The organism is Meiothermus cerbereus DSM 11376 (assembly GCF_000620065.1).
Lineage (GTDB): Bacteria > Deinococcota > Deinococci > Deinococcales > Thermaceae > Meiothermus > Meiothermus cerbereus.
In genome coordinates this window covers 44,585-100,516 of record NZ_KK211061.1, presented here as the reverse complement: position 1 = coordinate 100,516, position 55,932 = coordinate 44,585, and the positions used below count along the sequence as shown (strand labels likewise).

Genomic DNA, 55,932 nt, shown 5'->3' with positions numbered 1-55,932 from the left:
GGCCATGTTCGCTCTCCCGCACGGTTAGGGTGATGGCATCACCCCCCCGCACCCGGATGACTTCCTGCCGGATCCGCAGCGGCGCCAAACCGCCGGGGGTGTGGTAGGACTGCCCTTCCAGGTCCAGCACAAACAAATCCATCACGTCGGGTCGCACGTTGGTGGCCCCCCAGGCCACCCGGTCGTTGCGCCCCAGAAACACCCCCGGCACCCCCGGAATGGTAGCCCCAATGGCGTGGTAACTGGGGCCCTGCAGGTCGGCGATGTACCAAAGGGCCGGGTTTTGCAGGCGCAGGTGGGGGTCGTTGGCCAGCATGGGCTTGCCGGTGGTGGTGCGCAAACCGCTCAGTACCCAGTTGTTTGAACCCTGCTCGAGGTTTCGCGGCGCGTAGCTAAGCTCCTCCGAGAAGCGAACCACCTGCTGCATCAGCGCCTGGGTAGAGGGTGAGAGCAGGGCTGCTTGGATGTGGACATCCTGCTTGTGGCTGCTGCGCCAGTCTTCGGGTTGTATAACCGTCGGCCAGCCCTGGGGATAATCGCCCCGCAGGTCGTTGAAGCCTTCCAGACCCACCCTGTTCAGGATAAAGGTGTTGTCAATCTCGTCCTGCCAGACCTGCCCCAGGTCGTAGGACTGCAGCTTGCCCCAGGCTACCGTGTCGGCGGGCGTCCAGGGCTCGGGAGTAAAGCCCAGCAGGGCAAAGGCAAAGGGTAGGTTGCCCTCGCGGATGAACTGGTTGACCCCCGCGGCGTAGGCCTCGAGGGCCCGGCGGGTGAACTCGGTGTGGTTGGGAAGTGAGGCCTGGGCGGCCCGGTAGAAACCCCAGGTACGGAAGAAGCGGTCTTGCTCAACAGCTCCACTACCCAGAATTTCCGACAACCGGCCCTGCGCGGCCCGGCGGCCCAGCTCCATCTGGAACAGCCGATCGCGGGCGTGCACATAGCCCTGGGCAAAGAATACGTCCATATCGCTGGCTAAAGCCCGGATGTGCGGAACCCCCCAGCGGTCGAAGGTGATGCTCACCGGCCCCGAAAGCCCCTGCACCTGCTGTACCTGGTTGACCGGCACGCAAGAGACCAGCAACGACAAACCCAGCAATAACAAAAGACGTCCGCGCATCGTCAGCCCTCCAGAGTACGCTAAAGCAGCCTCAGTATATGGGTCGCGGCGGCCTGCTTGAAGGGTGTTTGGACAGGCGCTCAGGGCTGCTGCCAGGTTTTGACTACCCCGGCCGCTTCCAGCTCGGCGATCTGCGCTGGCAGCAGGCCCAGCACAGTCTGTAGCACCTCCTGGGTATGCTCGCCCAGCAGCGGTGGATGGGCCTGAATCTGCGCCGGGGTGCGCGAAAAATGGCTCAGCGGGGAACCTAGCAGCGGAATCGTCCCTAGCCACGGGTGCGGCACCTGCTGGCGCAGGCCGCGGGCCTGGGCCTGGGGTTCGGCCAGGGCCTCGGCCAGATTGTTGACCGACGTTACGGGCACACCAGCTTTGCTGAAGCGCTCGAGCCACTCCTGGCGGGGACGGGTACGCAGGATGGCCTCGAGCCGGGGCACTAGCTCAGCGCGGTGGGTGACCCGGCCGGCGTTGCTCTGAAAACGTGCGTCCTCCCAGAGTTCTGGGTGCCCGATGGCCTCGCAGACCCGCCGGTACTGCTCGTCGTTGCCGATGGTCAGCATGAACCAGCCATCGGCTGCTTCAAACGCCCCATAGGGGACAATCTGGGGGTGGGCGTTGCCCAGCCGCTCGGGCAGTTGACCGGTCAACAGGTAGCTCTGGGCCAGGTTGACCATGGCCGCCAGGCCCACATCGAAAAGCGCCAGGTCGAGGTGTTGCCCCAGTCCGCTGCGTGAGCGCTCCTGCAGGGCCGCCAGCACCGCAATGGCCCCATTCATCCCGGTCATCAGATCGATCCAGGCCACCGGAACCCGCATGGGGGGGCCTTCCGGCTCACCTGTAACGGACATGATGCCGCACAAGCCCTGCACCGCCACGTCGTAGCCCGGTTCCTGGGCGCGGGGGCCGGTGTGGCCGTAGCCGGTGATGGAGAGGTAGATGAGGCCGGGGTTGAGCTGAGACAGGCGGGCGTAGTCCAGGCCATAGCGGGCCAGATCGCCGGTTTTGTAGTTCTCCACCAGCACGTCGGCCTGCCGGGCCAGCTCTTGCACAATCTGCTGGCCCCTGGGGTCTTTCAGGTTGATCACCAGGCTTTTTTTGCCCCGGTTGCAGGAGAGGTAGTAGGCACTCTCCCCTGCTGTAGCAACCTCCCAGCCTTGCTCTCCGGAGGCTTTTGCGCTGACAAACGGAGGGCCCCAGCTACGGGTGTCGTCGCCTCTGGGGGGCTCGATCTTCCAGACCTCGGCCCCCAGGTCGGCCAGCATCTGGGTACAGAAAGGGCCGGCCAGAATACGTGAAAGGTCAAGAACTTTGAGGCCATCCAGTGCGCCCATGTTCCAGATACTAAGGCCTTTGCAGGTAGAATCGGCAGCATGAAGATTCTGATTACAGGCGGAGCAGGCTATATCGGCAGCACCATCGCCAACGCACTTCTCGACACCGGGCATGTGCCGGTACTGCTCGACTCCCTGGTTACCGGGCCAAGGGCCTTTACCGAGGGCAAGATTTTCTACCAGGGCGACATCGCCGACCGGGCTCTGCTACAGCGCATCTTTCAGGAGCACCCCGAGATCCACAGCACCATCCACTGTGCGGCCCTCATCGTGGTGCCGGAGTCGGTGGAGCAGCCCTACCTCTACTACCGTGAGAACGTCTGCAAGAGCCTCGAGCTGTTCAAGAACCTGGAAGAGCTCGGCTACCCCCGGGTGGTGTTTAGCTCCTCGGCCTCCATCTACGATGCCGTGCCGGGGTTCAAGGTAACCGAAGACTCGCCCCTCAAACCCAGCTCCCCCTACGCCCGCACCAAATACATGATGGAGATGGTGCTGCAAGACCTGTCCAAAGCCACCCGGCTGCGCGGTATTGCCCTGCGCTACTTCAACCCCATCGGGGCCGACCCCAAGCTACGCAGTGGCATCCACGTGCGCGAGCCCAGCCACGTGCTGGGCAAGATGGTGGACGTGGCTCTGGGCAAGCTGCCCGAGTTCACCATCACCGGCGTGGACTGGCCCACCCGCGATGGCTCGGGTATCCGCGACTATATCCACGTCTGGGACCTGGCTATGGCCCACGTCAAGGCGGTGGAGCAGTTCGACACCGTCCTGCAAAAGACCGGCAACACTTACGTGGTGATCAACCTGGGCACGGGCCACGGCGTCACCGTCAAGGAACTGGTCGCTGCCTTCGAGCGGGTGTACGGGCGGCCCATCCCCAAACGCGAAGCCCCACCCCGTCCGGGCGATGTGGCCGGGGCCTACGCCAACGCCGACCGTGCCCTAGAACTCTTGGGCTGGAAGGCCGAACACTCGATTGACGAAGGCATCGCCAGTGCCCTGGCCTGGGGCAAGAAGCGCAAGGAAGTCCTGGGGTATGAGTAGTACAGTCATCTCCAGACAGGGGTGGGCAAATAGTGTGCTCTTCACACAGGAAGCAACGCCTGTAAAGAGTGCGATAAAGCCGCACCACCCTTCGGTGCAGTGCGTACAATCAGGACGTGCATTCGCTGCCCCATCCCCACATTCCGGTGCAGGCATCCGAGGGCGCAGTGCTGCGGGCCAGGGCCATGCAGGACTACTTACTGAGCTTGCGGGCGGGCCTCATCCGCTATGCTGAAATACCCCCCGTACATCTGCTGGTGCTGAACGAAGCCGACTGGAAAGCCAGGGTCAAGCACCCCTATGGCTTTCCATTCCAGCGCACCAGCCTGAGAGAAGGTCTTTATTTGTTCTTACCAGCCCGCTACCCCGAACGCTTCTTATGGCGGCTGCGCGAGACCCTGGTTCCGGCCATCAAAAAAGCTGGAAAGCCGCCCGGCCAGCCAGGCGAGTTTCTTGACCTCAACCTGGGGCACGAGTACGCCCACGCCGTAGCGGTGGCCTGGAAGCTGCGAACCCGCACCAAGTGGGTGGATGAGTTTCTAGCCAACTACCTCTACCTGCTGGCGCTGCACCAGTCCCTGCCGGAGTTATACCCCAAGGCCAAGCAGTGGGGCCTTCTGCTGGCCCACCTGACCCCCAGCGAACCCAGTCTGGGCACCTACGAGACCAGGCCCAAGGGGCTCTCCGACCAGCTCTGGTTTCAGGGCCAGTTCACCACCGAGGCCGCCCGGCTGGTAGAGAAAAAGGGGGACGCCTTGCTACGGGGCCTGCTCGAGGCCGCTCCGCTCAAAAAAGCCACCGTGCATAAGCTGCTGGTGGGCCTCGAGCCCGACCTGCGCGACTGGTTCACCAACTTTGCCCCCCAAAAATCGCTCGATTCCGAGGAAATCAAGGGGAAGCTAAGGTGGGCAGAGCTAGGAGACAGACCCTGAGCGGCCAATCAGCGGCAGGTTGCAAAAAGCCTAACCAGTATTTGGCACGGTGGCTTTCGGCCCTAGTCTTTTGGCCTCCCCACTTACCGGGGCGGGGCCACATCCCCTGGTTTGCCGTCGGTTACCAGCTTCCGCACCCAGTCGGCAAAGCTCACGTCCCCCACCTTGGTGGTATAGAACTCGGGCCGCCCGATGATGCAGTGTTGGGCGCCGGGGGCCAGGTAGCTATAGAAGTTTGGGGCCGATTGTTTGATCGAAGCGAGGTTCGCCAGCGCGCCCTGCACCCATTGCTGAGCAATTTCCGGGGTGGGGCGCGGCTGGCCCAGAATCAGGCTGTAGAAGAAAATCTGTACCTCATCCAGCAGGGTGCTGTACTGGGCAAAGCTACGGTTGGGGTAGGCCTGGGCAAAGGCTTTGTAGAGGTCGTTGGAACCCAGCTTGGTGGGGTCTAAGCTGCCAATCCAGCCCGGCAAAGCCCCCTGGATGCCCCAGGCCGCCGAGGCAATCGGGAAAAACGATTCTGGCGCAACTCCCACGGCCGCATCCCCCAACTGCACCACATTGGCATTGGGATAACGGCGCATGAAGTAGGGTGCCCACATGATGGAGCCATAGCCCCCGGCACTACAGCCCGTGACCATCACGTTCTGCGGATTGGGAATGTTGTTGAAGACCCACAGCACCGCTTGCCGGGCGTTGACCGCGCCCTTGTGCTGTATGGTCAGGTTGCCGTAGCGAGCGGTGTTGTTGCCCCAGTGCAGGTCGGCCGTGCAGTAGGGCACAAAGACGTGGGTCCAGTCGCGGAAGGGGTTCTCGGGGTTGTTGCGGTTGAAGACCCCCTGACCGGCCTGTAAGTCCTGGATTTGCAGGCGGGTGGTATAGAGGCGCGACTGGGGGTTGCAGGTAGCGGCATCCCAGCAAGCCCCGCCCCCCTGAAAGTTGATGATAACTTTGTCGGCAGCTCCCTGGGCCACATAAAAACGCCAGGGCGAGCCATCCGAACAAACCGCCGCTCCTCCAGGGCGAATTTCCTGCCAACCCGCAGGAGTCTGGGTCGAAGCCTGTGCCAGCACAAATCCGATAAGCGCAACCAACACCGCAAGCCAACGCTGCATATGTCCTCCTTGGTGCTGTCAGCTTACCGTAAACCTGGGCTTTAATGCACAAAATCTGGGCAGCATGGCTTTGCTATACTGCCTGTGGAGGTTTTTTATGAAAAAACTCCTTTTGTTCGTGCTGGTTGCAGTCTTGAGTGGGGCTTTTGCCCAGGGGCGGCTGTTTGGTGAGGTGGCCACCGGCAACATGAGCCTGGTTCCGGGCTTTGGCCTGAATGTCTCTGCCCGTATGGGCGCAGAAAACGCGCTTGGGCCACTGGCCCTGCGGGGTGGCTTCGGCCTGCAAACCGGGGGTGGCGGCACGGTATTTGAAATTGGTGCCGGAGTGCTCTCTTTTATCCGGAGTAGCAGTTTGGATTTCTATTTTGGCGGTGGTGTGGGCCTGGTGGCTGCTGGAACTACGACCTTTGCCATCAACGGTGCGGCTGGCCTGGAACTTCCCGCTACCCGCGACTTCAATTTTTTTGTTGAACTTCAGCCCGCTCTGGTTTTTGCTAGCGGTGGCAGCAACTTTGTTTTAGGCGTCGAGTTTGGGCCTCGCCTGTACTTCCGCTAAGCCCACGCCACAGCCTGCCGAGGGCCCAGAGGCCCTCGGTTTTATTCGTAGCGTAGGGCCTCAATGGGGTCGAGCGCGGCAGCCCTGGCGGCAGGCCAGACTCCAAAAAATAGCCCCACCAGCGCGCTTACCGTCAGGGCCAGACCCACCGTAGTAGGACTCAGGATGTACACCTTGAAGAAGGGAACCGTAGCGGTGATCAGGAACAATAGTCCTGCGGCCAGAATCACCCCCAAGACGCCACCCACCAGGGTTAGCACCACTGCTTCAATCAAGAATTGCTGGCGAATCTGGCTCGAGGTTGCACCCAGGGCTTTACGCAGGCCTATCTCGCGGGTGCGTTCGGTCACCGAGACCAGCATGATGTTCATGATGCCAATTCCGCCCACCAGCAGCGACAACCCGGCAATGGCCCCCAGCAGCGCTTGCAGGATGAGGGTAACGGACTGCAAGGTGCCCTGAAAGCTCTCGGTGGACTGAATCTGGTAGCGGCCCTTGCCATAACGGGATTCAAAGATGCGCCGCACCTGGTCTGTCACCTGCTTAGCATCGGCCCCTTTCTTGAGGGACAGAATCACAAAGGCGTACTCTCCTCGGCGGGCCGTGGGAGAAGTGTTCCAGATGAGCTGGATGGGCGCATAGACGGTTGCGGCGGAGCCGAAACCACCAAAAATCCCGCTGGGGGGCTCCAAAACCCCTACCACCGTCAGGTCGAGGCGCGCCCCACCTGGGTAGTACAGGCGGGCCACCTGGCCCACGGCTTCGCGGCCTGGGAAAAGGTCTTTGGCGGCCCGGTCTGAGAGCACCGCTACCGCCAGGCCGCCCCGGGCCTCGGCCTCGCTAAAGTAGCGCCCCCTGGCTATCTTGCTGGTTGGATCAAGCCTGGGCAGATCCCCTGGGGTGCCCTGAAGCTGGATAGAGCGGCGCTGCCCGGGTTTACTCTCGTACTGAAGGCTGGAAAAAAGCTGGGGAATCACCGTTACTGGCAGGGCTTGCAGGGCTTGCAGGTCTTCTTCGCGGATGGGCGCGGTGCTAAAGTCCTGACCCTCGTTGAAGTTGGGCTGCACGAAAATAGAGCGGCCCGCCACCGCCTCGAGGTCCTGGGTAATGCCCGCGGTAGCCATCTGACCCAGCGAAATCATGGCCGTGACGGCAAATACCCCGATCACAATTCCCAGCAAGGCCAGAAAGCTGCGCAGCTTATTGCCCCACAGCGACTCGAAGGCCATGCGGAAGTTCTCGAGCGGGTTCATGCCCGGTGAAGCGGGGGTGGAGGCCTGTTTGAGCGGGTTCATGCCATCCCTCCATCGGCCACCCGGCCATCGCGCAGGCGCACGATGCGCTGGGCCCTGGCCCCAACATCCGGCTCGTGCGTAACCATCACGATGGTCTTACCCTGGCGGTGCAGGGCCTCAAAAAGTTCCATAATCTCGTGGGAAGATCTGGAGTCGAGGTTGCCGGTTGGCTCGTCGGCCAGCAACAAATCGGGCTCCTGCACCAGGGCCCTTGCGATGGCTACCCGCTGCTTCTGCCCACCCGAAAGCTCGGAGGGCAGGTGGTCGAGCCGATCGCCCAGGCCCACCGACTCGAGCGCCTCCTTTGCACGCTTCAGGCGTTCGGCAGAGGACAAACCCCGGTAGACCAGGGGCAGAGCCACGTTGTTCAACGCGGTCAGGCGCGGTAGCAAGAAAAAGGCCTGAAACACGAACCCCACCCGCTGGTTGCGGATACGGGCCAGCTGGGCCTCGCTTAAGCCCCGCACCGGCTCCCCTCCCAGGCGGTACTCGCCCTCGGTAGGGGTATCGAGCAGGCCGATGATGTGCATCAGGGTCGACTTACCCGACCCCGAAGGCCCCATTAAGGCCACATACTCGCCTGGGTAAATGGTCAGGTCGACCCCCACGAGCGCGTGCACCTCCACCGTGCGGGCCCTCGAGCCCGAGCAGTAGACCTTGCTCACGCCACGCATCTCTACCACCGGCACAATTTCACGCTGGGAAGTAGTCATGCACAACCCCCCAACAACAGCGCAGGTTCGGGATACCTGGCATCAGCGCCCCCCTTCGGGCAGGCGGTAGCTGACCCTGGTGCCCTCCTTAAGGGTTTCGGGCGGCAGCGAGACCAGGATGCTGTCGTTGGCCAGCCCTTCCACCGCGGCCTGGGTCAGGTTTCGGGCTTTGAGCACGATGGGCTGTTTGCGAACCGTTCGGCTCTGGGGATCCACCACCCACACAAAGCGCTGCCCCTGCTCTTCGACCAGGGCCTCGAGGGGAATCTTGAGGGCCCTGGGCAGGCGCAGGGTGGTAATGCGGGCAGTTACGGTCAAACCCGGCCTGGCAATGGCCTCGGCCTCTTTATCCACAAAGCGTATAAACACTGGTAAAACCGCACTCCCCCCGCTTCCGGCCACCTCGGCCTGGACCCCCAGTCGGTCCACCCTGCCCTGTAAAGGCTGCTCGGGCGCTGCATCGAGCTCGAGGCGAACCGGCTGGCCGGGCCACACGGCGGGCACATCGGCCTCGGCCAGGCGGGCCTGCACCCGCAGGCTCCCGGCCTCTATCAGGCGAATCGAGGCCGCGCCAGCGGTGGTCTCGACCCCGACCAGGTAGCCCACCGCTGCCACGGTACCGGCCACCGGCGCACGCAGGGTTGCCTGGGCGACGGTGCGCTGTAGCGAGGCCATCTCGCTCTGGCGGGCTTGAAGCTGGGCCTCCAGATCGCGCTGGGTGCTGGCACGGGCCTGCTCCAGGCTGGCCAGCTGGGCCATTAGGTCGCTCTCCTGGCGCATCAAGCGTTCAACCTCACCCAGGGCCACCCCGCCCACCCGCAGCAGTTCCTGCGATAGGCGCAGGTTGCGCCGCACCTCGGTCAACTGGTTTTGCAGGCGGGTGCGGTTGGACTGGTAGTCCGCCTCGGCAGCCCGGGCCCGGGCCTGTAAAGCGGCCAGGGTTTGCTGCAGCGAGCGCAGCTGGGCCTGTTCGTTGGTGGTCTCGAGCAGCGCCAGCACCTGCCCTGCCTCCACCGACTCACCCTCCCGAACCCGCACCTCGGCCACCCGGCCAGGTCTGGGGAAGGTCAGGGTATAAACCCGCGCCTCGACGGTGCCATTGGCCCGCACTTCCCGCACAAACTCACCCAGCTCAACCCGCACCACACTTACCGAGAGGCCCTGCTCGGTTCTTGGGCGCAGCAAGCCAAATAAAGTCAAGCCCAGCGATAGCACCACCAACACAACCCAAAACCATCGTTTCATTACTATTGCCTCCAGTTGGGTACAGCCTGGCCCGATTGGGCACGCTCTAACGCTGCGACAGCAAGCCCCAGACCATAAAAGCCAGTGAAACAGCCGCTATCACCAGCGTGGTTACCAGGGCTTTAGCCGGGGCCAGAACCTTAAGCGCCGACCAGATAATCCCGAACGACCACAACGCACTCAGCAGGCCCAATCCCTGCAAAATCCTGAATCCGGTGGCTTCCCAGATCAGCTGCCGATACGCACGCTGCCAGGCTTGAAAAGCCTCGACATCGGTAAGGGGGGGTATAGGGGGCAGGTCGCCGGTAATAGGAAACAAGGCCGCAAGGGGAATCGCCACCAATCCCACCAGCAAACCCGGCACACTGGCCCAACCATACACCTCCCAGGCCCGGCTGTCCGGCCCGGCCAGAAGGCGAACCACCAGCCCCCCTAACCCCCAGGCCACCATGCCACCAACCACCCCGCCCACCAGGGCCAGCACCAGCTGCACCGCCACACCCCCCGGTATGGGGCTGGGCAGCAGGCGGGTTAGCAAAGCCTGCCCCAGCGAGGCCGCCACGGCTGCGGCCACCACGATAAAAAACGGAGCCACCAGGTTGGGTTTTCGCTCTGAGAGCGCACGAAAAAAGTTTGTGGGTTGCAACAAAACATCCAGCATCATGTCTCACCTCTTTACAGTGTGCCCGGTTCGAACCTGAAACAACAGGGTCGGATGTGGTGTGGATCCGGCCACGTAAGGCCCGAAATCTGATGGTTTGGCCCTAGCTTTTGCAAGCGAAAGCCCAGCCGCTCAATTCGTGCATGCTGCCCCAGGGCCGACCTCGAGCACAACCTCACTGGCCCCGCTAAACTCCAGCCTCATCTCTTCGGATATAAAGCCGGTAGCGCAGCCGGGCTTTAAGCGAACGTCCTCGAGCCGCACCTCCCCATGCTGGAATTGAATGGCATAGGGCTGGGTTCCCTCCGGGCGCACGACGTACTCACCCGCCACCCAGCTACCCCGCAGGCGGTACTTCCCACCCTCGAGGCGGCGTTCACACTCGATACAAAGCCCCCCGCCACTAACCTCCACCACCCCACGCACCACGCCGCTATCGGCCGAAACCGGCCCGGCACGAACCGCCTGGCGGTTCAGGTCGAACAGATCCTGGGCAAGCCCCAAAGCAGCCAGGGCTACGAAGCCTACCCCTACCCAGCGGGCCGTCGGGCTAAAGGTGGCTGTCCACAAGCGATAGCCGGCATAGGCCAGCCAGACAAACACCCCCCCAAACACCACCAGCTCTACTGTCCCAAGGTGTGCGTTCGGCATTCTAGGCCTCCACTTCCTGCCACAAACGGCTGGTAACAAAAAAGAAAAAACCCGTCAGCACCAGCAAAAGCACAAAGCCCTCGGTCGGCAGGCCCGGAAAGCTCTCCCACTGCGCCCGCACCCCAGGGTTCTGCTCAACCGTAGGCGCCGGAAGCCTCCAAAAAGGCAGCAGTTGGTAGAACTGGCCGCCAAAGAGCCGCAGGCTCCACTCCAACACCTGTCCCATGCCCACCACACCCATCACAAAAGCAATCAAGGTCGCTTTACCAGGGATGTATGCTGCCAGCCAGAGCCCCAGGAACAGCGCTGGGACCACCAGTGCCAAGCCCCCCAGCAGGTAAAGCCATATTCCTGCACCCAGGCCAAAGGGCAGGATAATCCCAGTCTGGCTCAACCAAAAGGCCTGTATTAGCCACATTGCACCGTTGAACAGTGTCAGAACAGCCACTCCAAACACCGCCCTGGCCATCAGGTGCAGCCAGGCCGGCTGGGGCGATCCCAGCAGCAGTGGCCAGCGCCCAGCCCGGTACTCCCGCCCAAAATCTAGGCCCAGGGCCACCAACAGCGCCGCACCAACACCCACAGCGACCAGCGATGTGGTAGTAAACACCGCGATGGCCGACTCGAGGTTGCTTCCATTCCAGGCGAAAATCTGCCGGGTAAGCAAGAACCAGCCCACCACGCCCAACGCTAGCCCCAGCCCGAATACGCCAAACTTGCGTAGCTCGAGCCATAGCAATGTCGAAAATGCGTTTAACAAGTGTTACCTCCTAAGCTGTGCGTCTAAAAGCCGAATGCGCCCATCAGGCCAGCACCTCGATAAAGGCGTCCTTCACGCTTTGCCCTTTGGCCCGCAAGTCCTCGGCCTGGGCGTCCAGGGCCAGGCGGCCTTCCTTCAAAAGCACTACCCGCTCAAAAATCCCCTCGGCCTCGCTGACCTCGTGGGTCGAGAGCACCAGGCAGGCCTCTTCGCGCCATTCCAGCACCAGGCTCTTGAGAATGCGGTCGCGCGAGATGACATCTATGCCCGAAAGGGGCTCATCCAGCAAGAACAGCCGAGCCTCACGGGCCAGCACCATGGCCAGGCGCAGGCGGGCCCGCTGTCCCCGCGACATCGAGCGGTAGCCCTGTTTGGGCACTTCCAAAAAAGCCAGCAGCTCGCGGTAGCGGGTAGGGTTGAAGTCGGGGTACAGACCCCGCATGAAGCGCTCGGCATCACTGGGGGTCATCCAGGCGTACAGGTTGTCGGCATCGGACAGGTAGGCAATCTGACCTCGGTTTTCACGGGGGTTCTTACCCAGTACCTCCACCCTTCCCGCGGTGGGGAACAGCATTCCGGCCAGAAGCTTGAGGGTGGTGGTCTTGCCGGAGCCGTTCAGGCCCAGAAGCCCAACCGCCTGACCGGGGTAGAGCTCGAGGCTCAGGTCGTGCACCCCCTCGGTTTTGCCATAGCGCTTGGTCACATGCGAAAGCTTCGCCAGCATCATTGGGCCTCCCTGGTGTTGGAGCTCAGGCTTAGAAGGGCTTTTTGGGCCTCCTCGAGGCCCAGCCCCAGGCTTTGCACTTCCGACCAAAAGCGCTGCGCCGCCTCCTGCAAAATGCGCAGGCGGATGCCTTCGACGTTCACATCCTCGCGCACAAAAGTACCCAGGCCCCGCCGGGTCTCGCTTACCTGGGCCATCTCGAGCTGGCTGTAGGCATGAATCACCGTGTTGGGGTTTACCTTCAGGGCCGCCGCCAGTTCCCGTGCCGATGGCAGTTTATCGCCTGGTTTTAACACCCCATTCGCCAGCATTCGCTCCACCCCCCGCACAATCTGCGCATAAATCGGCCCCGCTTCTACATCCAAGTTCCACAATCGAGCCACCTCCTTAGTGCACTAGCTATATAGTACACTAACCCGCCAGCGTGATAATGTCAATCGGCCTTATGTGCTAGCGCTGAGGCTCGAGGGTCTGGCGCGTGGTGAAGCGGGTCTCGTTCATCCGCATGGGCAGGTACTGCCCGCTGGCCCATTTGCGTAGAAGGCTATCGTAGCTGGGCGAAAGCAAGGCCCCAGACTGGCCCATGGGAATGATAAATAAAGAGCGCTCGAGGTCGGCAAAATCCAGAATGTGCCGGTAGCTGCTTCCCACCGTCATGCGGAAGGTGCTGGGGTCGTAAGAAGCACGGTTCAGGGTGTAGCGGTCGCCGCCGTGGGGTATGGCCCGGTCGGCCAGGCGGTTCAGTGGCGAAACATTGGTCAGGATGGCGTGTGGGAAAGAGGCCTGGTGAACCTGGCCCCAGGGTGGGGGGTTGTTGTTGAAGCGGTCGAGGGCCTTATCCAGGGCAAGGGCCGCGTAGTCCAGGCAGGTCTGGGTATCGGAGGTCTGGCAGGCCGGGTCACCCTGGCGCATGGCCGCCAGCAGGTAGCGGGGCTGTTCCCAGAACTCCTGCTCCACCTCTTTGCTGGGCAGGCGGCTAAGCTCGGTGTACCAGGCCTGGAATACCGTGGGTTCTACCTGCTCGGCCCGCATTGCCCCGTCCCAGGCCAGGAGGCGAGCCTTCCACTGGCGCGCGTTTTCCGAAAGTGGGTTGAGCATCTCCAGAACAGGCTTAAACTCGCGGTAGAGCAAGCTGGTGATGTCCTGCTGCATGGCCTGCATATCTTCCACAGAAAGCTTGTCCTTGGCCAGAATCAGCTCACGGATGCGCTGAGCCCGGTAGGGTTCCTCCCACTCCAGCGAGATGGTGTGGGGGTAGTTGGCTGGGGTTACCTTGTTGTTGGCGGTAACGATAAAGCCCTCTTTAGGGTTGTAGACCTGGGGCCACTGGTCCTGGGGCAGGTAGCCCTGCCAGTCCCAGTTGCCATCGCCCGGAACTGGCATCAGGCCCGAGTGGCCGGGTTTACGGATGGGAAAGCGGGCTGGGGCCATGTAACCGATGTTGCCGTCCACATCGGCATAAACAAAGTTCTGGCTGGGTGCGTTGTAGTTGGCCAGGGCGGCTTTGAACTGCTCCCAGTTTTGCGCTTTGGCAATGCCAATAAAGGCTTCTATGGTGCGGTCGGTGGGCTCGAGGCTGGTCCAGCGCAACGAAAGCGGCCTGGCGCCGGGGTTCTTGACCACATCGTTGATGACCGGCCCATAGCGGCTTTCCCGCACCTGCAGGGTTACGTCGGGCTCACCTTTGATCTTGATAACCTCGTTGCGGATGCGCCAGGGTTCGACCTGCCCCCTGTAGCGGTAGCCTCCCGCCACCTCTTCCATCACGTACAGATCCTGCACGTCCGCGCCTACCGTGGTCACGCCCCAGCCGATGCGCTCGTTACGGCCAATCACCACTGCCGGAAGGCCCGGGAAGCTAGTGCCAATGGCCTTGTAGGTGGGGGCTTCGATGTGCACCAGGTACCACACCGAAGGTGCTCCCAGCCCCAGGTGGGGGTCGTTGGCCAGCAGCGGCTTACCGCTTACGCTGCGGCCCCCCCCAATGACCCAGTTGTTGGAGGCACGGGCCATCAGCTCTCCCGGCAGGTGCAGGGCCCTGGGTAGCTGGACGGCCAGGGTAAGCAAGGCACGGGCCGACTCCCCGTCGGGCCGGGCGGGTGGCGGCAGTTGCAGGTCTTCGGCCTGCAACACGGTGGGCGCGTCGGCGGGATAGGGTGGTCTGAGCTGGGCCATGCGCGCAGGGCTCATGCCTTTGGCGGCCCATTGCAGGCGCTGTAGCTCGCTGCGCCAGTTGCCCGAGAGGTCAAAGGACATCATTTTGGCCCAGACCAGCACATCGGCGGGCTTCCACGGCTCGGGCTTGAAGCCCAGCAGACGAAACTCCAGCGGTAGCGGCGGGTTGGTTGAAAGATAGGCGTTGATGCCGGCCACGTAGGCATCCACCGCCGACTTGGCATAAGGCGATAGGCCCACATAGGCCTGCTCGGCAGCACGGTAAAAGCCCCAGGTACGCAAAAAGCGATCCTGATCCAGGGTAGCTTTCCCGATTACCTCAGATAGACGCCCAGCCCCTACCCGGCGCTGGAACTCCATCTGCCACAGGCGATCCTGGGCATGGGCCACCCCCAGGGCAAAAAAGGCGTCGGTATCGGTTTGGGCCTTGATGTGCAGCACCCTCTCTGCGGTGCGGCTCATCTCAACCGGCGCCGAAAGCCCCTTAAGGGCCAGCCTGCCCTGGTGCTGGGGAAGGGTTGCGCCCCGCAGCCAGAACCAGCCGCCCACCGCCAAAACCAGCACCAGCCCAACAACCACCAGCAGCAAACGCCCCAAAACACGCAATAAGCCCACAGTTCCTCCTTGCTTTGGTCCTAGTATAAAACCTTGCACGGTGCGCTTTAGCCTGCTTCTTGGGGAAGCGGCCTGAAGTGTGAAGAAAAGCGCTCACATCCGGTGGGGTTCGCGCTCAAAGAAGTTCGCTCTCGCCCCGCCAGAAAGCCCGACCCCCGCGCTTGCGCCGGTCAAAAAACAGCTCAACCGAGTTTCCGTCGGGGTCTTGCAGGCAAAGCACCAGGGCGATGCCCCGATCCTCGAGCTTGCTGGGAACGCCCTCGAGACGAACAAAGTCCTGGGCTGCTTTAAAGTCTTGCTCGGTGGCAGCAGCAAAACCAAGCGTAATAGAACTGGGCGGCTGGCCTTCGCTAAGGGCCAGCTCGTAGTGGGCTGGGTTTTCAGATGAGACCAGCAGCGCGGTCTTCCCGAAGCGTTCGGATAGTTGTAGATCCAGAAAACGGGTGTAAAAGGTTACGGCGGCCTCGAGCTGCCGAACGGTCAGGTGAACGTAGGCCAGACGGGTGGTGTACATCCAGAGTATTCTGGGACGCTAAAGCCCAAAGGTCAAACCTCGCTCATTTTGACCGGGGTGGGTAGAATTGGGCCATGAAAATCGAGTTCCGCGAAAACGGCTCCATTGGCATCGAAACGGGCGGCAAATACGTGTTGCGTCAGGGTGACCAGGAAGTGGTTATCGAAAAACCCAGGGTCTCGTTGTGCCGCTGCGGGCATTCCAACAACAAGCCCTTTTGCGACGGCACCCACAAGTCGGTGGGCTTTGTGGCCCCTGCTGCGGTAATCGAACTCGAGGCCAAATAAACAACCCAGATTCCATTCACATGGATTGCCCGCGATATGATGGCGGGCGGAGGATACTATGCCCATGCGCTATCGCAAACTTGGTCAGTGGGGCTTAAAGGTTTCGGAAATTTCGCTGGGGGCCTGGGTCACCTACGGCGACGCCGTCAACGACCTCGAGCGAATCAAGGCCATTACCCGCATCGCCTACGAAGGCGGCATCAATTTTTTTGACAACGCCGACGTGTACGCCAAGGGACTGGCCGAGGAACTGATGAGCAAAGCCTTGCTGGAACAGTTCCCCCGCCACGAACTGGTTCTGTCGAGCAAGGTTTTCTGGCCCACCAGCGAGGATGCCAACGGAAGGGGCCTCTCGCGCAAGCACGTGCGGGAAAGCCTCGAGCGAAGCCTAAAGCGTATGGGCACCGACTACCTCGACCTGTATTTCTGCCACCGCTACGACCCCGAGGTGCCCATGGAGGAAATCGTGGGTACCATGAGCAACCTGGTAGACCGGGGCCTGGTGCTCTACTGGGGTACTTCCGAGTGGCCGGCAGCCCGCATTGTGGAGGCTGTGCAGTTTGCCCGGAGCAATGGCCTGCACCCCCCCGCCGTCGAGCAGCCGCAGTACTCGATGCTCTACCGTGAGCGCGTGGAACAGGAAATTCTGCCCGAAACCGAGCGCTTTGGCCTGGGGATGGTGGTCTGGAGCCCCCTGGCCATGGGGATGCTTACCGGGCGTTACGACAAAGGCGTACCCAAAGACAGCCGCTTCGAGCGCTACCCCCAGTTTGGCAACCGCTTCCTGACCGAAGAAAACGTCAAGAAGGTCAAGGCCCTCAAAAAGGTGGCCTCCGACCTGGGCCTTACCCGTACCCAGCTGGCCCTGGCCTGGGTTCTGCGCCAGAAGGGCGTGAGCAGCGCCATCACGGGTGCCACCAAACCTGAACAGCTCGAGGAAAGCCTGGGTGCAGCGGGGGTAGACCTGCCACAGGAAGCGCTCGAGCGCATCGAGAAAATTCTGGGCTAGAGCGCCCTTGGCCTATCTCGCCTTCGCAAAGACGCCCACCATATGAGCCTCACCTGAAGCACTGCGTTTAGAGCGCTCTTCACTAAGCCGCTCAAAACTTGATTGCTTTGTCCCGCACAGTGAAGCGTGTGATAGTGCTGCCAGTGCTTCAGGGGGAGGCCCCAGCAAAAACAGCAGTAGCGGTTCATCCAGGTTCGGCTATAGCTCGAGGATGTACTTGGCCAGCCGCACGATGTCGTTCTGCAGGCTGAGGGTTTTGCGCTCAGGGGGCCGGTCTTTGAGCTCGCGAATCTTTTGCGCAATTTTGCGGGGTTGACGGATGTAATACCCCAGCTTTTCATGCCGAATCAGCTCGACGTTGCCATATTCTTGCGGCCACACATAATCGCAGACGATCAGGTCTTTGCCCTGGGAAAGCACCTCGGCAATGGTAGCAGGGCCGGCCTTGGTAACCACCACGTTGGAAACATTAATTAGCTCGTACATCTGCTTGGTAAACCCAAACAAGACCAGGTTTGAGATGCGGTTTTTTTCTTTGAAGGCCTCGAGCTGCCGGTAGAGCTTCTGGTTATAGCCACACACCACCACCACATTGATGCCCTCGATTTTGAGCAGCTCACGCACCAGGCCAAAACTTATTTTCAGGCCCGCACCACCCCCCGTCACCAGCACGGTGTAGGGGTGCGTCAAGCCCCACTCCTGGCGCAGTCGAGCCACCTCGGCGGGCTTCAGGGGCTGGTTGTATTTAGGGTCAATCAGGGTTTGGAAGTAGTGCAGGTTCTCCGCAGGAACCCGGTAGCGCCGGGCCAGGCTATAGGCTTCGGGACTGGCCACCACGTACTGGTCTTTGGTGTCGACAAACCAGTACAGGTGCGGGCTAAAAATATCGCTCACCACGGTAAGGGTTTTGGGCTTGTGCTTGCGTACATACGGCAACCGGCGAAAGCCGTGGTTCACCGGGTAGCAGTAAATAATCTTGTCGGGGCGAAACGACTCCAGGTATTCGTTAATGGCCGGGGCCAGGCGCATTCCCAGAACCCGTGCAAAGGACTGAATGGCCGGCCGGGTCTGATAGAAAGCTTGAAAGACTGTAAACAGCCAGCGCTGTTTGTTGACCGAAAAATTGTAACCATCCTGGATGGCCTGACCAATCCAGCGCGGCCCCACGTCAAAAAAGTTGAACAGCCTTATCTCGGACTCGGGCTCGAGCTCGGTCAGCAACCTGTGCAGGTTTTGTGCCAGGGCAAAGTGCCCACCCCCCGCCTTTGTATAAACCAGCAGAATTCGTTGCGGCATAACCAGCGCAGCACCAGGCCGCGCTTCTCCAGCTTAGGGCATTTTTGAGCAAATGACGAACCCAGCCCCCTGAACCACAAAGCTAGGCCAGGGGTTGATGGCAGAGCCACACCCCGCTCTGGGCCCGCCAGCCCTCGGGTAGCTTGATAAACCTACCCGGCGGCGGAACCGCAATCACCTTGTGCCCCACAATGCGAAACTCGATGGCCGTAAACAGCTTGTCCAAGGCCCGGCCCAACGAGCGGGTTTCCAGGGGGCTAAAGCGCAAGCGGGGCAGCCTGGCCTCGAGGCTCTTACAGCCTGCATACGGCAGCAGCTCGGCAGGGTCGCGCCAGCGCCGCGGAGGCCCCACCAGCAGTTCGGCCAGCACCAGCGCAAGACCCGGATAACGCCGCAAAAACTCCTCGGGGTCGAACTCGAGCGAAAGCTCCAGGTTCACCTCTACGTCCTGCCACACTTCCCGTCTTACAGCACTTGCCATACTTCAGCTTGCAACATAGCAGGCCCTCCGGTCAAGCGCAAATAACCCGTCCTAGACAGGCAAAACGCCGGCAACAGGCTGACAGTTTGAAGCCGCAACTGTCATTTTGCGCGTTTTGTGTATGGCCCCTGCGCTCAGGCGCGCCCCGTCACTCGGCGACAAACCAGCGCAGCCAGCCTGCTTTGCTTGCAAACTCGGCCTGGCGATTGAAGGTATTGGCAATGGAGTGGGTCTCGAGGGCCTGGACAGCATCACCGGCATAACCCCAGGCCAGGGCAATGGCCTTGAGGCAGGACCACTGGCCCTGTTCGTCATTCAAAAAGCGAAAGACCGCCAGGGCCCTCGACAAAAGCACAATGGCTTCCTGGCTATCGCCTTCGTACAGGCTGGCCACCCCCCACACAAAAAGGCTCTGGGCCCAGGCTCGGTTCTCGCCCGAGCAGCGGGCAAGGTGTTCGGCGCGGCGTGCCGGGGCAGCCGATTCCCGTGGTTGCCGTTCTAGTTTGTCCCAGGCCTCACGTAGCAGGCGTTGCAGGTTATCGCGCAGCGCAGGTTGGTGTGTGTTCGTCAAAGCAATCATCACTACCAGCCAGGGTAGCAGCTTGCGCCGGCTTGGTGGGCGCATACATCACCAACAGCTTTTATGTAACGCTCAAGTGTCTTTCATGGTTCAAATATCACCCGCTTTGCCGGCTCTGGTTAACGCTTAAACCTGTGGCCTTAAGGTTAGGCTAAAGCCATGCTGGAAAGCCTGAAGAACCTACTACCGCAAAAAGTGAGCACCTCCCCCACCGACCTCAATACCCATGGCAGAGACGAGAGCTACCCCATCCAGAACCCGCCCCTGGCTGTGGTCTTTGCAGAAAACCTTTCGGATATTCAGGCCGCTTTGGGCTGGGCCCGTGCCCACCGCGTGGCGGTAATTCCTTTTGGGGCCGGTACCAGCCTCGAGGGGCATGTGATCCCCCAGGGACCGGCCATCTCGCTGGATGTTTCACGCATGAACCGGGTGCTCGAGGTTCGCCCCGAAGACTTCCTGGCCGTGGTAGAGCCAGGCCTGACCCGCAAGGCCCTGAACGAGGCTCTCAAAGGCACCGGCCTCTTCTTTCCGGTAGACCCCGGCGCGGATGCCAGCCTGGGGGGCATGGCCGCTACCAACGCCTCGGGCACCACCACCGTGCGATACGGCGGGATGCGGCAGAACGTCCTGGCGCTACAGGTAGTCCTGGCAAATGGCGAGGTATTGGAGCTGGGCCGGGGGGTACGCAAAAGCAGCGCAGGCTATAACCTCAAGGACTTGTTCATCGGCTCCGAGGGAACCCTGGGCATCATCACCTGCCTGACCTTAAAGCTGCACCCCATCCCCGAGCACATCCACACCCTGCGGGTTTTCTTCGAAAACCTGAACGCCACCGCCCAGGCTGCCTACGCGGTTATGGCCAGTGGGCTGCCGGTGGCGCGGCTCGAGCTGGTGGACGAGGTGGGTATGCTGGCCATTAATCGCTACCTGGGCCAGAGCTACCCCGAAAAACCCGCTTTATTTGTGGAGTTTCACTCCTCCACCCAGGAAGCCCTCGAGGCCGAATCGAGCCTAGCCCTCGAGCTGATGCAGGAGGCCGGGGCCATCCGCATAGACACCGCCCGTACCCAGGAGGAGCGCACCGCCCAGTGGGAGGCCCGGCACCAGGCCTACTGGGCTTTGGTCAACCTTTTCCCCGGAAAGGCCTACCTCGCCACCGACACTGCCGTGCCCATCTCCAAAATGCCCGACCTGGTAGCATATTCCAGCCACCTGCTGCGCGAACTAGGCCTTAGCGGCAATATTTTGGGACACGTGGGCGACGGCAACTTTCACACCCTGGTGGTCTGTGAACCAGGCGACCCCAGGGCAGAAGTTTTTTCCGAGCGACTTGTCGAGCACACCCTGGCCCTGGGGGGCACCTGTACCGGCGAACACGGGGTGGGGCTACGCAAAAAGAAATATCTGCCCCAAGAGCACGGGCCGGCTTTGGGATGGATGCGCCAGATCAAACAGCTCTTTGACCCCCAGAGCCTGCTCAATCCCGGCAAGATCTTTGACTAGAGTGGTTTTATATGAACCTCGCCTGAATCGTTCCGCTAGGGACAGGCTTGAGCACCATCGCTTTTCAGGTTGTTATACCAGATTCGGTTAGTTCGTCACCGAACGGTGACGAACTAACCCGACCGAAGGGAGTGCTCTAGGATTCAAAAAGATAGCCTCTTAGCGCTTTTTGTTTGAAGATTATCTTTTTGAATCCGGTATTACTACCCGTGCTTCAGGCGGGGGCCGCAGAAAAAGAACAAATCAAAGACATTTCTTATTGTCTAGCGCAAAACCGCGCGGGCCTCGAGGCGCACCTCTACCGGGTTGTTGACCCGTAGGAACAGCAGACTGGGGGGGCTCAGCTTCCACTCCGAGAAGCTGGTGTTGAACCCCCCCACAAAACGGTAGGTATTGCCTTCGCGGGTCAGCTTGCCGGCAATACGCACCGGACGGCGTGTTCCGCTAATTTCCAAGTTCCCGCTAATCGTTGTTTCGTCACCTGCCTGGTCGATACGTTCGACCTCGAGGCAACTCAGGGGATACTTGTCAACGTTGAAGACCCCCCTGGCGTCGGCATCGCGCAGGGCATTCCCCGAATCGAAGCGGCCCAGCTCCACGCACACCTGGCCCGAAGCCTCGCCCGTCTGGGGGTTCCAGCGCACGCTACCCCGCACACTGGTGTTGGTGCCCTCCCAGCGCCCCAGGGTGTAGCTGGCGGCATAGGTTACGCGCCCCTCAATGGTGTACTGGGCCGTCTGGGCTTGCGACATACCCCAGAACAGGCCAAGCAGCAGAAGGATTAGATATTTGCGATAGTTCATAGCATCTCCCCCATTCAGGCAAGCATCACCTGATTTCCAGAACCTCAGGCATCGGCTCGCTTAGAACTCCTTCTACAATTCGCGCTGCGGCCTGCTCTGGATGCAGCGCGCTTTTTGGAGCGCCGCCCAGGGGTGCCCAGAGGCCGGTGGCCACCGCGGGCAAGCGTACCAAACAAAAACGCACCCCTTCGCGGCGAAACTCCTTGCGGGCCACATTCAACAAGCCCTCGGCCCCCAGCTTGCTCGCCGCATAGGCCGACAAACCCGGTACGCTGATCAACTCGGGGTACACCCCCAGCAGCACCACCCGTGCATTGGGATTGAACTTAGCGTATTTGAGCAAAAGCGCCAGTCCCCCCAGGTTGGCGGCGGTGAGGCGCTCGAGGTCGGCCATGTGCTGCTCCCGCAGGCCCGCCTTGTGCACCGCGCCCGCCGCATACACCAGCAGATCCAGCAACCCCACCTCTTCGGCCAGCGCCTGAACCTCGAGCTCGTTGCCCATCTCAGCAGGAACCGCCGACGCGCCTAGCTCACGGGCCAGACTGGCTAGAATCTGACCGTTGCGACCGGATAGCGCTAGATGGCCGACCCGGCCTGCTAGATGATGGGCCAAAGATTGTCCAATGCCCCCTGTAGCACCTGTGATGAGCGTATTCACGATGTTGAGATTACAGGTTTTGCACGGGTTCCACCGTGAGGCAGAAGCAAATCGCCCCTCTTTCAAAAGACTTTGCAAACCACCTGTGAAGCAGCCTGCTCCACCAACATCGGTTGGCCGATGTAGTAGCCCTGGGCGTAGTGGCAGCCGTGATGCGCCAGCCACTCCAGTTGCGCGCGGCTCTCGACGCCCTCGGCCAGGGTTTTGAGGCCAAAGGCACTGGCCAGTTGCAGCATGGCCCGCAAAATGTCCTCCGCGGTCTGGCTCTGTCCAATCTCCGCCACGAAGCTCCTATCAATCTTGATCAAGTCTACCGGCACCTGCTTAAGGTGAGCCAGCGAGGAGTAGCCCATGCCGAAGTCATCGAGGGCTACCCGAACCCCCAGCCCACGCAACGCCTCCAGCCCGCCCAACCACTTTTGCCGCTCGGGCAATAAGGCCGACTCGGTAATCTCGAGCCACAACAGGCCAGGCTGCATGGCCTCATCCACCAGCGCTCGCACCACCTCCCGCACCCAGTTGGGGTGCGCCAGCGTTACAGCCGAAAAGTTGATGGTTAGCTCGCCGCCCAATCTTTTTTGATCCTGTACCGCTTGCTTCAAAACGACCAGGTCCAGTTCACCAATCAAACCCGACTCTTCGGCCAGGGGTACAAAATCGGCTGGGCGCAGCAGCCCACGGGTCGGGTGCTCCCAGCGCACCAGGGCTTCCCATTTGTTTACGTAGCGCTCGGCAATGTTCAGGATGGGCTGGTACTGGATCAGGAAGCGCCCCTGCTGGATGGTCTTGCGCAGAAGCTGGATGGTCTCGAGCCGCTCAACAGAGTTGATGTCCTGGCTGGGGTCGTAGATAGCAATATGGGTCTGGGATTGTTTGGCCTGGTACATGGCCACATCGGCGGCCCGGGCCAGCGCATCGAGGGTCTGGCCGTGCTCGGGGAATAGCGCCACCCCCAGGCTGGCCTGCACATGGATTGCGTGCTCGCCCAGCGTAAAGGGGTAGTCGAACACCTCGACAATGCGCCGGGCGGTAGCCATAGCTGAGGTTCGATCGGCTGAAGGCAGCAGCACCGCAAACTCGTCCCCGCCCATTCGGGCCAGCAAGTCGCCCTGCCGCAGCACTTCCTTTATGCGCAGGGCCAGCTGGCGCAGGAGTTCGTCGCCAACCTGATGGCCGAGGGTGTCGTTGAGTAGCTTAAAGTTGTCGAGGTCAAGGTAAATCAGGGCCGGGGTCTCACGTTTACGCCGGTCGGCCACAAATACCTCCTCTGCCACCACCCACAGCTTGCGGCGGTTGGGCAGGTCGGTGAGGGGGTCGTGGTAGGCCAGATACTCGATACGGGCTTGCTGGCGCTTGCGTTCACCCACATCACGAATGGAAATCAAGACCTGCTCATGGCCTGCAATCTGCACCCGCACCCCCTGGGCCTCGACCTCGAGTTCGCGGCCATCGCGGGTAAGCAGCCGAATTTCCTCGAGGGCATCGCGCTCCCCTCCCAAAATGCGCTGTATCCGCTCGGCCACGCGCGGAAGTGAGTCCGGGTGAACGAACTGGCTCAGGGGCTGCCCCACCACTTCCTCGAGGCGCTCGTAGCCCAGCCCCCGCAGCCCCACCGAGTTGAGGTAGAGCACCCTGGAACCATCGTAAAGCGCCACCGCATCGGGCAGGGTCTCCATCAAGGTGCGGTAGATGGCCTCCTGTTCACGCAGGGCCTCGTAAACCTGGGCACGGTCAATAGCCATGCTAAGCTGGCTCGCCACCCCCTCCAGAAAGCGCACGTCCCGTTGCTCGAGATCGGTGTGGGTGCTGCCCACCACCAGCACCCCAAACACCCTGCCTTTCACCGGCAACGGCACTGCTACCAGGCTCCGCTCACCCAGCAAACCGGCTTTACTACGCTCTTCGGTGCTGTGCATGACCACCGTTTCGGCCTGGTGGGCAGCCCGGTGCACAATCTCGTGGGTTGGCTCGAAGCGTTCGGGCAGGGTTTGCTTCCCCCCAGACCATATCAGCCGCAGATAGGCCCCTTCAGGCCGATAGACGGCAATGCTGTCGAAACGCGGATGCTCCTGCAGGACGTCTACCACCCCGCGCATCAGGGCCAGCGGCTCGAGGTCGCGGGCCAGGCCATCGCGCACTTTGGAAAATAGGGCGAGCTCGAGGTTGCGCTCCTCGGCCTGGGCCTGGCTTTTCCTCATAGCGGCTTCAGCGGCCCAGCGGCGGTCGTACTGAAAACGAAAAAGCCCCACCACCAGACAGGTGATAAGCCCCACCGCTCCCACCACCAACACCACATCCCCCAGGCCCGGCTGCCATGGGGCTCCCACCGAATTGAGCAATACGGTATAAAAAGGGAGCAACGTTAGGCCCACCATCAGCGCGCCCCAGATGCCCAGGGCCCAACTCAAAAGGGCCACCCCAGGCAAAACCAGGAGCAGGGCCCCGTGGCTGAGGCTTTGATACATCGCAGGAAAAGCCAGCCCATACATCAGCATGAAGCTCAGGCCCAGGAACAGCTCGAGCCTGCGCGGCCTCAACCAGGTGGTCATCTGTGTGAACAAGTCTTTGTCTCCCGTATGCCAACCCAACATGCGCTTCTGGCTTGCCTAGCTAAAGCCGTTTCAGCACCCAGTGATTTTACCCACAATTGCGCTCGCTCGAAACGTTAATCACACCCGGCGTCAAGGTCACGCCAAGGGCGCTGCTCCGGTTACGTCGGTAAACACCGACCAAAACCGTTTTTCCAGCAAAACCCATGCGCGTAAAATCTCGATGTGTAACGAGCCTTGAGTTTTTGTTAAGCCCCTTGCCACTCAAATCTCACCCAGGTCAATACGCTGACGCCATTGCTGGGCTTGGTGTCGAACCGCCGCTTGGTCTTTTGAACTGCGCTTTTCCCAGGTCTTGTACAGCACGCCCAAGCGCGGGTTAGCCTCGAGCAAAGCGCGGTGCTGGGCCATGAAGTCCCAGTACAGGCTGTTGAAGGGACAGGCCCGTTCGCCCTGGGTCTCCTCTACCCGGAAACCACAGTGTTTGCAGTGGTTGCCCATGCGGGCAATGTACTTCCCGCTGGCCGCGTAGGGCTTGGAGGAGAGCACCGGCGAGGCAAACACCCCCATGCCCAGCACGTTGGGCACCATCACCCAGTCGGCAGAGTCCACAAAGGCCGCAACGAACCAGGCGTTGAGTTCCTGGGGGTTCACCCCGAAGAGCAGGGCGAAGTTGGCCAGCACCATCAGCCGCTCGATGTGGTGGGCGTAGCCACGCTGCCGGACGCGCTCAATCACCGTAGATAGGCAGCGCATCCGGGTGGGCGCACCCCAGAACAGTGGGGGCAAGGGCCGGTGGGCTTGAAGTTGATTGGCGTTCGCCAGCGCCGGCATCTCCCGGCGGTAGATGTGGTAGATGTACTCGCGCCAGCCGATCACCTGTCGCACAAAGCCTTCGACGCTCGCCAGCGGTAGGCCACCTTTTTCGTACTCGGCCAGCACGCGCTCCACCACTTCTTTGGGGTGCAGCAAACCCAGATTAATCGCCGGCGAAAGGAGCGAGTGGTGCATGCTCCAGCTCTGCTCCAGCAAAGCGTCCTGATAGGGGCCAAACTGGGCCAGTCGCTGCTGTACGAAATCCTCCAGAGCTTGCAGGGCCTCCTGGCGTGTCACCGGCCAGTCGAACCCCTCCAGGGCCCCAAAATGGCCCGTGAACTTCTCCTGCACCGTCTGGATGGCCTGCCGGGTGAGCGCATCGGGGACAAAACGCAAAGGCGGCGGGGGCCGGTAGCTCGGCGGAGGGGTTTTGCGGTTTTCCGCGTCGTAGTTCCAAGCACCCCCCACCGGCTGGCCCCCCTGCATCAGGTAGCCGGTGCGCTGGCGCATAAAGCGGTAGAAGTACTCGAGGCGGTAGGTTTTGCGGCTGCCCGCCCAGCGGTCAAACTCCTCCGGCTGCAACAGCCAGAGCGGGTTGGGCAAGCTCCGGTAGCGGCCCTCCGCCCGCTCGACCATGGCCTGTACCCGCTCAGCAAAGCCATAGTCCGCAGGCCGCATCTGGGCCAGGGTCTCGCCCGGATACACCTCAAAGAACCGTGCCAGGGCTTCTTCCAGGGTTTCGGCTTGCAGGTAGATAACCTCCCAGCCAAGCTCGCGCAATTCCTGGGCAAAGTGGCGCATGGCACTAAAGAACAGCACCAGCTTCTGGGGATGCATAGGCGGTGTACGCCCTAGTTCGTAGGCTTCGACCAGCAACACCCGTTTTGGGGCAAGCTGCCGCACCGCTGCATGGTTAAGCTGATCCCCTAGTACCCAGAGGGTCATAGGTCTCTAACGCACCCCATGCAGGTACTGGGCAATGGGGCCTACCGCGTCCCCGTTGCGGCTGGTGAGGATGTCCAGGTGGGTCAGGTTGGGCAGGATGCGGATGTCTGTGCGGGTATTGGGGAAGGTTTCGCCCACGCTGCGGAAGTTGCTTTCCTGGGGCAGCAAGCCACGCCCTGCCCCCAGGGCCAGTACCGGGTAGGGCAGCGCGCGCGGCTTTAGCTCGGGCATGGCCACCTCGTAGGCCGAGATGTCGAGCGACAGACGGTAAGGGAAAAACCATTCCGAAAAGCCGGTGGTGGGACTGGCGTACATCCCAATAAACTCCATGGGGTCGGTGGCCTCGCCATTATCGCGCCACTCCACCCGGCTCCCCCGCGGCCCGCGAATGGTGTAAATCAAGCTGCCCACCACCAGGCTCAACAGGTTGATGCCTTCGCGCCCAGTGGCCTGCCCCACCGAGACCGCGAAAATTGGCGATAGGGCATAGCGCTCATCCACGCGGTACAGGGCTGCAGCCAGCCGGCTGGCCCGGAAAGGGGCCCAGCCAGGGGGGGCATCGGCCAGGGGGTTTTGTGCGGTCATGAAGGCCTGGGCTTCGGCCTGGGCAAAACCTGCTAGGTTCAACCCGAAAGCGTTGATGTAAGGGGGGGCTTTGCCTTCCAGGAGTTCATTGAGACCTGCCAGACGTCCAAAACTTCCCTCGCTGCCCTGCAAATACTGCTCGCGGGTGAGGGGAATCAGGCGGGGTGCTCCATCTAGCAAAATCAGGCCGCTGATTTTTTCGCCCCGGTACAGGGCAAACAGCGAGGCCAGGCTGGCCCCCAGCGAGTGTCCGGCCAGCACCACCGGGCCAGCGCTGCGGGCCTGGTCTATCACCCGCTCGAGATCTTCCAGGTGCACCCTCAGGCCCCAGTCCTTCAGAAAGGGAAAATCGGGCAGCTTGTAGTTCTGGTAGTAAGCCCAGGGGTCGGCGGTGGTGAAGCCCTGGCGGTCTTCCAGGCCATTGGCCCGCCGATCCCAGGCCCAGACCGACCAGCCGGGGGCCGCCAGCACCAGCCGGCGGGCCAGAGCGTCGAAGTTGGTTGCACCACCCAAAAAACCCGGAACAAACACGATGGTGCCACGGGGGGTTCCCTGGGCCGGGTAGAGCAGCGTATAGCTTCTGTCCAGGGCCGTGCCTGCCGCTGTGCTTGCGCCCGGAATGGCCCGGTACTCGGACTGGCCGTTCCAGCGCAGGGGCTGAGCCAGGCCCAGCCCCAACAAAACCAGTAGAACAATCCAGATGCGCATAACTTCTATGCTGCGGCCAGATCGGGTTTCGAACTTGACCTGGGCTCACAAAAAGGTGGGCCGAAGCCCACCTCAAAACCCTATGTTTTGGCTCACGGACTACCAAAAGAGTCTTCCACCACGACCACCTCGAGGGTCTCACCAGCCAGCAACCCTACAGCAAAAACACTGTAGACCTTACCACCTTCGAACGCCACCCCCTCCAGCGGGAGTGCCACACTGGTGGTACCAGTAGGGCGCACCTCGAGGTTGTAGGCACCTGCTGGAACGATGCCGTACCCCGAAACCTGGTTGAAGGCCAGATTGCGAAACAGCACCGGCCCACCTTTGAGGGCCACATCCACGGCGGGTGCATCTGGCGAGGCGTGCACAATGCGTACTTTGGCTACGCCTTCGGCAGGGGCAATGCGGTCTTCGACCACGCGGGCCTGGAGGGTCGAGAGCGTGCCAAGCGCCATCACCGTGTAGTACTTGCCCGCCTGTACGCGAATGTTTACATCGGCTACCTTAGCCGGGCTCTGCCCGGTGGTCTGCACGGTCAGGGTCAGGCTACCCGCGGGCACCTCGGCGTAGTAGGTTACATCTTTGAAAGTCTGGGCCTCAAAAACCTTATTCCCACCCGCTAAGATGTCGACCGCTGGGGCATCGGGCACCAGGTGGGCAAAACGCACGTAAGCCGTATTGTCCTGAGCCAGGGCAAAGCCAAACACCAGCACCAAGCCTGCGATCCACCTCGTCCACAGCATAGGGTTCTCCTTTCTAAACCACAGGGTTATTCGTTTCTATGGCATCGTAACCCGAAGCGCACAATCCGGCAACCCATCTGGATTACAAACACCCCCCAAAAAAATAAGCCCCTGTCGGGCGACAGGGGATCGGGGCTTTATTCTTGCTATTTGGGCAACAGCACGGTATCGATCACGTGGATGATGCCGTTTTTGGCCTGAATGTCGACCGCCGTGACCGTAGAGTTTCCGTTGAGGATTACCTTGCCATCTTTAACTTGGATAGTAACGCTCTGACTCTGAACGGTTTTGGCTTCTTTCAGGGTAACCACCTGGCTCGAGGGCACCCGCCCGGCCACCACATGGTAGGTCAAGACCTTGGTGAGGGCCGCTTTGTCGGCCAGAAGCTTGTCCAGGTCGGCTTTTGGAATCTTGGCAAAGGCTTCATTGGTGGGCGCAAAGACTGTAAAGGGGCCTTCTCCAGAAAGGGTGTCTGCCAGGCCTGCCGCCTGTACTGCCGCCAGCAGGGTGCTGAAGTTGGGGTTGGTAGCTACTATCTGTGTGATGGTCTGGTTCTGAGTGGTGCTCTGGGCGTTGGTGAGGGTGAGGCCAAGAACAGCCAGGGCCAGGCTACCTGCGACGAGTAAAGCTTTGATCTTCATATGCCACCTCCGTGTACAGCTACAAAATTGGGGTTGGAAGATGGGTAGCTGGAAAACCTTTGGCCGATAATCGTCGGCTTTCGATTTACTCATGCCACCTTCTGCAACCTCTAGGGCAAAGCATATATGTACAATCTGAGTACAATGTATGTCTAGAATACGTTCATATTTGCAGGGCATGGAGCAGGTCAAATGCCAGCAAGAAGCACCCCTGCAACCCAACGGCCAGGCCAAACCCCTTGAGGGTTGGCTGGGGGCGCGTCCACAAAAACCACCCCGCCCCAATGTAAAAAACGTCCAAACCGGCGTTAATCCAAAGCAACTGGCGTAGTTGGGCCGCATCGGGCTCAGCAGCCAGCCACCCCCCATAGGCAATTGCCGCATTGACCAGGGCCCAGACCCCAGTCATAAACCAAAACGACCTCCAGAAGGGATGCTGGGTACGCCACAAGGCCCAAGTGGAGCCTGCCAAGCACACCAGGGCCCACAGCATGAGTTGCTGGGCTATACGCTCTCCCACGAGTTCGCTCACTTTTGCCCTCCTTTGGCCTGGCTTCTACAGCGCGCCGAGCAATACTTCACTTCATCCCAGCTGCGCAACCACTTTTTGCGCCACTGGAAGGGCTGGCCACACACCAGGCACGTCTTCACCGGTAGGTGGGCCTTAAAACCTTTGCGCTGCATACACAATCCTTACACATAGCCGCAGCCTGGGTTCAGCCAGGCTACATCCGCTCTACAAGGGGCTTTTTGGCAATTTTCTCAGCAACGGCCAGGTAGCGCTTGCGGGCCAGATGCAAATCCAGCAACGGGTTTTGGTAGGGCTGGGGCCGGCCCTCCGACTCGGGCACCCAGCGCCTTAGCCAGATACCGCTGGGGTCGTGGGTTTCAGCCTGGGTAATCAGATTAAATACGCGGAAGTAGGGGGCCGCGTCCACCCCCAAGCCCCCGGCCCATTGCCAGCCCTGCAGGTTGGAGGCGTTATCGCCATCCAAGAGCAGGTCGCGGAAGGCCCGTTCGCATTTTTGCCAGGGCAGCAGGGCCAGTTTGACCGCGAACTGCGCCACCACCATGCGGGCTCGGTTGGACAAGAAGCCCGTGGCCCGCAGTTCGCGCATGCTGGCATCCACCACCGGTATACCGGTCTGGCCCCACAGCCAGGCCTCAAAAAGCTCGTCATCGTCGTTCCAGGGCAGTTCATTCCAGCGGGGGTCGAAGGCCTGGGTCATCATCTGCGGGTGATGGTAGAGCAGATCGCCGCTAAAGTCACGCCAGCACAACTCGTTAACCCATTTGCGGGCCCCTTCACCCCCGATCTGCAAAGCCTTTTGGGCAGCCAGGCGGGGTGAAAGCACCCCCAGGGTGAAGTAGTAGGAGAGCCTCGAGGTTCCCTCACCGGCCAGCGCATCGCGGGTCTGGTGGTAGCTGGGCAGCTTGTCGCGCAAAAAAACCTCGAGCGCCTTTTGCGCAGCCTCCTCACCCGCCGGTGGCAGCAGCACATCCGGGGTTTCTTGGGGAATGGTGCCCAGGTCTAAGCCCGGGGGAAGGCGTGTGGGCGGAAAGTGAGCAGGGGCCTCGAGCAAAACCGGTACCCCAGCAGCCCACCAGCGCCGGGAGTACGGTGTGAAGACCGTGTAAGGGCCCCCGTCGGGCTTCAGGATGCTGCCGGGTTCCTGGATGTACTGCCCTTCCAGCCAGGTTACCCACCCCGGCAGAGCCTCCTCCACCTTCTGGTCACGAAAGCGGGCATAGGGGGTCGAGTTGCGAACCGCGTAAACCCGATGTACCCCAAGCTCACGAACCAGCTCAGACAGCACCACCCACGGCAGGCCACTGCGAATCAGCAGAACGCCCCCCCGGCTTTTATAGGCTTCACGCAGGGCCGCGGTGTTCTGATAAAACCAGGCGCGTCGGCGCGGGCTGGTGTTTTGCAGGATGTTGGCATCCAAAACCACCAGCCCCAGGGCCGGGCCGGACTTCAAAGCCTCGACCAGGGCCGGGTTATCGTGCAGGCGAAGGTCGGCGCGGTGCCAGACAAGATTCATGGCCTGGTTTTAAGGGCAAAAGCCTTTGCTTGCAGGAGTCTGACCTACAAATCCTATGAACCCCGCCTGAATCGTTGCGTTAGCGACAGGCTGGAGCATCATGGTTTTTCAGGCTGCTACCCGCGCTTCAGGGGGGCCCCGGAAAAAGAACAAATCAGAGGCATTTCTCAGCCGTCTGGCTGTGTTGCAGAACCACGCTAGTATTGAAGGCATGATTGTAGATGCTCACCTCGACCTGGCCCATAACGCCCTGGACCTGGGGCGCGACCTGACCCTGCCGCTTGCAGAGCTGCGTGCACGCGACGCCCGCGCCGAGATACCGGTCGTGACCCTGCCTGCCCTACGCGAAGGGGGTGTGGGCCTCTGCTTCGCCACCCTGTGGGTTGATCCGCGCCGGTACACAGACCCCCAAAGCGCCCACGCCCAGGCCCGCAAGCAGCTGGAGGTATACCTGCGCTGGGAAGAGCAGGGCTGGGTGCGCATCCTCCGCGACCGGGCCAGTCTGGCGAGGCATCTGGCGTTGTGGCCTCAGGACAGGATTACAGCCCTGCTGATCCTGATTGAAGGCGCCGAGTGCATCCGTGAGCCTGGCGAGGTGGCTTTCTGGAAGTCGGAAGGGGTTCGGCTGATTGGCCCGGCCTGGAACCGCACCCGCTACTGTGGCGGAACCCGCGAGCCCGGCGGCCTGAGCGAGCTGGGCCTCGAGCTCCTGCAGGCCATGCACGAAAGTCGGCTGGCCCTCGATTTTTCCCACATGGACGAACAGGCCTTCTGGCAGGCCCTCGAGGTATTCGAGGGCCCGGTCTGTGCTACCCACAGCAACCCCCGGGCCTTGCTGGGGGGCGAGGGGCTCGAGTTCTCCAACCGCCACCTGAGCGACGCCATGATCCGGGCCATTGGCGAACGCCAGGGGGTCATCGGCACGGTTTTGTACGGGTTTTTTCTCGACCACAACTGGAAGCGCGGCATGGAGCGGGTGGGGCTGGAAGTGGTGGGCCAGCACCTGGCCCACACCGCAGGTTTAATCGGCTGGGACAGGGTAGGCATCGGCTCCGACTTCGATGGCGGCTTTGGCATGAAGGAAAACCCGTATGGGCTGGACCAGCCCGCCGATCTGCAAAAAATCGCCCGGCTGGTTCCCGAACCCTTCCAGCGCAGTGTCCTTGGCGAGAACTGGCTGCGCTGGCTACAAGTCGCGCTTGGCTAAAGCTCGGGATTTTGAATCTAAAATCTTGTGGGGCATGGTATAACGGGGGCTGTGAATCTCACTAGTCTGTGGATCGGCCTGATTGCGGGAGGTTTTGGGGGGTTGGTAGGGCTGGGGGGCGGTATAGTTGCCGTCCCGCTGATGTCGATCTTTCTAAAGCTATCCCAACACCACGCTGTGGCCACGAGCCTGGTAATGGTTGTTTTTACAGGCCTGGTTGGAGCCTTTACCTACGCCACCCAGGGCACAGTGGACTGGTTGGCTGCCCTGGTCATCTTCCCCAGCGCCATGCTCACGGCCAACTGGGGTGCACGTTTTGCCAACCGGCTACCAGAGTGGAAACTCAAGCGGATATTCGGCTGGTACCTGGTTGTGGTTGCCCTGAGCCTGTTGCTCAAACCCTACATCCCCCATGTCGACGAGCCCTTGCAAGGATGGCTTAAGATTATTCCACTCATCGTTACGGGTGCAGCAGCGGGTTTCGCCTCAGGCTTGCTGGGCGTGGGTGGTGGCACCATTACGGTACCGATTATGGTGCTGCTGGTGGGCCTCGAGCAGCACACAGCCCAGGGCACTTCCCTGCTGGCTATGGTGCCATCGGCGCTGGTGGGTTCTTATACCCACTACCGTCACGGCAACCTGGCCCAGGAGTATGTGCCGGGATTGGTTGTGGGCATTCTGATCGGGGCCTTTGCCGGCGGTTTGGTAGCCAACCAGCTACCTGAGTTCTGGCTTAGGCTGGTATTTTCTGGGGTACTGATCTGGACAGCTCTGCGCTACGTGGGGGCCAGACCCAAAACCAGCCCCCAGGCTACGTAACCAACCCGGTTGATCTAAAGATCGGTTCCCACGAATACCCAGCACATGAAAACCGCTCTGAGACAGCCCTTTTGAAGACCGCACTATGCCCTTGCCACAGGCTGTTCTTTGCCCCGGCGGGTCTTCTTCGAGGGGGGCGCTGCCTTGTGCTCGAGGGCTCGCAGCCCTCCTACCAGCGTCCAGTCCAGCACCTGGTCCAACGCCTCGGCAAAGTGAAACTGAAGGTTCTGGCGCAGGTAAGCAGGGATGTCTGAAAGGTCGGGCTGGTTTTGCTTAGGCAAAATCACCTCGCGGATTCCCGCACGGCGAGCGCCCAGCACCTTTTCTTTCACACCCCCAATGGGCAGCACCCGCCCGGTAAGGGTAATTTCTCCGGTCATAGCCACATCGTTGCGCACCGGGATTTCGGCCAGGGCCGAGACCAGCGCTGCGGTAATGGCAATGCCCGCCGAGGGGCCTTCTTTGGGCACGGCGCCCGCTGGAACATGGATATGCACGTCTGAGTTATCGAATCGCTCGAGGGGGATACCAAAGCGAGCTGCGTTTTTCTTGGCGTACGAAAGGGCCGCACGCGCCGACTCCTTCATCACGTCGCCAAGTTGACCGGTCAGAATCAGGTTGCCTTTGCCCGGCATGACCGAGACCTCGATAAACATGATGTCGCCCCCTACCGGGGTGTAAAACATCCCCGTGGCCACCCCAATCTGGGGCGTTCTGGCCTCCGACTCGGGCTGGAAGCGCGCCGGGCCAAGGTATTTTTCCAGGTCGGCTTCGGTGATGCGTACCCGCTTTTTCCCGCTTTCCAGAATGGAGCGAGCGGACTTACGCAACAAGGTGCCGATCTCGCGCTCGAGGTTGCGTACCCCGGCCTCGCGGGTGTAGTGAGTAATCAGGCGCATCAGCGCAGCCTCGGTGATGTGTACCTGGTTTTCCTTAAGCCCATTCTCGCTCATCTGACGGGGCAGCAGGTAGCGCTTGGCGATCTCGAGCTTTTCCTGTTCGATGTAGCTGGTAAACTCGATCAGCTCCATGCGGTCGAACAGGGGCCCGGGAATGTTCTCGGGGAAGTTGGCGGTGCAGATAAAGAGCACCTCGCTCATGTCAAACGGAACGCCCAGGTAGTGGTCGGTAAACTCCTTGTTTTGCGCGGGGTCAAGCAGCTCGAGCAAGGCCGCTGCCGGGTCGCCCTGGTAAGAAACCCCCAGTTTGTCTACCTCGTCCAGCAAGATGACGGGGTTCTTGCTGCCAGCCTGGCGCATGCCCTGGATGATGCGTCCTGGCATGGCCCCGATGTAGGTGCGGCGGTGGCCTCGAATATCGGACTCGTCGCGGGCCCCACCCAGCGAGATGCGGTGGTATTTACGGCCCAGGCTCTTGGCGATGGACTTGGCGATGGAGGTCTTCCCTACCCCTGGCGGCCCCACAAACAGCAAGATGGGGCCTTTGGAAACCTCCTCTGGCGGAATTTCGCCCTTCTGCTGGCGCTCGAGCTTCAGCTTGCGCACCGCCAGGTACTCCAGCACCCGATCCTTGACCTTTTCCAGCCCATAATGGTCTTCATCCAGGATTTTTTTGGCTTCCCGCAGGTCAATCTGGTCCTGGGTGCGGGTGTTCCAGGGAAGGTTGATGATCCAGTCCAGATAGGTGCGCACCACGCTGGCTTCAGCCGAGTCGGGGTGCATGCGGGCAAAGCGGGAAAGCTCGCGCTCCACTTCAGGCAAAACATTTGCAGGTAGGTTCAAAGCGGCAATTTTCTGGCGGAACTCCTCCACCTCCACCTCGCCCTCTTCACCATGAAGCTCGCGCTGGATGGCCTTCATCTGCTCGCGCAGATAAAACTCCCGCTGGTTTTTATCAATTTCTTCTTTCACCTGCTGCTGAATACGGCGCTGGGTCTCCACCAGGTCCAGCTCAGCATCCAGCAAGATGGCAATGCGCTTGAGGCGATCCACCACCGAGGGGGTGGCCAGAATCTGCTGCTTGTCTTCCAGCTTGAAGTCGAGGTGGAAGGCAATGTAATCGGCCAGCTGCGAAGGGTCTTCCAGGTTCAGCACAAACTGCGCCACTTCGGGCGAGACATACTTGCCCTCGCGCAGCAGGTTCTCAAAGCGCTCCTTGACCTCGCGGAATAGCGCCGTCACCTCGGTAGCCTTGCCTTCAACCTCGGGCAGCCGCATCACGCTGGCTTCCAGGTAGCCGGTGGCCTGGTAATACTGCTGTACCTTTACCCGAGCAAAGGCCTGTACCAGCATCTGCACCGAGCCATCGGCGTTTTTGCGCATGCGGAGGATGTTGCAGGCGGTGCCCACATCGTACAGGTCGTCCGCGCCGGGTTCCTCTACTTCTTTGTCCCGCTGGCTGACGATCAGGATGACCCGCTCCTGGGATAAAGCGGCCTCGATGGCCCGTATGGATATAGCCCGCCCCGCATCGATGGGCATGACCATGCTGGGGTAAATCACCGAGCCTCGTACCGGACATACCGGGAGCCTCTCGGGAAGGTTAGTGTTATTTTTTTCGGTTTTGTCGTTCATAATCAACTCCATATCTATCGCAAGTGTACAGGCAGTCCCACCATTGGGGGTTTTTCTCGAGTGGGTCTGCACCCTGAGTCTATTATTATCAAGTTTACTGATTATATCAATGGCAATAAGAACCCCCAGCACAATGCCGTATGCTGAAACGGATGAGACGCACTGGGGTTTGGGTTCTTCTATTGCTATGGGCCCTGGTTTCCTGGCCCAGCAGTCCAGCCGGTAACAGTCTGGGCGGGCCGGGATGGAGCAGTGCCATCGCCCAGCGCAGTGGAGGCGGTGTGGGCGGTCGCGGTGGCTTTTCGGCACCCCGCTCGAGCCCCTCCATTCCCAGGGTCAATCCCTCGCCTGCTCCCTCCCTGCCCCTGCCAACCCCGCGCCGGTATCCCAGCTACCCCACCTACCCCCCCAGTGCCCCAGGCTATCCCAGCACCCGACCGCCCGTTTTTGTAACTCCAGGAGCGGGCTACAACTTCGACCTGATCGCACTAGTGTTCATTGTGGGCATCGTTGTGGTCAGCCTCTCGATGGTGCGGGGGTTGCAACGGGCCGCAACTGGCGCTGGAGCAGGCAGCGAGCTCGAGAGCACAGTGGCCCGGCTTCGACTAGCCACCCTCTACAGCCCCCAGCTGCAGGCCAGCCTGCGCCACAATGCCGAGGTAGCCGATACCGAGAGCGTGCGGGGGCTGGCCGACCTGATAGACAACACCGCCGTGTTGCTGCTGCGCGAGCAGGCTGGCTGGCGGTATGGCATGTATGAGGTTTGGATGGGCAGCCTGGACAAAGCCGAGGGGCAGTTCGATGCCTGGATGACCGAGACCCGCTCGGAGTTTGTTGAAACCTACCGGCACTTCGAAGGCAAAGAGGTGGTTCAGGGCGCTTATCAGCCCAGGGCCGAACCCGATGGGCGCTACCTGCTGGTAACGCTGTTGCTGGCCGTGAGGGGCAGCCTGCCCCCGGTAGCCACCCCCTTGCGCCGCGAGGGGGTGCGCCAGGCCCTAATGGCCCTGGCCTCCTCGAGCCCCACCAACACCCTGGCCGCCTACGTGGCCTGGACCCCCGAGTCCGAGGGCGAAGCCCTCACCGAGCAGGACTTGCTGCTGGGCTGGCCCAAACTCGAGCTGCTCTAGCCACCGGATGCCATTAAACCCTGGCCTCGGCCAGGGCCTTCACCGCTTCGGCCACCTCCAGGTAGGGGGGCTCCTGGGCCGCCACCTCGGCCACCCAGGCCCAGGCGATGCGGCCGGAAGCCTCGAACACATAGGCCGCCCGCTGGGAAAAGCCGGGTAGACCCCGCAGGCTAATCTCGAGCCCAAAGGCCCGGGTGGCTTCCCGGTTGTAATCGGAGAACAGCGGAAAGGCCAGACCCAGCGACCTGGCATAAGCGGCCAGGGTCCAGGGGGTGTCCACACTCAGGCCATACACCTCAACCCCAAGCTGGTTGTACTCCGCCAGCCCATCGCGGAAGGTGCACAGCTCCTTTTCGCACACCCGGGTGTGTGCAGCCGGAAAAAAAAGCAATACCCCCGGCCTTCCTTGTGCCAGCCCCGCCAGCGATACCGGCTCGGCAGAAGTGTTGAACACGGTTACCTCGGGTAGACGGTCTCCTACGTGAATCGCCATAGCCCAAGATTACCCAATTTTTGCGTCTGTGACTTGTATCAGGGGAAGCGCTCCCGCCAGTCCAACACGCCCAATGGGCCGCTGTTCGGGCCTACCCCTGCCCTGGTCTACTATTCGCTTGGCCGGAGGATATTAGACTTGGGAGTATGGTAGTCAAACGCCGCAAAACACCGACGGTCTGGGTGGGGAAAGTACCCAAAGGGGGCGACCACCCGGTGGTGGTACAATCCATGACCAATACCGACACTGCCGACATCGAGGCCACCGTAGCTCAGGTCTGGGCCCTGGCCCGCGCGGGCTCCGAGGTCGTGCGCATGACCGTCAACAATGACGAAGCTGCTCTGGCCGTACCTGAAATCAAGCGTCGCCTGGCCGACCTGGGTGTGGATGTGCCCCTGGTGGGCGATTTTCACTTCAACGGCCATATTCTGTTGCGCAAGTACCCCCAGATGGCGCTGGCCTTGGACAAGTACCGCATCAACCCCGGAACAGTGGGAAAAGGCAAACAACAGGACCCCAACTTTCGCACCATGTGCGAGGTGGCGGTGGAGTACGGCAAGCCGGTGCGGATTGGGGTGAACTGGGGTTCGCTGGACGCAGGCTTGCTCGAGGAGATGATGGACGCCAATGCCGCCCGCTCCGAACCCAAAGATGCCCACCAGGTCACGCTCGAGACCATCGTAGAGTCGGCGGTTCGTAGCTACGAATGGGCCCTGAAGTATGGCCTCAGCGAAGATAAAATCATCCTATCGGCCAAGATTTCAAATGCACCCGACCTCTGGTGGGTCTACCGCGAACTAGCCCGGCGTACCCATGCGCCGCTGCATTTAGGGCTAACCGAGGCCGGTATGGGCGTGAGCGGCATCGTGACCAGCACCGCGGGCCTGGTTCCCCTGCTGGCCGAAGGCATCGGCGATACCATTCGGGTCTCCATTACCCCGGCCCCCGGCGAACCCCGCACTAAGGAAGTAGAAGTAGCCCTGGAAATCCTGCAATCCATTGGGGTACGGCAGTTTACCCCCAGCGTAGCCAGTTGCCCTGGTTGCGGACGCACCACCAGCACCTTCTTTCAAGAGCTGGCCCTGCAGGTTTCCACCCGCCTGAGCACCCAGATGCCGGTCTGGAAAAACCAGTACCCTGGCGTCGAAAACCTCAAGGTAGCGGTAATGGGGTGCGTGGTCAACGGCCCTGGTGAGTCCAAGCACGCCGACATCGGAATTTCGCTGCCCGGCACCGGCGAGGCCCCCCGCGCTCCTGTGTATATCGACGGGCAGCTGGTCACCACCCTCAAGGGCGACCATATCGCCGAGGAGTTTATGGGTATGGTGGAGGAATACATTCAGAAGCGCTTTGGCAAGCAGATGGCCTAACCCGCTTCCACGCAGACCCCACCCGTCCAGCCGCCTTTCATGTGGTCGGCTGGTATTTCTGAGTACACCCAGGGCAAGTACGGCAGCAATTCGAGTAGCAGTAGGTCTGGTTACACCATTTTAGGCCGATTTTTGTGTAGTGCATTGGTTTCTACAATAACTTTTGTGTTGTATTTTTTGTGTATATTTTGCTTGCTGTGTATAAGTATTCGAGTTTGCGCTTACATAAATGACACACCTTACCTAACCTGGTATCCAAGGAGGGAATACCATGGAGACCACCCTGACCCAGAGCAACACCCCAATGACGCAGTACCAGGGCTCGAGCCGCCTGATCCGTCCTGCACGCCTGATTCTCAGCCGCCCCCCCACCAAGAGCTCCGTGAAGGCCATCTGGGATGGCTTCCGCATGAATAGGGCCTGGGGTGAGGCCATCGAAACCTACGACCTGAACCACGAGTAGTGCAGCGACAAAGAAAAAAAGCGGCGGCCCGGGTCGCCGCTTTTCCAGTGCGCTGCCTTCAGCCAATGGTCACGCTAGGCTCGTTGCCGGGCTTCCACTTGATGGTACAGCCAATGGCGTTGGCTTCGGTAACGGGGGGCTCCTGCCCCTGTACTAGGGCCGCTAACACCAGGTCCAGGGTATGCTCTCGCACGCTGGAGGGGTCTTTAGGGGCGTCGTTGACCCGCCCATGGTAGCGGAGCTTACGGCTCTGGTCGAAGACGAAGACTTCTGGGGTACGCAGGGCTTTATAGGCCTTTGCGGTGGCCTGGGTTCGGTCGAGCAGGTAGGGGAAGTTGAAGTTGTGCGCCGTGGCAAAGGTCTGCATGGCCTCCGGTGAATCTTCGGGGTAGCGCTCGTAATCGTTGGGGTTGATGCCCACGAAAGCCACCTTACCCCGGTATTTTTCGGCCAGCGCAACAATTTCTCGGATAGAGCCCTTGACGTAAGGGCAGTGGTTGCAGATGAACATCACCACCAAAAACGGCTCGCCAAAGGCCGAAAGCCGCACAGTCTGGCCCGAAAGATCGGGCAGCTCCGCCTCAATAAGGCCCGCACCCAAGGATAGTTGGTCATACTGCAGCATGGTTTAATGCTAGCAAACTTCACAACCAAAGAAATAACGTGTGCTTATTGAAACATCCGCACCGAGTTTGGATACCCCTCGAGCCAGTCCGATGAGGGCACGAACGTACCCAGAAACTGGGCCTGACCGGTCAGTTCAATGGCCTCCCCGGCCCCAATCAGCAAGGTATCCCCCCAGGAGAGCGAACCTTCCAGCCACTCTGCGCCCCCCGCTACCAGGGTCAAAAGCAAAAAGCTATCCTCGGGTGCCCGCAGGGTAAGTCGGCCACGTAGCTGGTAGCGCTCGAGCACAAACGCCGCGCAGGCCAGCAGGATTTCTTTGTGGTGCGCAGGTAGCGGGGTGAGGTGCGGAACTGGGGTAGGCTCGAGCTTGGCCACATCAAGCCCTTTCTCCAAATGCAGTTCGCGGGGCCGCCCGTAGTCGTAGAGGCGGTAGGTCAGGTCGGAGCGCTGCTGCACCTCGTAGAGCAGCAGACCGGGCCCCAGCGCGTGAATGGTTCCTGCTGGCACGGGGATCACCTGCTCCGATGTCACCCATTCGCGCTGCAGCCAGTCCCAGAGGGTGCCGTCCTGGGCCGCCTGGGCCAGGCTTTGGCGTGCCAAGGGTTCGCGCAGGCCATAGACAATTTCCCCCTCGCCCTCGAGGATATACCAGGCCTCGGTCTTGCCGTGAAAGCCACTGGCCGCCTCGACGGTATGGGCATAGGCATCATCGGGATGTACCTGCACCGAGAGCCACTCGGCCGTATCGAGGAATTTGACCAGCAGGGGGAGCTCGAGGCCATACTTGCTGTAAGCGGCCTGACCGATAAAGTCGGCGCCAAGTTCTGGCAAAACTTCCACTAGGGTTTTTCCCGCCAGCGGCCCTGAGCGAATGCGGTTCTGGTCGTAAGCCAACCAGAGCTCCCCAATGGGGTCTTGGGTTTGCAGGCCAAGCCGCTCAGCAATGCGGGTTCCTCCCCAGACCCGCTGCACTGGTTTGGCCTCGAGGTCTACCACAGTATGTTTCATGCTGCCGATACTACAGCCTCGCAAACCCAACCAGCAGGCCAAATGCACCAATCCCGCCCCGTACCGAGATTTGACAAACCCAACGATGCTGGTCTATGTTTGGGTCTATTTGTGAAACCGATTGCCTTTCGAGCCCCGCATTTTAGAATGGTTTTCAGAGAAAACGCCGCAAGGCCACAAAGGTGCAATTGCTCTGCGGCCAAGGTTTTTTGTCGCTGGCGTCGGCAAAAATAGCAGACTGCAACAGGAGCATCCCGCAATGCGTATCTTAGCGCTCTCCGACCAGGTTCATCCATTTATCTACCAGGAGCGCTTTCCCTACAACCTGCCCGCTTTCGATCTGGTGCTACTGGCTGGAGACCTTCCGGGCAGTTTTATCGAGTTTGTGGCCACCAAGGTGCGGGTTCCGGTGGTGTATGTGCATGGCAACCACAAAGAAGAGTACGTCCAGGATTACCTGGGCAACCTAACGCCTCCGGGTGGCGCCATCAAGGCCCATGGGCGCATTGTGGAGGTGGCGGGGGTCAGGATTGCCGGCTGGGGGGGGTGCCCACGCTACAACGACCGCGACATCGGCCAGTACAGCGAAATCGACGCTAAAGCCCGGTTTTTGTCCTGGTATCCGGTCTTGCTGCCACGCCGTTTGCGCACGGGGCACGGGGTAGATATCCTGCTTAGCCACGCCCCACCCCCGGGGCCTCACGCCGGATCCGACTTTGCCCACCGGGGCAGCACGGCCCTGGGCTTGTTCCACCGCCTTTACCGGCCCAAAATACATGTACATGGCCATATTCACCTCTACGAAGCCCAGCCCAGGCGTGAGTACACCAGCCCCGAGGGGGTACGGGTCATCAACGCCTTTGAGTACACGCTGATCGAGCTATGAACATCACCGGAAGACTGTGCGTCGTCAGTGGGGCCAGCAGTGGCATTGGCAAAGCCGCGGCCCTCGAGCTCGCCGCACGCGGAGCCCGGCTGGTGCTGGTGGCCCGCCGAGAAGCCGAGTTGGGGCAGCTTGCCGCTCAAATCGTCTCGGCAGGTGGAGCGGCCTGGGCTTTTCCCGCCGACCTGAGCAAACCCCAGGAGGCAGTCCGTCTGGGCGAACAGATACTTGGGGAACTGGGCGCCCCCGATATTCTGATTCACAGCGCCGGGGCAGGTGAGTGGCGCTTTCTGGACGAAACCCCCATAGAAGACCTACAGCGCCTGATGGACACCCCCTACTTTGCCGCAGCCTATTTGACCCGGGTTTTTCTGCCGGCCATGCTGAAACGAAACCAGGGCTTCATTCTCTCGGTCTGCTCGCCCGCCAGCAGGTTGGTCTGGCCGGGGGCTACCGGTTACGTGGCTGCCCGCTGGGCCCTGCATGGCCTTACCGAGGCCCTGCGGGCCGATTTGTATCACAGCAATCTCAAGGTTTGTGCTTTTTTTCCGGGCAAAATTAGCGATAGCGAGTATTTCGTCCGCAACACCCATAGCGAAAACCGCATCCCCAAAGTGGGGCGGTTTATTCCCGAGATCACCTCACGCCAGGCCGCCTTAGGCATCGCGCGGGCCATCGAGCTCGAGGCCAGGATTATGTTTGTGCCCTGGCAGCTCTACGCCTTCGACCTGCTGGCCCGCTGGCTCCCTCGGCTCGCCGAACACCTGGCCTGGAATACCGGAGCCAGGCGCAAGGGGCCATAGGGCGACCATAAATGCGCGGCATTTTGCTATTCGTGTTGACGAAAGGCCGCATCAGCTCAGGCCAGGTTCTGCTCCAGCCAGGCTTTGGCTGCCGACAATTCCTCCGGATGGAGTTGGTGGCCCCCCTGTTGCCAGCGTAGCTGTACCCGCGCACCGGCTTTTCCCAAGCGGTCTGCCAGGGCCTGCACCCGTGCCACAGGCGACCAGGCGTCCTGGGTTCCGGCGGCCAGAAAGGCGGTTTTCCCGGTCAGATTGGGAAGTGGCGATACCTCCAAAGGCAACACCGGACGCAGCAAAACCGCCCCGGCCAGTACCTCCGGGTGCAAGAGCATCAGGGCCGCGGCCATGTTTGCGCCATTGGAATACCCGAGCGCATATACCTGGCTGGCATCTAGGCCATAGCGACGGGTGGCCTCCCAAACAAACTGGGCCAGGTCGGCGGCCTGGGCTTTGAGGTCTTCTTCGTCAAAAACGCCCATGGCCAGGCGCCTAAAAAAACGCGGAGCACCGTTCTCCAGCACCTTACCTCTGGGAGAAAGAAGCGCCGCACCGGGTGCCAGTTGGTGCGCCATCGGCAACAGATCGTGTTCGTTGCCGCCGCTGCCGTGCAGCAACAACAGCGTGCTGGCTAGGGTTCCAGCCTCAAAATGATGGACAAAGGATAGGGATGTCATGCAAACCGTCGGGAGGGGCTTTCATCTCTGAACGCGCTCGGGTTGGGGGCCTCGAGCCTGGGCAGCACCGCCTCGATTTGCGGGCGCTGCGGTTCCAGCCAGGGGGGCAGCACCAGCGCTTCCCCCAGTTGGGCGGGGTCTTCGTCCACGGTAAAACCTGGGCCATCGGTGGCCAGCTCGAACACCACACCTCCTGGCTCGTTAAAGTAAACCGACTTGAACCAGAAGCGATCGATCTGTCGGGTGGCCGGGATTCCCGCGGCCAGAATCCGTTTGCGCACCTCCATCTCGTGGGTGGTGTCATCTACGCGCCAGGCCAGGTGGTGAATGCTACCGGTTCCCCACTGGCCCTTGGGAAGGTGGGGCAGTTCTTTGATGTCCACAAATTTTCCCGAGCCGCCGCCCGCTACCGTATAGCGGCTCCAGCCCGCCTGGTGTCCGGCAAACTCAAACCCCATCACTTGGGTCAGAAAATCGGCACTGGGGGCCAGGGCCTGCTGCCACAGCCGAGCACCGTGCAGGCCCATAATCTGGCGGTTTTCCGGCACATCGGTACGTTCCCAAGGGCTAAAGGGACGGGGCGCGGTCTCGACCAGGGCCAGCTCGAGGCCATCCGGGTCGCGCACGGGCAAGGCCTTCTCGCCAAAGCGCTCCTCGGCAGCCCCCAGCCGCACCCCATAACCCTGTAAGCGGGCCTCCCAAAAAGCCAGGCTTCCTTGCGGTACTGCGAGCTGCACTTCCACCGCAAGCCCGGTGCCTTTGCGGGTGGGGGCCATACTTTCCCAGGGGAAAAAGGTCAGGTCGGTGCCAGGACGCCCCTCTGCATCGGCGTAGAAAAGGTGGTAGGTGCCCGGGTCATCCTGATTTACGCTCTTCTTGACCAGGCGCAGCCCCAACACCCCCGCGTAAAAATCCAGGTTGCGCTGGGCCTTGCTGGCGATAGCGGTGATGTGGTGAAGTCCGCTAACGGTTTTCACTCCAGCTCCTTTCGCATGGAGGTAAACAAGCATGAGCCCCCTTGTTCTTGGCCCTGGAATGAGGTGAGACCCACAGCAACCGGCCAGAATATCACGCAGCAACCTCAGACTGGGCCGCAACCGCCTCGACTTCGATCTCGAACCTCACCTCTTCCCCCACCAGCAATGCCCCGAACTCGAGCACCTGGTTCCAGGTAAGCCCCCAGTCCTTGCGGTTAATGACCCCCGAAGCTGTCGCGCCGATACGGGTCATGCCCCAGGGGTCCTTGATGGCAGGGCTCACCTCGGCCTCGAGCACCACCGGCCGGGTAGTATTACGAATCGTCAGCAGGCCGTGAATTTTGTACTTATTCTGGCCCAGTGTTTCAATTTGGCTGCTTTCAAAGCGTATTACGGGGTATTGCTCGGCATCCAGAAAATCGGGTGAGCGCAGGTGATTGTCACGCTGGGCGTCACCTGTTTCAATGCTGGCGGCATCAATCGCCACTTCAATTTTGCTCGGGGCACCCTGTTCGTCTGTCAAAACAGTACCAGCAACTTTTTTGAACTGGCCGCGTACGGTAAAAAAGCCCATGTGCTTTACAGCGAAGGCAACGGTGGTGTGGCTGCTATCCAGATTCCATTTCATATAAGGCTCCTCCTGCTTCGATCTGCTGGGTCATTTCGGATCAGCTAGCGTATGTTATTATATAGCGCTTTGTTTTGTCAAGCATTTGGGCAAAAAAAGCAATAAGTGTGCTATCATTAGCCAAGTATGGCTAAAGCTGTCGCTTCAGAAGCCACAGAGGCAGACCACAACTTTTGTCCTGTTTACGAAGCGATTAACGTATTACAGGAGAAATGGACTTTGCATATTATTCGTAGTTTATTGAATGGCCCCAAAGGCTTTAATGAGTTATCCAGGGCGGTCGGCGGCTGCAACCCGGCAACCCTGGCCCAGCGCCTTGAAAAACTAGAGCATCTGGGCATCATTTCCAAAACCATTCACTCCACCATGCCCCCACGAACCAGCTATGCCCTAACGGAGGCCGGGCAGGCTTTACAGGCCGTTATAGAGGCCATAGACCGCTGGGGGCGCCAGTACCTTCCTGGGCCAGTCGAGTAATCAATCGGTTGGTCGAGCCATCCGCACTTGCTTGGCAAGCTGTACCCTTGCCGGTGTTGGTTCGGTTGTATTTGTTAGAATCATTTCCAAACCGACCGTATGGTTGCTTTGTAGCGCCAATATACCTGGGTTGGAAAGGCCTTGGATAGGCTAGGATTATGGTGAAATCTAAACCGCTGCACCTCGAAGATGTGCTGGAAGTATTGGGTCAACGCGGGGTGTATACCATATTGCGCTCGCTAGAGCAGCGTGCGTTGCGTTTTGGCGCATTACAGCAAGCCACTGCCCTGCCCCCAAGAAGCCTGTCGTTGCGCCTGAAAGAGCTCGAGGAGATGGGCCTGATTAGCCGAACCGAGTACCAGGAGGTTCCACCGCGCGTTGAGTATGCCCTAACCCCCAGGGGCGAGGCGCTAAAACCTGCCCTCGAGGCCCTTGCCCGTTGGGAAAGCACAGCCCCCTGAAAACGATGTCCGGTACAAAAAACGTTGTACTGGGCAATTTGTCTTGCAGGGCGCGCAGGTGTGCGCGGCACTATCACACAAACCTTGGGGTCGGGCGGTTCGCTGTGGCTTGGAGTCCAGGTGAGCAAAGCTGGGATTATCACATCTTCACAGACCTGGCCTCCCATCCAGGAGGCCACTGTGCTATGCAGTACAACGCAAACAAGTTTTTGAGTGCTTCAATAACTGCGAAGAGCGTTCTAAAAGCCACCCCCTCTCCTTTAGCGAAGGAGAGGGGATTCGAAAGTTAGGGGGATTTTTAGAAGTCCATGTCGCCGCCCATGCCGCCCGCGGGCGCGGCAGGAGCTTTCTTCTCTTCGGGCTTCTCGGCCACCACAGCCTCGGTCATGAGGATCAGCGAGCCGATGGAAGCCGCGTTCTGCAGGGCAGTACGGGTTACTTTGGCCGGGTCAACAATACCCCACTCCATCATGTCGCCATACTCGCCGGTAGCGGCGTTGAAGCCGTAGCTCTTGTCTTTCTTGCTGAGGATGTTGTTGACCACCACGCTGCCTTCATAGCCAGCGTTGGAGGCAATCTGACGGGCAGGCTCCTCGATGGCACGCAGCACGATCTTGGCGCCGGTGGCCTCGTCGCCCTCGAGCTCCTTGATCAGGTTCTTGATGGCCGGCACGGTGCGCAGCAGGGCCACGCCACCGCCAGGCACGATGCCTTCTTCCACCGCGGCGCGGGCCGTGGAGAGGGCATCTTCGTAACGGTGCTTCTTCTCCTTCAGCTCGGTCTCGGTGGCCGCACCCACACGGATCACCGCAACACCACCAGCCAGCTTGGCCAGGCGCTCTTGCAGTTTCTCCTTGGCGTATTCGCTATCGGAGGTCTCGAGCTCCTTCTTGATGCCGTTGATGCGGGCCTCGATGTCTTCTTTCTTGCCCTTGCCACCCACCACGGTGGTCTCGTCCTTGCTGATGCGCACACGCTCGGCGCGACCCAGCATCGAGAGGGTAGCGTTCTCCAGCTTGAAGCCCAGCTCCTCGCTGATGACCGTACCACCGGTGATGGCCGCCAGGTCTTTGAGCATCTCTTTACGGCGATCACCAAAGCCAGGGGCCTTGACGGCAGCGATGTTGAGGGTGCCGCGCAGGCGGTTGACCACCAGGGTAGCCAGGGCTTCGCCTTCGATGTCCTCGGCGATGATCAGCATGGGCTTGCCGGTCTGGGCTACTTGCTCGAGGATGGGCAGCAGCTCCCGCACGTTGGAGATTTTCTTCTCGGTGATGAGGATGTAGGGCTCATCGAGCTGGGCTTCCATCGCGTCGGGGTTGTTGACGAAGTAGGGCGAGATGTAGCCCTTATCGAACTGGTACCCTTCCACGAAGTTCAGCTCAGTGTCGAGGCTCTTGGACTCCTCAACCGTAATCACGCCCTCACGACCCACCTTCTCCATGGCATCGGCAATCAGGTTGCCGATCTCGGCGTCGTTGTTGGCCGAAACGCTGGCCACTTCAAAGATGGCCTTGCGGTCGTTGACGGGCACGGCCATCTCCTGGATATTCTTGATGGCCACTTCCACGGCCTTCTCGATGCCGCGCTTGAGGTCGAGGGGGTTGGCGCCAGCAGCCACGTTGCGCAGACCTTCGCGCACGATGGCCTGACCCAGCACAGTGGCGGTGGTGGTACCGTCACCGGTAATGTCATTGGTTTTGGAGGCAATCTCGATCATCAGCTTGGCGCCGATGTTCTCCAGGTGATCCTCCAGCTCGACCTCCTTGGCTACACTTACCCCGTCTTTGGTAATGGTGGGGCTGCCAAATTTCTTTTCCAGCACCACGTTACGCCCGCGGGGGCCAAGGGTTACCTTTACAGCGTTGGCTACTGCGTTCATGCCGCGCTCGAGGCTCCGGCGTGCAGCTTCATCAAAAACCAGCATTTTTGCCATTGTTATGCTCCTTTCGGTCTTGCTTTGTTCGAGTTAAAACGGGCTAACAGCCTCAGGCTTCTTACAGCACAGCCAGTAGATCGCGCTCAGAGAGAATGATGTACTCTTCGCCGTCAATCTCAATCTCGGTACCGCCGTACTTGGCAAAGACCACGGTATCGCCCTCTTTCACTTCCAGGGGCAGTTTGGTACCGTTGTCCAGCACCCGCCCGCTACCCACGGCAATTACTTTGCCCTTCTGGGGCTTTTCCTTGGCAGTGTCGGGCAGCACGATGCCCCCTTTGGTCTTGGCTTCTTCTTCGATGCGCTTGACCACCACACGGTCACCGAGGGGTCTGAGCATGGTTGCTGTTGCCATAGAATTTCCTCCTTATTGCGGTTTATTGACAGTCTTGGGTTTAGAGTGTCAACCCAGCTCTATATTATTCGGGTCTTTCCAGAAGAATGTCAAGAGGGCTGGGCTGTAAGACCCAAGACAGTTGAGTCTACTCATATCAAGCTGGGCATTCCGGCTGCCGCAAAAAGCGCCGCAGCTGAAGCCATGCAAGCGATTCTTCGACCTGCTCCCAAACCGCCCACCAAAGCACCTGGGCAAACCCCAGTGCATAGGGTAGACCCTATTCGGTTTCAGGAGGGCAGCGCTGTCTTTTTGCCTCGTACAGTATCAGGGCTGCCGTTACCGACACGTTGAGGCTGTCGGCCTGGCCCTGCATGGGAATCTTGACCCTTTGTGTGGCTCGCTCGAGCCACACCTGGCTCAACCCCTGGTGCTCCGTACCCATCACGATAGCCACCGGCCCTCGCAAGTCCACGTCCCAGTAGGTTAGGTCGCTGTGCGGGGTGGTGGCCAGCATGGGTATCTGGTGCTGCACCAGCCAGTCCAGAACAGCTTGCTCGCTGGCAACAAAGGTGGGCAGCGAAAAAATCACGCCTGTGGAGTTGCGAACCACCTGGGGGCTATAGAGGTCTACCCCACCCGCCACCAGCACCGCGTCGGCCCCGGCGGCATCGGCAGAGCGCAGCAAGGCCCCCAGGTTTCCGGGTTTTTCCAGCCCCACCGATACCAAGAGCAGGGCATTTTTGGGCGGCTTGTAGTGGGCAAGGGAGGGGTTGGGCCTGCGGGCCACCACCACCACCCCTGCCGGGTTTTCGCGGCTGCTGAGCTTTTTGAGCACCGGCTCGGAAACCTCGATTATGCTCAGGCCTTCGACGCGCCCCAGGTCGGCCAGCACCCTGGCCTCGGCGGGGCTCTGGTGCTCGGCACAGTAGGCTTCGACGAGCTCGAGGCCCGCCGCTAAGGCCCGCTCAACCTCCCTCGAGCCCTCGATCAAAAACAGCCCTGTTCGCTCCCGCTCTTTGCGCTCCTTGAGAAGTGCCGCAGCTTTAATACGGGGGTTTGCCGTGGAGGTAATGCGCATGGGCTCATCCTAAACCAACCCTGCACGTCGGCACTAAACCCAACCCCTGGCTGGAGGCTGGAGATGCATGGGTGGATTCAGTAATCTGAACTTCAAGGTACGTAACACCAGATAATGATGTAATTTCTCGTTAATACGGCCCCGTTGGGTATATCTTTGAATTGCCCTTCCAGACGTAGGGACAATTGATCCGGAGGACTTATGAAGCAACTCGGTAAGCCCGCTATATTGGCAGCGCTAACCCTGGCCCTGGCGGCCTGTGGTAGCTCGGTACAGAACGTCTCAGGTGAGGGGGTCTCGGCGCAAATCACCTATGGCGAACTTGACGGCAACCGCCACCCCTATGTGGGCCTGATGGTAGCCCAAGACGCGGATGGAAACCCGCTGTGGCGTTGCAGCGGAACGCTGATGTCACCCACCATCTTCCTTACCGCCGGTCACTGCACCGAACCCCCCGCCGCCAAGGTGGAGATTTGGTTTGACGCCGACGTAGACGCAGGCAGGCCCGGCAATGGCTTCCCCTTCACCGGCCAGACCGGGGGCACGCCCTACACCCATCCGCAGTACAACCCCAACGCTTTCTTCCTCTACGACCTGGGAGTGGTCGTACTCGACGCCAACCGGCCTATGTACATGAGCCAGTACGGCGCCCTACCCAAACAGGACGTGCTCGACGACCTGGCCCGCCGTCGCGGCCTGAAAAACGTCACCTTTACAGCAGTGGGCTACGGCTTGCAGCAAATCAACCCGGTTTTTGTAGAAGCTGCACGTGTCCGCATGCTGGCAAGGCCGCACCTGGTGCAGATCAACGTACCAGGCCAAACCGGCGACTTCTCCATCTTGCTATCGAATAACGCTAGCACCGGTGGCACTTGCTTTGGTGACTCGGGCGGCCCCAATTTCATCGGCAGCAGCAACGTCATTGGCGGGGTCACTTCGTTCGGTAAAAACGGCAACTGCGCCGGTACGGGCGGTGTCTATCGCGTAGACAGAAAAGACGACCTGGACTGGCTCGCCGCTTTTGGGCTGTACCCGCAACCCTAGCTCGCAAGGGCGCAAACCGGCCGGTAGACATTATCGGTCGGTTTTTTGGTCGGCCCAGGCAAGCCCGGCCTGCTTCAGTGGGGCAGCAGCGGGCGCAGGTAAGTCCGGATCTGGTCGTAGTCGAAGGTGTAGACCGAGCCGTTGGGGGTGGTGATCTCCAGCAGATCGCCGCCGTCCTCTACCACCCGGCGCAAGAGCAGAAGACCCAGGGGGTTGTAAAGCTCTACCTGGGCTGCCCGATAGGCCCCCTCGAGCCGGGGCCGGGGGTGGCGTTGGGTCAGGCCATAGGGGGAGACCTGTGTTTCGGGCACCTCCACGGCCTCGTGCGACCAGGCCGACTCGTTGGGGTCGAGCAGCTCGTCTTCTTCCAGGTGGGCCAGGCCCCCGGCCAGCTCGAGCGCCGAAAGCCACAGCTCTTCCTCCCCGACCCCATCCGACAAAACCAGCTTGAGGTTGTCGTAATTGTTGTCGTCTTCCAGGTGGGCCCAGAAGCCCTCGGGGGGTTTCATGGCTTCAGTGTACGACAGACTATTTATGTCAAACGTCCCTCTGCACAAAGCGCCGCCCCATAGGCCGTAGCCCAACCAGACATAGGGGCAATAAGGGGCCTGGGCTCGAGCTGGTAGAAATACCAGACCCGCTCGAAGGCCTGACGGATGGGCTCCAGGTCGGGCAGGTGCCCCACAATCACAATCTGGGATAGCCCTGCAGCCCGCGCCGCATTGATGGCCAGGGTGGCGATTACCTGGCCCACCAGCGTGACCAGGCCCGCTGCCAGATCCTCACGGCTGGGGCTGGTCACTTCTACCAACCGGCCCAGGTTGACCGCGGTGGCGTTGGGCGGCAGGTGCCCTATGCCCCCTCCAATCACGTCCATCAGCGTGGAGTCCACACCGCTGGGGTTGCCCTGGGCAGCTAGGCGGGCTACCTCGAGGGGATCGGCCGTACCCAACAGCAGCCTGGATAAGCCGAGCAGGGTTCCGCCCCCCACCGCCGAACCCGTGAAGTGCTGGGCTTCGGCCCCTCGCGCCAGCACCATAGCCGTACCGGTGCCCGCCGAGACCACCAACGCCTCCCGCAGCCCGGTGAGGGCCAGCGCACCACGTCCCACCGCCTGAACCTCACCGATTTTCTGAACAGGTATCCCCTCGAAGACCTCGGGCAGCAAACGGGACAGCCCGCCTGTGCTGGCAATGGCCCCCAGCTGGGCCGGCCCCACACCCAGGCTTTGCAGCACGGCAGCCAGAGCTTCCGCACGGGCAGGCCCGGTCTTGAGCGTCTGCTTGGCCACTATGCTGTCATCTTCAACCAGCACCACATCGGTATTGGAAAGCCCAAAGTCTACGCCAAGCTTCAGCATGAAGCCCAGGATAACCTGCCCGATCCAGGATTGTGGGGGGTTTGGAGCCACTTTAGACCCCAGCGGCCATCCCTCATGGATTGCTGTAAACTTTACATATTATAGCGCTTTGGATAACATAAAGCCATGTTGCAGAGCGCAAACTCAACCCTGGCACTTACCGGGCTGACCCTGCGGGTACAGAACATAGGGCGCCAACTGGCCTTTTACCGCGATCTGCTGGGCCTCGAGGTAATCCGTAGCCAGCAGCAAGAGACCGAACTGGCCCTTCCAGGCCGTCGATTCACCCTCACCTTGCAGCCTGAGCCCAGCGCTCCGCTGCGCCCCCAGCCCACCCTGGGGCTGTACCACTTTGCCCTGTTGCTACCCAGCCGAGCCGCCCTAGCCAAAGTCTTCCGGCGGCTGGTCGAAGCCCGCTATCCCCATTTTCAGGGGGCCTCCGACCACGGGGTCTCGGAGGCACTTTACCTGGCCGACCCCGAGGGAAACGGGCTCGAGCTCTACCGCGACCGGCCCAGAACGGACTGGCCTTTTATAGGCGATCGGCTGGCCATGGTTACCAAGCCGCTTGACCTGGAGGCCCTTTTGGCTGAAGCCGAGGGCAGCGAAGGCCTCGACCCCCAGACCAGCCTGGGGCATCTGCACCTTCACGTGCGCGACCTGGACGAAGCCCAGGCCTTCTTCGAGGGTCTTGGCATGGAGCTTATGCAGGGGGATTATCCCGGCGCCCGCTTCCTGGCCGCCGATGGCTACCACCACCACATCGGCATCAACCTGTGGGCTCGAGGTCGTACAGCACCACCCCATACCACCGGCTTGCTGGGCTACCAGCTGGCCCTAAGGGGCCGCCCCGCCCAGCGCTTGAGCGACCCCAACGGCGCCAGTGTAGAAGTTGTGCCCCTGTAGACGAACCCACGCCCAGCCCGGGCCATCTTAGTGAAACTGCTATTATCGGGTAGATTGAAAGCGTGACAGCCTTCAGCAAAAGCGACTTCGGCCCTGGCTTTTCCTGGGGGGTGGCTACCTCGGCCTATCAGATTGAGGGCGCGGTGAGCGAGGACGGGCGCAGCCCTTCTATCTGGGACACCTTCTCGCATACCCCCGGCAAGATCAAAACCGGCGAGAACGGCGATGTGGCCTGCGACTTCTACCACCGCTACCAGGGCGACATCGCCTTTATCCGCCAGATGAACATGCAGGTTCACCGCTTTTCGCTGGCCTGGCCCCGCATCCTGCCGGGTGGAACCGGGCCGGTTAACCCCAAAGGGCTGGACTTCTATCATCGGGTGATTGACCGGACGCTGGAACTGGGCCTAAAGCCCTGGGTGACCCTGTACCACTGGGACTTACCGCAGGTTCTAGAAGATAAAGGGGGCTGGACCAACCGCGAAATTGTGAGCTGGTTTGGCGAGTATGTGGAGGTGTGCGCTCGCGCCTTTGGTGACAAGGTTAAGCACTGGATGGTGCTCAATGAGCCTACCGTGTTCACTGCGCTGGGCTATATGCAAGGTAAACATGCCCCTGGCCGCAAGGGCCTTGGCAACTTCCTGCCCGCTGTCCACCATGCTGCTATGGCCCAGGCCGAAGGAGGGCGCATTTTGCGGGCTAATGTAAAGGATGCCCAGATTGGCACCACCTTCTCGGCCTCCTACGTAGAGGCCGCTGGCCCCACCTGGCTCAGCCGCGCTGCAGCAGCCAGCTACGATGCGGTGGTGAACCGGCTCTTCATCGAACCCGCCCTGGGGCTGGGCTACCCCTGGAAAGCAGCACCCTTCCTGCTGGCCCTAAAGCGCTACATCCGCCCTGGCGATATGGAAAAGCTGGCCTTCGACTTCGACTTCATCGGGCTCCAAACCTACTTCCGCCAGCAGGTGCGCTTCGATCCGCTGGCCCTGGGCACATTTGCCCGCGAGATACCCCATGCTGAGCGGGGAGGCGAGCTGACCGAGATGGGCTGGGAGGTCTGGCCAGAAAACATCTACCTGTTGCTCAGGCAGTTTAGCGCCTACAAAGGGGTAAAGCGCATCCTCATCACCGAGAACGGGGCCGCCTTCCCCGACACCCCCCAGGGCGAGCGGGTCAGCGACCCCCAACGCTTGAAGTACATTCAAGACCACCTGGCCCAGGTTTTGCGGGCCAAGCGCGAGGGCGTGCCGGTAGAGGGCTACTTCTATTGGAGCTTGCTGGACAACTTCGAGTGGGCCGAGGGGTACCGGCCCCGCTTTGGGCTGGTGTATGTGGATTACCCCACCCAGAAGCGCATCCTAAAGGACTCTGGGCGCTGGTTTGGCGAGTTCCTGGCCAACTGACCAGCGGGTCAGTTAGAATGGCTGGGATGAGTACCCTACCCAAGCGCACCGAACTAGCCAAGGAACAAACCTGGAACCTCGAGGCCCTGTTTGCCTCGGAAGCTGAGTGGCGAAAAGCCCTGGAAGAGGCCGCTCGAGGCGTAGAAGCGGTCAGGCCCTTTGCCGGACGGCTGGGGGAATCGCCCCAAGTATTGCTCGAGGCCCTGGAAATCCACCAAAACCGGATGCTCGAGGCCATGAAAGTGCTTCAGTACGCCTCGCTGCAGCTCGCCACCGAGGGCACCAACCCCAACTTTACCCGCATGGTGGGCGAGGCCCGGGCGGTGGTCGCAGAGCTCGCCGCAGCAGGGGCCTACCTCGAGCCCGAGCTACTCAGCCTACCCCAAGCGACCCTCGAGCGCTTCATTGAAGCCGAGCCAAGGCTGGCAATCTACCGGCACTACTTCGAAGCCCTGCAAATCCGCCAACCCCACATACAGAGCGGCGAGGTAGAGGCGGTGCTGGCCGCAGCTTCCGACCCCCTGGGGGCCCATGCCGCCACCGCCAACGCAGCCACCAACGCCGACATGCAGTTTAGAGCAGTTGAGCACCAGGGCCAGAGCCTCCCCGTCTCGCACAGCACCATCGGCGAACTTTTGGTTCACCCCAGCCCCGAGGTACGCAAAGCCGCCTGGGAGTCGTATGCCGACGGACATCTGGCCTTCAAGAACACCCTCACCCACACCCTGCAGGGCAGCATCAAGAGCTTTGTTTTTCAAGCGCGTACGAGGGGTTATAAGGACAGCCTCGAGATGGCCCTGGCCGGAAGCCGCACCTGCGGCGACAACATCCCCAGAACGGTGTACGACCACCTGCTGGCCACCTTCCAGGCCCACCTGCCCACCTGGCACCGCTTCTGGCGCATCCGCAAAAAGGCCCTGGGCGGCAAGCTGCATAGCTACGACGCGCCGATCTACGACGCGCCCGCCCCCCTGGTGCCAAGCCCTAAAATCAGCTTCTGGGAGGCCGCCGAAATTATCTGCCGGGGCATGGCGCCGCTGGGGCCCGAGTACGTAGAACCCATGCGGCGGGGCCTGTTCGAGGAGCGCTGGGTGGACTGGGGACAGAACCAGGGCAAGCGGGCCGGGGCCTTCTCCTCGGGCCTCAAGGGCACCTTCCCCTATATTTTTATGAGCTGGTCGAACGATATCTTCTCGCTGAGCACCCTGGCCCACGAGCTGGGCCACTCCATGCACAGCTACTTCACCCGCCAGACCCAGCCCATCATCTATGCCCGCTACAGCCTGTTTATCGCCGAGGTGGCCTCGAACTTCAACCAGGCTTTGGTGCGGGCCATGCTCTTGCGCGAGGCCCAGACCCCGGAACATAAACTAGCGGTGCTGGAGGAAGCCTTCAGCAACTTCCACCGCTACCTGTTCGTGATGCCCACCCTGGCCCGCTTCGAGCTCGAGCTCTACCAGCGCATCGAGAAGGGCGGGGCCCTGACCGCCCCTTTCCTGATCGAACGACTGGCCGAGCTCTTCGCCGAGGGGTACGGCGGCGAGGTGGAGCTGGACAAAGAGCGGCTGGGGGCAGGCTGGATGAACTTCTCGCACCTCTATAGCCCTTTTTACGTCTACCAGTACGCCACCGGCATCGCGGCTGCCAACGCCCTGGCCCGCGATGTGCTCGAGCAGGGCGAGCCCGCTGCCAAGCGCTACCTGGACTTCCTCAAGGCCGGCGACTCGGTGTATCCGCTGGAGGCACTCAGGATTGCCGGGATTGACATGACCAGCCCCGAGCCGGTGGAGCGTGGTTTTGCCGTACTTGCAAGCATGGTGGACGAGCTCGAGCGGCTGGTGGGGTAAAACCCTTCACCGCCAGCAGTTCGGATAAGCACGCACAGTTTAGGCAGGTTGGTGTACCCTACACCCTAAGAAACTGCGCGAACCCCAAGCAAGTGCCAAAACCCAGGGGGGTTCGCGCAAGCCGAGAAATCGGCCAGGGGACATTGAAAACCCGCATTTGCCTCACCCCGCGCCACCCCGCGTCGGAAGCACTTTTGGGGGGGTTCGCGCAAACCCCCCCTTGAACCCCGTCCAGCACGCACGCTAGAATGAGGCCGTTGCACTCGGGCGAAAGCTCGAGTGAGGATTGAAACCTCGATGGCCTCGGCGATGGCGATGGCCGCCGCCCTGTTGCACTCGGGCGAAAGCTCGAGTGAGGATTGAAACC

The 55,932-nt window shown here is 61.0% G+C and carries 57 protein-coding genes (1 of these 57 running past the window's edge); 19 read left to right on the top strand and 38 right to left on the bottom strand.

What is annotated here, in order from left to right; genetic code table 11:
• A protein-coding gene (locus Q355_RS0113615) for a penicillin acylase family protein (RefSeq protein WP_027878279.1) crosses the window boundary here: on the bottom strand, positions 1–1,117 show its beginning. 1,238 nt of this gene lie to the left of the window's left edge; only the first 1,117 of its 2,355 coding nucleotides appear in the window; its start codon is at positions 1,115–1,117; its stop codon lies beyond the left edge, outside the window.
• Positions 1,118–1,197: 80 nt separating this feature from the next.
• Positions 1,198–2,445 (bottom strand): CaiB/BaiF CoA transferase family protein, encoded by a 1,248-nt coding sequence (locus tag Q355_RS0113610; RefSeq protein ID WP_027878278.1) that lies wholly within the window; start codon positions 2,443–2,445, stop codon positions 1,198–1,200.
• A gap of 39 nt (positions 2,446–2,484) precedes the next feature.
• On the opposite strand from Q355_RS0113610, the gene galE reads away from it, so the two are divergent.
• Positions 2,485–3,489: a UDP-glucose 4-epimerase GalE gene (gene galE / locus Q355_RS0113605; RefSeq protein ID WP_027878277.1), complete on the top strand. Its 1,005-nt coding sequence runs from the start codon at positions 2,485–2,487 to the stop codon at positions 3,487–3,489.
• Between the two features lie 116 nt (positions 3,490–3,605).
• Complete coding sequence (locus Q355_RS0113600; protein ID WP_027878276.1) at positions 3,606–4,421, top strand: hypothetical protein; 816 nt, start codon at positions 3,606–3,608, stop codon at positions 4,419–4,421.
• Between the two features lie 83 nt (positions 4,422–4,504).
• Here Q355_RS0113600 and Q355_RS0113595 read toward each other — a convergent pair whose 3' ends face one another.
• Positions 4,505–5,536, bottom strand: a complete 1,032-nt coding sequence (locus Q355_RS0113595; RefSeq protein ID WP_027878275.1) for a pectin acetylesterase-family hydrolase — start codon at positions 5,534–5,536, stop codon at positions 4,505–4,507.
• Positions 5,537–5,633: 97 nt separating this feature from the next.
• Here Q355_RS0113595 and Q355_RS0113590 point away from each other — a divergent pair, with 97 nt between their 5' ends.
• Positions 5,634–6,092 (top strand): hypothetical protein, encoded by a 459-nt coding sequence (locus Q355_RS0113590; protein ID WP_036259649.1) that lies wholly within the window; start codon positions 5,634–5,636, stop codon positions 6,090–6,092.
• Positions 6,093–6,133: 41 nt separating this feature from the next.
• Here Q355_RS0113590 and Q355_RS0113585 read toward each other — a convergent pair whose 3' ends face one another.
• The 10 genes from Q355_RS0113585 to Q355_RS0113540 form a co-directional block, all read right to left on the bottom strand.
• Positions 6,134–7,387, bottom strand: coding sequence for an ABC transporter permease (locus Q355_RS0113585; protein ID WP_027878273.1), 1,254 nt, complete (start codon positions 7,385–7,387; stop codon positions 6,134–6,136).
• Positions 7,384–8,100, bottom strand: coding sequence for an ABC transporter ATP-binding protein (locus tag Q355_RS0113580; protein WP_036259646.1), 717 nt, complete (start codon positions 8,098–8,100; stop codon positions 7,384–7,386). Before Q355_RS0113580 ends, Q355_RS0113585 begins: the two co-directional genes overlap by 4 nt.
• A 42-nt stretch (positions 8,101–8,142) precedes the next feature.
• Positions 8,143–9,345: an efflux RND transporter periplasmic adaptor subunit gene (locus Q355_RS0113575; protein WP_027878271.1), complete on the bottom strand. Its 1,203-nt coding sequence runs from the start codon at positions 9,343–9,345 to the stop codon at positions 8,143–8,145.
• 46 nt (positions 9,346–9,391) lie between these two features.
• The gene (locus Q355_RS0113570) at positions 9,392–10,009 is read right to left on the bottom strand and encodes a YIP1 family protein (protein ID WP_245597594.1); all 618 of its coding nucleotides are present in this window, start codon (positions 10,007–10,009) and stop codon (positions 9,392–9,394) included.
• A 129-nt stretch (positions 10,010–10,138) separates the two neighbouring features.
• On the bottom strand, positions 10,139–10,657 hold the full coding sequence (locus tag Q355_RS0113565) for a hypothetical protein (RefSeq protein WP_027878269.1): 519 nt from the start codon (positions 10,655–10,657) through the stop codon (positions 10,139–10,141).
• Position 10,658: 1 nt separating this feature from the next.
• Complete coding sequence (locus Q355_RS0113560) at positions 10,659–11,417, bottom strand: hypothetical protein (RefSeq protein ID WP_027878268.1); 759 nt, start codon at positions 11,415–11,417, stop codon at positions 10,659–10,661.
• 43 nt (positions 11,418–11,460) lie between these two features.
• The gene (locus tag Q355_RS0113555) at positions 11,461–12,144 is read right to left on the bottom strand and encodes an ABC transporter ATP-binding protein (protein WP_245597593.1); all 684 of its coding nucleotides are present in this window, start codon (positions 12,142–12,144) and stop codon (positions 11,461–11,463) included.
• Positions 12,141–12,515 carry a GntR family transcriptional regulator gene (locus tag Q355_RS0113550; protein ID WP_027878266.1) on the bottom strand — a complete coding sequence of 125 codons (375 nt, stop codon included), beginning with the start codon at positions 12,513–12,515 and terminating at the stop codon, positions 12,141–12,143. The genes Q355_RS0113555 and Q355_RS0113550 overlap by 4 nt, the downstream gene beginning before the upstream one ends.
• A 76-nt stretch (positions 12,516–12,591) precedes the next feature.
• Entirely contained in the window at positions 12,592–14,931 is a 2,340-nt protein-coding gene (locus Q355_RS0113545) for a penicillin acylase family protein (RefSeq protein WP_027878265.1), read from the bottom strand.
• 115 nt (positions 14,932–15,046) lie between these two features.
• Complete coding sequence (locus tag Q355_RS0113540) at positions 15,047–15,445, bottom strand: VOC family protein (RefSeq protein ID WP_027878264.1); 399 nt, start codon at positions 15,443–15,445, stop codon at positions 15,047–15,049.
• 74 nt (positions 15,446–15,519) lie between these two features.
• On the opposite strand from Q355_RS0113540, the gene Q355_RS0113535 reads away from it, so the two are divergent.
• Both Q355_RS0113535 and Q355_RS0113530 read left to right on the top strand, forming a co-directional pair.
• Positions 15,520–15,732 (top strand): CDGSH iron-sulfur domain-containing protein, encoded by a 213-nt coding sequence (locus Q355_RS0113535; RefSeq protein WP_027878263.1) that lies wholly within the window; start codon positions 15,520–15,522, stop codon positions 15,730–15,732.
• 64 nt (positions 15,733–15,796) lie between these two features.
• Positions 15,797–16,741 (top strand): aldo/keto reductase family protein, encoded by a 945-nt coding sequence (locus Q355_RS0113530; RefSeq protein WP_027878262.1) that lies wholly within the window; start codon positions 15,797–15,799, stop codon positions 16,739–16,741.
• Between the two features lie 198 nt (positions 16,742–16,939).
• Here the strand turns inward: Q355_RS0113530 and Q355_RS0113525 are convergent, their stop codons facing one another.
• The 3 genes from Q355_RS0113525 to Q355_RS0113515 form a co-directional block, all read right to left on the bottom strand.
• A complete protein-coding gene (locus Q355_RS0113525) occupies positions 16,940–18,037 on the bottom strand; it encodes a glycosyltransferase (protein ID WP_027878261.1) in 1,098 nt (365 codons plus the stop codon).
• Between the two features lie 82 nt (positions 18,038–18,119).
• Positions 18,120–18,518 carry a hypothetical protein gene (locus Q355_RS0113520; RefSeq protein WP_027878260.1) on the bottom strand — a complete coding sequence of 133 codons (399 nt, stop codon included), beginning with the start codon at positions 18,516–18,518 and terminating at the stop codon, positions 18,120–18,122.
• A 148-nt stretch (positions 18,519–18,666) separates the two neighbouring features.
• Entirely contained in the window at positions 18,667–19,098 is a 432-nt protein-coding gene (locus Q355_RS0113515; RefSeq protein WP_027878259.1) for a hypothetical protein, read from the bottom strand.
• A 159-nt stretch (positions 19,099–19,257) separates the two neighbouring features.
• Between Q355_RS0113515 and Q355_RS0113510 the strand changes: the two genes are divergently transcribed.
• Positions 19,258–20,601, top strand: a complete 1,344-nt coding sequence (locus tag Q355_RS0113510) for an FAD-binding oxidoreductase (protein WP_027878258.1) — start codon at positions 19,258–19,260, stop codon at positions 20,599–20,601.
• Between the two features lie 263 nt (positions 20,602–20,864).
• On the opposite strand, the gene Q355_RS0113505 is transcribed toward Q355_RS0113510, so the two are convergent.
• The 10 genes from Q355_RS0113505 to Q355_RS0113465 all read right to left on the bottom strand — a co-directional run bounded on the left by Q355_RS0113505 (position 20,865) and on the right by Q355_RS0113465 (position 31,097).
• On the bottom strand, positions 20,865–21,404 hold the full coding sequence (locus tag Q355_RS0113505; RefSeq protein ID WP_027878257.1) for a YceI family protein: 540 nt from the start codon (positions 21,402–21,404) through the stop codon (positions 20,865–20,867).
• 25 nt (positions 21,405–21,429) lie between these two features.
• Entirely contained in the window at positions 21,430–22,062 is a 633-nt protein-coding gene (locus tag Q355_RS0113500; protein ID WP_027878256.1) for an SDR family NAD(P)-dependent oxidoreductase, read from the bottom strand.
• Positions 22,063–22,124: 62 nt separating this feature from the next.
• On the bottom strand, positions 22,125–24,611 hold the full coding sequence (locus Q355_RS0113495) for a putative bifunctional diguanylate cyclase/phosphodiesterase (RefSeq protein ID WP_245597592.1): 2,487 nt from the start codon (positions 24,609–24,611) through the stop codon (positions 22,125–22,127).
• Between the two features lie 264 nt (positions 24,612–24,875).
• A complete protein-coding gene (locus tag Q355_RS0113490) occupies positions 24,876–26,372 on the bottom strand; it encodes a cryptochrome/photolyase family protein (RefSeq protein WP_027878254.1) in 1,497 nt (498 codons plus the stop codon).
• A 6-nt stretch (positions 26,373–26,378) separates the two neighbouring features.
• A complete protein-coding gene (locus Q355_RS0113485; protein WP_027878253.1) occupies positions 26,379–27,665 on the bottom strand; it encodes an alpha/beta hydrolase in 1,287 nt (428 codons plus the stop codon).
• A 92-nt stretch (positions 27,666–27,757) separates the two neighbouring features.
• Complete coding sequence (locus Q355_RS0113480; protein WP_027878252.1) at positions 27,758–28,411, bottom strand: DUF4397 domain-containing protein; 654 nt, start codon at positions 28,409–28,411, stop codon at positions 27,758–27,760.
• A 146-nt stretch (positions 28,412–28,557) separates the two neighbouring features.
• Positions 28,558–29,052, bottom strand: coding sequence for a fasciclin domain-containing protein (locus Q355_RS0113475; protein WP_027878251.1), 495 nt, complete (start codon positions 29,050–29,052; stop codon positions 28,558–28,560).
• 163 nt (positions 29,053–29,215) lie between these two features.
• Positions 29,216–29,584, bottom strand: coding sequence for a DUF6992 family protein (locus Q355_RS0113470; RefSeq protein ID WP_245597591.1), 369 nt, complete (start codon positions 29,582–29,584; stop codon positions 29,216–29,218).
• The gene (locus Q355_RS17275) at positions 29,581–29,736 is read right to left on the bottom strand and encodes a DUF2256 domain-containing protein (protein WP_084496140.1); all 156 of its coding nucleotides are present in this window, start codon (positions 29,734–29,736) and stop codon (positions 29,581–29,583) included. The genes Q355_RS0113470 and Q355_RS17275 overlap by 4 nt, the downstream gene beginning before the upstream one ends.
• A 41-nt stretch (positions 29,737–29,777) precedes the next feature.
• Positions 29,778–31,097, bottom strand: coding sequence for a cryptochrome/photolyase family protein (locus tag Q355_RS0113465; RefSeq protein WP_027878249.1), 1,320 nt, complete (start codon positions 31,095–31,097; stop codon positions 29,778–29,780).
• Positions 31,098–31,308: 211 nt separating this feature from the next.
• Between Q355_RS0113465 and Q355_RS0113460 the strand changes: the two genes are divergently transcribed.
• Entirely contained in the window at positions 31,309–32,304 is a 996-nt protein-coding gene (locus Q355_RS0113460; protein ID WP_027878248.1) for a dipeptidase, read from the top strand.
• 51 nt (positions 32,305–32,355) lie between these two features.
• Complete coding sequence (locus Q355_RS0113455) at positions 32,356–33,123, top strand: sulfite exporter TauE/SafE family protein (RefSeq protein WP_027878247.1); 768 nt, start codon at positions 32,356–32,358, stop codon at positions 33,121–33,123.
• 83 nt (positions 33,124–33,206) lie between these two features.
• Here Q355_RS0113455 and lon read toward each other — a convergent pair whose 3' ends face one another.
• The gene (gene lon, locus Q355_RS0113450) at positions 33,207–35,657 is read right to left on the bottom strand and encodes an endopeptidase La (protein ID WP_027878246.1); all 2,451 of its coding nucleotides are present in this window, start codon (positions 35,655–35,657) and stop codon (positions 33,207–33,209) included.
• Positions 35,658–35,809: 152 nt separating this feature from the next.
• Here lon and Q355_RS0113445 point away from each other — a divergent pair, with 152 nt between their 5' ends.
• Complete coding sequence (locus Q355_RS0113445) at positions 35,810–36,787, top strand: DUF1517 domain-containing protein (RefSeq protein WP_245597590.1); 978 nt, start codon at positions 35,810–35,812, stop codon at positions 36,785–36,787.
• Positions 36,788–36,800: 13 nt separating this feature from the next.
• On the opposite strand, the gene Q355_RS0113440 is transcribed toward Q355_RS0113445, so the two are convergent.
• Positions 36,801–37,280, bottom strand: a complete 480-nt coding sequence (locus Q355_RS0113440) for a redoxin domain-containing protein (RefSeq protein WP_027878244.1) — start codon at positions 37,278–37,280, stop codon at positions 36,801–36,803.
• A 146-nt stretch (positions 37,281–37,426) separates the two neighbouring features.
• Between Q355_RS0113440 and ispG the strand changes: the two genes are divergently transcribed.
• The gene (gene ispG / locus Q355_RS0113435; RefSeq protein WP_027878243.1) at positions 37,427–38,650 is read left to right on the top strand and encodes a flavodoxin-dependent (E)-4-hydroxy-3-methylbut-2-enyl-diphosphate synthase; all 1,224 of its coding nucleotides are present in this window, start codon (positions 37,427–37,429) and stop codon (positions 38,648–38,650) included.
• A 271-nt stretch (positions 38,651–38,921) separates the two neighbouring features.
• Entirely contained in the window at positions 38,922–39,113 is a 192-nt protein-coding gene (locus tag Q355_RS0113430; RefSeq protein ID WP_027878242.1) for a hypothetical protein, read from the top strand.
• A gap of 58 nt (positions 39,114–39,171) precedes the next feature.
• On the opposite strand, the gene Q355_RS0113425 is transcribed toward Q355_RS0113430, so the two are convergent.
• Positions 39,172–39,738 carry a thioredoxin family protein gene (locus Q355_RS0113425; RefSeq protein ID WP_027878241.1) on the bottom strand — a complete coding sequence of 189 codons (567 nt, stop codon included), beginning with the start codon at positions 39,736–39,738 and terminating at the stop codon, positions 39,172–39,174.
• 44 nt (positions 39,739–39,782) lie between these two features.
• Positions 39,783–40,748, bottom strand: a complete 966-nt coding sequence (locus Q355_RS0113420) for a type I phosphomannose isomerase catalytic subunit (RefSeq protein ID WP_027878240.1) — start codon at positions 40,746–40,748, stop codon at positions 39,783–39,785.
• A 259-nt stretch (positions 40,749–41,007) separates the two neighbouring features.
• Here Q355_RS0113420 and Q355_RS0113410 point away from each other — a divergent pair, with 259 nt between their 5' ends.
• Positions 41,008–41,634, top strand: a complete 627-nt coding sequence (locus Q355_RS0113410; protein WP_027878239.1) for a metallophosphoesterase — start codon at positions 41,008–41,010, stop codon at positions 41,632–41,634.
• The gene (locus tag Q355_RS0113405) at positions 41,631–42,434 is read left to right on the top strand and encodes an SDR family NAD(P)-dependent oxidoreductase (RefSeq protein ID WP_027878238.1); all 804 of its coding nucleotides are present in this window, start codon (positions 41,631–41,633) and stop codon (positions 42,432–42,434) included. The genes Q355_RS0113410 and Q355_RS0113405 overlap by 4 nt, the downstream gene beginning before the upstream one ends.
• A 56-nt stretch (positions 42,435–42,490) precedes the next feature.
• On the opposite strand, the gene Q355_RS0113400 is transcribed toward Q355_RS0113405, so the two are convergent.
• The 3 genes from Q355_RS0113400 to Q355_RS0113390 form a co-directional block, all read right to left on the bottom strand.
• Entirely contained in the window at positions 42,491–43,108 is a 618-nt protein-coding gene (locus Q355_RS0113400; protein ID WP_027878237.1) for an alpha/beta hydrolase, read from the bottom strand.
• Positions 43,105–44,085 carry a ring-cleaving dioxygenase gene (locus Q355_RS0113395; protein ID WP_027878236.1) on the bottom strand — a complete coding sequence of 327 codons (981 nt, stop codon included), beginning with the start codon at positions 44,083–44,085 and terminating at the stop codon, positions 43,105–43,107. The genes Q355_RS0113400 and Q355_RS0113395 overlap by 4 nt, the downstream gene beginning before the upstream one ends.
• A gap of 91 nt (positions 44,086–44,176) precedes the next feature.
• On the bottom strand, positions 44,177–44,713 hold the full coding sequence (locus tag Q355_RS0113390) for a YceI family protein (RefSeq protein ID WP_027878235.1): 537 nt from the start codon (positions 44,711–44,713) through the stop codon (positions 44,177–44,179).
• A 126-nt stretch (positions 44,714–44,839) separates the two neighbouring features.
• Here Q355_RS0113390 and Q355_RS0113385 point away from each other — a divergent pair, with 126 nt between their 5' ends.
• Together Q355_RS0113385 and Q355_RS0113380 are read left to right on the top strand one after the other, a co-directional pair.
• A complete protein-coding gene (locus Q355_RS0113385; protein ID WP_027878234.1) occupies positions 44,840–45,190 on the top strand; it encodes a winged helix-turn-helix transcriptional regulator in 351 nt (116 codons plus the stop codon).
• A 158-nt stretch (positions 45,191–45,348) separates the two neighbouring features.
• Positions 45,349–45,651, top strand: a complete 303-nt coding sequence (locus Q355_RS0113380; protein ID WP_027878233.1) for a winged helix-turn-helix transcriptional regulator — start codon at positions 45,349–45,351, stop codon at positions 45,649–45,651.
• Between the two features lie 298 nt (positions 45,652–45,949).
• On the opposite strand, the gene groL is transcribed toward Q355_RS0113380, so the two are convergent.
• The 3 genes from groL to Q355_RS0113365 form a co-directional block, all read right to left on the bottom strand.
• A complete protein-coding gene (gene groL, locus Q355_RS0113375; RefSeq protein WP_027878232.1) occupies positions 45,950–47,587 on the bottom strand; it encodes a chaperonin GroEL in 1,638 nt (545 codons plus the stop codon).
• Positions 47,588–47,648: 61 nt separating this feature from the next.
• On the bottom strand, positions 47,649–47,945 hold the full coding sequence (gene groES / locus Q355_RS0113370) for a co-chaperone GroES (RefSeq protein ID WP_027878231.1): 297 nt from the start codon (positions 47,943–47,945) through the stop codon (positions 47,649–47,651).
• 259 nt (positions 47,946–48,204) lie between these two features.
• Positions 48,205–49,005, bottom strand: a complete 801-nt coding sequence (locus Q355_RS0113365; RefSeq protein ID WP_027878230.1) for a TrmH family RNA methyltransferase — start codon at positions 49,003–49,005, stop codon at positions 48,205–48,207.
• A gap of 201 nt (positions 49,006–49,206) precedes the next feature.
• Here Q355_RS0113365 and Q355_RS0113360 point away from each other — a divergent pair, with 201 nt between their 5' ends.
• A complete protein-coding gene (locus Q355_RS0113360) occupies positions 49,207–50,049 on the top strand; it encodes a trypsin-like serine protease (protein ID WP_036259638.1) in 843 nt (280 codons plus the stop codon).
• Between the two features lie 74 nt (positions 50,050–50,123).
• Here Q355_RS0113360 and Q355_RS0113355 read toward each other — a convergent pair whose 3' ends face one another.
• Both Q355_RS0113355 and Q355_RS0113350 read right to left on the bottom strand, forming a co-directional pair.
• On the bottom strand, positions 50,124–50,558 hold the full coding sequence (locus tag Q355_RS0113355; RefSeq protein ID WP_027878228.1) for a hypothetical protein: 435 nt from the start codon (positions 50,556–50,558) through the stop codon (positions 50,124–50,126).
• A 23-nt stretch (positions 50,559–50,581) separates the two neighbouring features.
• A complete protein-coding gene (locus Q355_RS0113350) occupies positions 50,582–51,409 on the bottom strand; it encodes an acetate and sugar kinases/Hsc70/actin family protein (RefSeq protein WP_027878227.1) in 828 nt (275 codons plus the stop codon).
• Between the two features lie 126 nt (positions 51,410–51,535).
• On the opposite strand from Q355_RS0113350, the gene Q355_RS0113345 reads away from it, so the two are divergent.
• From Q355_RS0113345 to pepF, 3 genes are all read left to right on the top strand, one after another.
• Positions 51,536–52,315, top strand: a complete 780-nt coding sequence (locus Q355_RS0113345; RefSeq protein WP_036259634.1) for a VOC family protein — start codon at positions 51,536–51,538, stop codon at positions 52,313–52,315.
• A gap of 62 nt (positions 52,316–52,377) precedes the next feature.
• A complete protein-coding gene (locus Q355_RS0113340) occupies positions 52,378–53,718 on the top strand; it encodes a GH1 family beta-glucosidase (RefSeq protein WP_027878225.1) in 1,341 nt (446 codons plus the stop codon).
• Between the two features lie 26 nt (positions 53,719–53,744).
• A complete protein-coding gene (gene pepF, locus Q355_RS0113335) occupies positions 53,745–55,565 on the top strand; it encodes an oligoendopeptidase F (RefSeq protein WP_027878224.1) in 1,821 nt (606 codons plus the stop codon).
• Positions 55,566–55,932 lie beyond the last annotated feature (367 nt).

Coding starts and splice junctions, on each gene's coding strand:
- lon (WP_027878246.1), bottom strand. CDS start 35,657: ATGAACGACAAAACCGAAAAAAATAACACTAACCTTCCCGAGAGGCTC.
- Q355_RS0113485 (WP_027878253.1), bottom strand. CDS start 27,665: ATGCGCATCTGGATTGTTCTACTGGTTTTGTTGGGGCTGGGCCTGGCT.
- Q355_RS0113405 (WP_027878238.1), top strand. CDS start 41,631: ATGAACATCACCGGAAGACTGTGCGTCGTCAGTGGGGCCAGCAGTGGC.
- Q355_RS0113490 (WP_027878254.1), bottom strand. CDS start 26,372: ATGACCCTCTGGGTACTAGGGGATCAGCTTAACCATGCAGCGGTGCGG.
- Q355_RS0113565 (WP_027878269.1), bottom strand. CDS start 10,657: ATGCCGAACGCACACCTTGGGACAGTAGAGCTGGTGGTGTTTGGGGGG.
- Q355_RS0113365 (WP_027878230.1), bottom strand. CDS start 49,005: ATGCGCATTACCTCCACGGCAAACCCCCGTATTAAAGCTGCGGCACTT.
- ispG (WP_027878243.1), top strand. CDS start 37,427: ATGGTAGTCAAACGCCGCAAAACACCGACGGTCTGGGTGGGGAAAGTA.
- Q355_RS0113520 (WP_027878260.1), bottom strand. CDS start 18,518: ATGGCAAGTGCTGTAAGACGGGAAGTGTGGCAGGACGTAGAGGTGAAC.
- Q355_RS0113355 (WP_027878228.1), bottom strand. CDS start 50,558: ATGAAACCCCCCGAGGGCTTCTGGGCCCACCTGGAAGACGACAACAAT.
- Q355_RS0113460 (WP_027878248.1), top strand. CDS start 31,309: ATGATTGTAGATGCTCACCTCGACCTGGCCCATAACGCCCTGGACCTG.
- Q355_RS0113390 (WP_027878235.1), bottom strand. CDS start 44,713: ATGAAATGGAATCTGGATAGCAGCCACACCACCGTTGCCTTCGCTGTA.
- Q355_RS0113530 (WP_027878262.1), top strand. CDS start 15,797: ATGCGCTATCGCAAACTTGGTCAGTGGGGCTTAAAGGTTTCGGAAATT.
- Q355_RS0113385 (WP_027878234.1), top strand. CDS start 44,840: ATGGCTAAAGCTGTCGCTTCAGAAGCCACAGAGGCAGACCACAACTTT.
- Q355_RS0113410 (WP_027878239.1), top strand. CDS start 41,008: ATGCGTATCTTAGCGCTCTCCGACCAGGTTCATCCATTTATCTACCAG.
- Q355_RS0113425 (WP_027878241.1), bottom strand. CDS start 39,738: ATGCTGCAGTATGACCAACTATCCTTGGGTGCGGGCCTTATTGAGGCG.
- Q355_RS0113515 (WP_027878259.1), bottom strand. CDS start 19,098: ATGATTGCTTTGACGAACACACACCAACCTGCGCTGCGCGATAACCTG.
- Q355_RS17275 (WP_084496140.1), bottom strand. CDS start 29,736: ATGCAGCGCAAAGGTTTTAAGGCCCACCTACCGGTGAAGACGTGCCTG.
- groL (WP_027878232.1), bottom strand. CDS start 47,587: ATGGCAAAAATGCTGGTTTTTGATGAAGCTGCACGCCGGAGCCTCGAG.
- galE (WP_027878277.1), top strand. CDS start 2,485: ATGAAGATTCTGATTACAGGCGGAGCAGGCTATATCGGCAGCACCATC.
- Q355_RS0113400 (WP_027878237.1), bottom strand. CDS start 43,108: ATGACATCCCTATCCTTTGTCCATCATTTTGAGGCTGGAACCCTAGCC.
- Q355_RS0113570 (WP_245597594.1), bottom strand. CDS start 10,009: ATGATGCTGGATGTTTTGTTGCAACCCACAAACTTTTTTCGTGCGCTC.
- Q355_RS0113475 (WP_027878251.1), bottom strand. CDS start 29,052: ATGAAGATCAAAGCTTTACTCGTCGCAGGTAGCCTGGCCCTGGCTGTT.
- Q355_RS0113510 (WP_027878258.1), top strand. CDS start 19,258: ATGCTGGAAAGCCTGAAGAACCTACTACCGCAAAAAGTGAGCACCTCC.
- pepF (WP_027878224.1), top strand. CDS start 53,745: ATGAGTACCCTACCCAAGCGCACCGAACTAGCCAAGGAACAAACCTGG.
- Q355_RS0113480 (WP_027878252.1), bottom strand. CDS start 28,411: ATGCTGTGGACGAGGTGGATCGCAGGCTTGGTGCTGGTGTTTGGCTTT.
- Q355_RS0113345 (WP_036259634.1), top strand. CDS start 51,536: ATGTTGCAGAGCGCAAACTCAACCCTGGCACTTACCGGGCTGACCCTG.
- Q355_RS0113360 (WP_036259638.1), top strand. CDS start 49,207: ATGAAGCAACTCGGTAAGCCCGCTATATTGGCAGCGCTAACCCTGGCC.
- Q355_RS0113540 (WP_027878264.1), bottom strand. CDS start 15,445: ATGTACACCACCCGTCTGGCCTACGTTCACCTGACCGTTCGGCAGCTC.
- Q355_RS0113535 (WP_027878263.1), top strand. CDS start 15,520: ATGAAAATCGAGTTCCGCGAAAACGGCTCCATTGGCATCGAAACGGGC.
- Q355_RS0113555 (WP_245597593.1), bottom strand. CDS start 12,144: ATGATGCTGGCGAAGCTTTCGCATGTGACCAAGCGCTATGGCAAAACC.
- Q355_RS0113610 (WP_027878278.1), bottom strand. CDS start 2,445: ATGGGCGCACTGGATGGCCTCAAAGTTCTTGACCTTTCACGTATTCTG.
- Q355_RS0113440 (WP_027878244.1), bottom strand. CDS start 37,280: ATGGCGATTCACGTAGGAGACCGTCTACCCGAGGTAACCGTGTTCAAC.
- Q355_RS0113505 (WP_027878257.1), bottom strand. CDS start 21,404: ATGAACTATCGCAAATATCTAATCCTTCTGCTGCTTGGCCTGTTCTGG.
- Q355_RS0113595 (WP_027878275.1), bottom strand. CDS start 5,536: ATGCAGCGTTGGCTTGCGGTGTTGGTTGCGCTTATCGGATTTGTGCTG.
- Q355_RS0113465 (WP_027878249.1), bottom strand. CDS start 31,097: ATGAATCTTGTCTGGCACCGCGCCGACCTTCGCCTGCACGATAACCCG.
- Q355_RS0113495 (WP_245597592.1), bottom strand. CDS start 24,611: ATGACCACCTGGTTGAGGCCGCGCAGGCTCGAGCTGTTCCTGGGCCTG.
- Q355_RS0113590 (WP_036259649.1), top strand. CDS start 5,634: ATGAAAAAACTCCTTTTGTTCGTGCTGGTTGCAGTCTTGAGTGGGGCT.
- Q355_RS0113575 (WP_027878271.1), bottom strand. CDS start 9,345: ATGAAACGATGGTTTTGGGTTGTGTTGGTGGTGCTATCGCTGGGCTTG.
- Q355_RS0113420 (WP_027878240.1), bottom strand. CDS start 40,748: ATGAAACATACTGTGGTAGACCTCGAGGCCAAACCAGTGCAGCGGGTC.
- Q355_RS0113380 (WP_027878233.1), top strand. CDS start 45,349: ATGGTGAAATCTAAACCGCTGCACCTCGAAGATGTGCTGGAAGTATTG.
- Q355_RS0113445 (WP_245597590.1), top strand. CDS start 35,810: ATGAGACGCACTGGGGTTTGGGTTCTTCTATTGCTATGGGCCCTGGTT.
- groES (WP_027878231.1), bottom strand. CDS start 47,945: ATGGCAACAGCAACCATGCTCAGACCCCTCGGTGACCGTGTGGTGGTC.
- Q355_RS0113350 (WP_027878227.1), bottom strand. CDS start 51,409: ATGCTGAAGCTTGGCGTAGACTTTGGGCTTTCCAATACCGATGTGGTG.
- Q355_RS0113580 (WP_036259646.1), bottom strand. CDS start 8,100: ATGACTACTTCCCAGCGTGAAATTGTGCCGGTGGTAGAGATGCGTGGC.
- Q355_RS0113525 (WP_027878261.1), bottom strand. CDS start 18,037: ATGCCGCAACGAATTCTGCTGGTTTATACAAAGGCGGGGGGTGGGCAC.
- Q355_RS0113585 (WP_027878273.1), bottom strand. CDS start 7,387: ATGAACCCGCTCAAACAGGCCTCCACCCCCGCTTCACCGGGCATGAAC.
- Q355_RS0113430 (WP_027878242.1), top strand. CDS start 38,922: ATGGAGACCACCCTGACCCAGAGCAACACCCCAATGACGCAGTACCAG.